Raw genomic sequence first — 57,671 nt, 5'->3', positions numbered from 1 at the left:
GTCAAGGATGTTCAACTACGTGATCTCAAACCAGGTGAAGCACTCGTTAAGTAGAATACTGTGGACTTTGTCATACGGATCTCCATGTAGCTGCTGGTGACTTCGGTAAAGTTCCGGAAAGAATTACCGGACATGAAGGTGTCGGTCGCGTTGTTAAGGTCGCTCCAGGAGTTACGAGCCTTAAAGTTGGTGAATCGAGTATCAATCGCATGGTTCTTCTCCGGTTGTGGTCACTGTGAATGCTGTGTAAGCGGAAATGAATCTCTTTGTCGGGAAGTAAAGAATGCCGGGTACACTGTTGATGGAGCAATGGCGGAATACTGTATTGTTGAAGCAAATTACGCTGTTAAAGTTCCAGAAAACCTTGATCCAATTAAAGCCACTTCAGTAACCTGTGCTGGGGTAACCACCTATAAAGCTATCAAGACAAGTGAGATTCGCCCTGGTCAATGGATCGTTATTTACGGTGCTGGTGGTCTAGATAACCTTGGTGTTCAATGGGCTAAGAACATCTTCAAGGCTCACGTAATTGCTGTTGATATCAACGACGAAAAATTACAGTCAGCTAAGGAAAACAGTGCTGATATCGTTATTAACTCATCAAAGACAGATCCGGCTAAGGAAATTCAAGACAAGATTGGCGGTGCTCAAGCTGCTGTTGTTACGGCAACTGCACCAATTTGCTATGATCAGGCTCTTGCTTCAGTTAAGGCTGGCGGAAAGGTTGTTGCCGTTTCACTTCCTAAAGGACATATTGATGTTCCAATCTCTAAGACCGTCCTCGATGGAATTGAAATTATTGGTTCTCTTGTAGGGACCCGGCAAGATCTTGCCGAATCATTCCAGTTAGCCGCAGAAGGCGGAATCGATCCAATTGTTCATACCCGGAAGCTCAGTGAAATCAATGATATCGTTGATGAAATGAAAGACGGTAAAATTGTTGGTCGGATGGTTGTTGACTTCACCCATGACGCTGACTAATTAAACTTAATACGATTAGTAAAACTAACCCCTAATTTTCAAAAATGAAAATTAGGGGTTTTTTGTATTGATCTTATGTAACTTTTAAAGTTACAATATTGCTCAGATAAGGAAAGGACGATAAAAATGAAATATTTAATTACTGGCGCAACTGGTCATCTTGGTCGCTACGTTATTCAGGAGCTCAGCAAACTAACTTCAACTAATAACATCCGTTTAGGAGTGCACACCCCTGCTAAAGCAATCGATCTAAAAAGTGCTGGCTATGAGATCGCACCAATTGACTACGAAGATACCACGATGATGACTCAGACTTTTAAGGGAATTAATGTTTTAATCTACATTCCAAGTCTCACTTACAAGGTCCAAGAACGAATCAACGAATTTGAAAACACCCTTACTGCAGTTAAAAAAGCCGGTGTCTCAACGATTATTGACGTCAGTTTCATCGCTGACCAAGCTAATAATCCCTTTCAGATGGCTGGTTACTATGCATATCTTCCTGTGCGACTTGCCAGCTCCGGTCTTCAATATGCAGTAATTAAAAATGCCCTCTATGCTGATCCATTAGTTCCCTATCTCCCAGAACTAATTCAACGACAAAATATCATCTATCCAGTTGGTGATCAGGCAATGAGCTTTATTAGCCGTAAAGACAGTGCAGAAGCAATCGCTAATGTTGCTGTAAGACCGTATTTTCATGATCATGGACAGAATTATCTCTTAACCATGAAACAAAATTATAATATGGTTGAACTCAGCAGAATTATGACCGCCATCACTGGTAATCATATTGGTTACAGCCCTGTAACGTTAAAGGAATTTGCCGACATATACCGGCCAGAAGGTGATGGTGACGAATTAGCCTCAATGTACCATGCAGCTGCAATGGGATTAATGGATGAAGTCACTAATGATTTTCAACATCTTACTGGTCACGAACCACAGAACATGAAAGACTTTCTCGCTACTAACTACCAAAGTTAATTATTTATGATCTCAAAAATCGGTGGTGAAAATTTCGCATTTCACCACCGATTTTTTCTATTATTCTTCCAATGCCGTCTTAACTTCATCAGCAAGGGGAATTGATGGCATTGCACCCATCCCCTGGACTGTCAAACTCGAAGCCCGTTGTGCATATGTTAATGCTGCTTTGAGATTTTTAAGATCTGTATCCAATTGTGAAATCAACGCCCCAATAAAGGTATCACCAGCTGCTGTAGTATCAACCGCTTTGACCTTAAATGCAGGAATCAACCCATGTTCGTTTTCCGTAGCATAAAAGGCACCCCGATCTCCTAATGTAATGATCGTGTTTTCTACGCCATTATTCTTAAAGAACTCGGCATTTTGCAGGAGAGAATCTTCATCATTCACTGCGATCCCACTTAGAAGCTCACTTTCAGTTTCGTTTGGAACAATAACGTCAGTATAGTCTAGCAGTTCTGGAATTAATTCGCTAGCTGGCGCTGGATTAAGGATTGTTATAACGCCCTGTTGCTTTGCTAATTTGAAGGTAGCTAAAGTTACATCTTGTGGCGTTTCTAATTGAGCAACAATAAATTTGGCTCCCTTTAGTCGTTGCCGCAAATCTTTTAAGTTATCTCTCGTCATGGCTTGGTTAGCGCCCCCGTATACCATAATATCGTTTTGACCACTTTCATCGACCGTAATCACCGCACTCCCAGTTCCATTATCCGGATCAACAGCAATTCCACTTGTATCAATATCATTTTCTGCCAACGTTTTAATCATTTCTTGACCATCATTATCTGCACCAACTGCACCGATAAAAGATACCCTAGCACCGGAGCGAGCTGCCGCAACTGCTTGGTTTGCTCCCTTACCACCTGGAGCATAACTCTTCTGTTTCACAGAAATTGTTTCTCCCGGTTGCGGAAAACGCGTAACTTGATAAATCGAATCAACGTTGATACTTCCAAGGACTATTACCCGATTCATTATTCTTCCACTTCTTTCCCGATTAATGTTTTCTTTATTATATTAGTTAACCTTAACCAATTTCAAATCACTTGAAACTCAACGGATTTTCACTTGCCTATTAGTTAGTAATCCGTATACTTATTAGTGATTTTGACTTTATAGGAGTGTTTCCCGTGAAACAAAAGCAATACCTTACCCCAGAATTTATCAACCAATTGACAGCCGATAGTAAACTTAATGTTGAGAACCTGATTATTTTAACCTGCGCAATCTTTATTGCCAGTATTGGTCTTAACATGAATTCCACGGCAGCAATCATTGGGGCAATGTTAATTTCACCTTTAATGTCACCACTTCTTGCAATCGGGACCGGTCTCGCGATCTATGATACTCACTTAATTAGAAATGGTGTCTCAACAATTATTATGGAAGTGGTTATTAGCCTAATCGCTTCCACAACCTACTTCTATTTTTCACCGCTTTCCTATGCCAGCCAAGAAATTCTGGCACGAACTTCCCCGACAATTTGGGACGTGATGATTGCCTTTTTCGGGGGAACCGCTGGAATTATTGGTGCCAGTAAAATGAAAGCAACAAACATCGTTCCCGGTGTCGCAATCGCAACAGCTTTAATGCCACCACTCTGTACGGTTGGTTATTCCATTGCATCCGGCAACCTTAACTATTTCTTGGGGTCTGGTTATCTCTTCTTAATTAACGTGATTTTTATTATCCTGACGGCCTTTTTGGGTGCAAAAATAATGAATTGGTTGAACGAACCAGGACAAAAACATCCTGGGATCCTCCACCTTCCCACGTACAAAGAAGTCCTTTTCGTTGCTGGGCTGTTATTACTCCTAATTCCTAGCGTCCTTTCTGCTAAGCAAATGGTGCAGCAATCGATTGCTCAAAATAATGTTCACCAGTTAATTACCAATGAATTCAAGGATACGCCAATCATTAAGGAAGATATTAACGAACAAACGAAAACAATCAACCTCACGATCTCAGGCTCTAAAGCCAACATGAAAAAGATTAAACGAGTAAAGCAGCGACTACAAGATTATCATTTATCCGGATATTCCCTAAACGTTATCCAAGTCGCCCAATTAAATGCATCTACCGAGGCCCAAATCGATAATCGGATTACTAGTATCATCACTCAACAGCAGCAGGCCGAGAAAAAGAAGCACGAGCAACAGCTTCAAAAGCAAAGTAAACAAAACAAGAAGATTGCTAAGCTGTCTCATGACATTAATTCCGTCACCGCTGTCAGCAGCTCGAATACTAAGAAAAATTCCATCATTATTGAACTTAACAAGTCATTAAGCCATGATCAAAAGGAAGCATTGATTGTCAAAATTAAGGATAAGTACCCTAATATCGATAAAGTCGATTTTGTACTAAAGGATAAATAAAAAGAAGCAGGTATCACTCAGTGTTATTTGGGCATTGAGTGGTGCCTGCTTTTTTCGATGATGAGTAATTGTAATTTCCCGTTCTAGCTTAGTAGCTTCATTCTCAAATTCTTGTTTGAACTGAAAATTTTGGAGTTGTTGGTTTAAATAATCCTTAAAATTAACGTTATTTACCATCATGAATAATCCCTTTTAGCGTTTTAACTTTTTCAATTGTGAGTTAATTTTATTGATTGATTTTCGTTGCTCTATGATACAGATTAACCAAATTATCAAATAAACAACTAAAAAAATTATGAATGTTAACCATGTAATAGTCCAATGGTTAATCCAGACCATTAATAAGAACAGCAGGAATGTTCCGAGTAAATGAAGAACTAATGATGTAAGCATTGCTAAGTCCGATTCAAAAATGATCGTTAATAAGCCAATTAAACCTGAAACGATAAAGACTGAAATAACTTCCTTCTTAGTGGGTACCATTCCAACATATAAAAACGTAGTGACAATAAGATAAGTAATGGCTCCATAACCGACGCCAGTAACAAAATAACGTAACCACCTGTTTATTCTACTCATTTTATAATCCAAGCTCTCTTTCTAAATCTGGTAGGAACCGTCGTGAAACATCAGTCTTTAAATTATTCGACAAAATTGCAACCATGTTTCCTGCAAAGCCACTTTCAATTGACTCCAAATAGTTAACATTAAGTGCAGCATGTCGCGAAACCTGAATAAAATCACTACTTAATTGATCTAACATCTTGTATAAACGACCGGTAGTTTGAATAGTTTCTTTTACAGTATAAATACTAACCTGTGTTCCTTGTACTTCTAATTTGATAATGTCATCATATTTTACCATGATGATTCGATCCGGTGTTTTAATGGGCAAAAGGTCGCGGTTTCTTTGTTTAAAGCTATTGAGATAATCAAGTAATTTTCGGACAGTGATGTTCTTTTCAACTGCATGGACCTCAACTTGAATTTCCTTTTGGTCTAACGAAGGGTCTTTTTCAAAACTAATTTTCACTTTAATTAGTCCTCTTTCTTTCACTAGTAAAGGAAATTATAACAATAATAAGTACTAATGCAATAATCATTTCTACTAGGATCCATGCATTGTCTGCGCGACTTAATAAATGATCAGCAATTTTAAAGTGAATTCCTAAGTAATTAGCCATTTCAGTTCTTAATGATGCAGATAGTTTCTGATGACTAATCTGATTTAGTAATAAGCTTCTTAAACTAGCGGCTTCATAGCTACTTGGTACACATTTTACAAGAGTCTGTATATGTTTAGATAAGGCACCATATGGTAAGTACGTTGCTACAGCAAAACCAGATAATGTACCAATAATCGCAGACAGCCGACTGAAAGTAGTTGAAGAATGAATAAAAGCAACAATTAATGCATTTAATAAAGTTGCAGCAATCGATCCTAATAAGATAAACATCAACAGTAATAAGTAACCATTATTAGGAAGTTCAATCTTATCCACAATTTTAAAGTAAGTAACCATTACGATTAGCGTAATAATTTGCATTAGAAAACTAATTAATGCAGCAGATAACACGTAAGTTAAATTAATTTTGAATTGAGAAAGTTCTGTTAAACGAAGATCATCAGCCTTCCTACTTTCTTTATCCTTTACCATCTGGCCGAGAGTTTGAAAAGACGTTGTAATTCCTGCAACTGACACAATACCAGCAATCATCCATAGATCAAGTAGTTTGGCAATATCGGGAAGGTAATGCCATGAATCCTCTAAGTTTTGCTGTAAGAAGCCAATATAAATGAAGAAGGAAATTAATGCCCCTAATAATGACATGAAGACACCTGGAACGTTATTAAAGTAGATTTTGATATTTCTTTTTAGTAAGGCAAAAATTTATTGGAGCTCCTTTCCAGTAATATTAATGAAAGCATCGTTAATTGTTCCTTTGATATATTCAAAGTCAACGATTAAATCATGATATTGATGCAAAAATTCAATCGCGTCTTGCTTAGGGATTGCTTCAATTTGAAGTTCAGTACTACTTAATTGATGGCTTGGATATTTAGTAGTTAACGATTTAGAATTATTAGACTTTACCGTCAATTTTGTAGGCGCATATTGCTGCTTAATTGTATTGGCTGAACCCTCAGCTAGAATTTCGCCATTTTCCAAAATATACATTTGATCAGCATTTTCTGCTTCCTCTAAGTAGTGGGTAGTTAAGAAAATAGTTAAATTCTGTTCTTTTTGTAGTTTCTGTAACAACTGCCAAATAGCTAATCGAGTTTGTAAGTCTAAACCAGTTGTTGGTTCATCGAGAAATAATAAGTTTGGCTTGCCAATTAATCCGCGAGCAATATCAGCACGTCTTTTCTGTCCACCAGATAATGTTCCATACTTCTGATTAAGAATTTTGCGAATTCCAATTAAATCAATTAATTGTTCTAACCAAGTTGTTGAAGTGTCCTTATACATTGCTGCACGAAGATATAGGTTATCTTTAACGGTAAGTGTTTCATCAAGAATACTATTCTGGAATACAACTCCTATTCTTAAATTACGATCATAAGTAATCGTTCCAGCAGTGGGCTTAATTAGTCCAGTAAGAATATTAATAGTAGTTGACTTCCCAGCACCATTTGTTCCTAAATAGGCTACTAGTTGTCCTTGATTGATTCTTAAATTTATTCCTTTTAGAGCGGTCTTTTTACCGTATTTTTTTATTAAATTGTCTGCTTGAATTAACATCTGCTTTCTCCTATCACTTTGCTTAATATGCTTGTTATGATAAGAGAATAACTAAGGCTTGTCTTAAAATTAATCATAAACGGTTGAGTTGATAACATAGACGGCAAATTTGAGAATACAAATATGAAGCAACCACAGCTTGCCAAGATTGAAAATATGTCTTCTATCCCAAAACTTAGTATTTTGAATCGTTATGCTAAAGGACTTGGATTGGTTGCTACGGTAAATAGTCAATTACTAAAAAGCCATAAGTATTGATATTAGATCAACTACGCAAAAAGCCTCCAGCAATTCAGGATCTTGCTGAAGGCTTTTTGTTTGTCATGTACTATGCACTCGACAACGTATCTCTACATATATTTAGATTATTTTCTATATTGGGTTTATTCATATCAGACCCTATTATTTAACCGGTAAAGGTAAAACCGTTAAAATTAGATATAGTATTCTCTTCCATAACGGCCATTTTTTATATTTTAGAATATCGTCAAACATAATTACTCTTCACTGTTTTTTTGGATGGAAAAGTTCATTATGGGTTCCAAGCCGCATAAAACGGAATACTTTGCACTTATTTATTTCCGTATAGATAATTAGCAGGTCAATTTTACCGTTAAATAGATGGAAGTCCATGTTTCCCGTATAAGGTAAGGAAGAGTCGATAAGTTCATGTGGATTATATTCTTCTGGAATTTCACCATATTCTAGAATGTAGTCAACAATTCCTCGAAGTTCAACTTGAAGGTTATCGACTTTCTTTCGACAATTATTGACATCAATTTTGAACTGACGATCAAAGCTAACTTTCCAGTTATCATTAGTCATTGAAAAGCTCCTTCATTGCATCATCAGTATTATCGAAAGTTTTAGCAGTGTTAGGGAGAAGGCCCTCTTCTTCCGCAAAGGCTCGAACAATAGCCTTTCTCGTTTTTTCATTAAAAGTTACGTGATCCACTTTAGGAGCTGTTTTAATTTCGAATGGAACCTTACCTTGAATGACAAACTGCTTAGCAGCTAGGGTGAAGTAACTATTAAGGGTCATGTTAATACTATCAAGTCCCTTGACTAATTCTTTACGAAGCTCTGGATCTAAACGAATTGTTGAACCGATTTTTTCTTTAGATACTGTTGTAGCCATGGTAAATCCTCCTTTTAGGTATCAATATGATGCTTACATGATACCACAAATGGAATAGAGGGTCTATTCAATAGAAATGGACCCTAAACTTAGAAAAATGAGTATAAAAAAAGAGCACCTTTTCAGGACCCCGCCGACTCGGAACAAGTAACCAACTGATTCCAATTTGCACGCCAGCATCTTAATCATCGTGGCTATATTATAGCATGGACATGGATAGATTATTTTCAACTATTATCATCAAATATTTAATTACTTATTCAAACTCTCGCTATATTTCTGCTTAATGAAGTTAGCTGAGTTTTGGAGCTTTGCCAGTTCCTCATCGGTTAAGTTAAGCTGGCTTTGCTTGATAATCCCTTGCCGTCCCACGATTGCAGGATAGGAAAGGTAAACATCGTATTCTTCGCGGAAGTTAGATACCGGAAGTTCAGTTCGGGAATCACTCAAAATAACGTTAACTAAACGTACAGCTGCAGTTGCGACACCGTAACTAGTGTATTTCTTTCCCTTGAAGACATACCAACCGCCAAGCTTAGAATCCTTATCCAATTCTTGGAGATCAATATTCTGTTCTGCGGCAAGCTTTGTAATTGGTTGATCAAGAACCCTGACCGTTGACCAGGCAGTAAATTGTGAATTACCGTGCTCACCAAGGTTATAGCCACTAACGGAGCGCGGATCAACATCAAACTTATCCGCAACTACCCGCTTCATTCGGGCAGAATCAAGTAGTGTTCCTGTCCCGATTACCTGGTTCTTTGGTAGACCAGTTAGCTTTTGGTATAAAGAAGTGATCACATCAACCGGGTTAGAAATAACCACAATTTTCCCGGAAAAGCCACTTTCCTTAATCTTTGGCGCAACATCATTAACTGCCTTCCAAGTATATGGCAGTTCAACAAACCGGTCCGCTTGTGGTTGATCTTGCAACTTAATGTTACCAACAGCAGAAACAATTACTTCAGCATCCTTCAATGCCGAATAATCATTAACAATGATGTTTGTGTGGTAAGGCAGGTTCGGCATTGCATCCTTAAAATCAAGGGCATCGGCATTGACCTTATCCGCATTTGAATCGATCAATACCAAGTCATCGGCAAAGCCATTTGCAACAATATAATGGGCAACTGTTGAACCAACGTGACCCATCCCAATAACAGCAACTTTTCGTGACATTTGAGCGCCTTCTATCATTAAAATAAGATTAGAATTAAATTATAGTTAATGATACCACTTTTAATTCTTCAAGCAATCACTATTGTTCTTTTTGGATAATTTTTACCTTACTTTGATCAATCTTCGGGTCATTCATGATGATCTCGTCGACGTGATCAACCTTAATTTGGCCACTGATCGGGTTCTTAATACTCATGATCGAACCTTTAATTTCAGCATCAATGTTTTTACATAGTTCAAAGGCTAAATCAGTTCGTAGTGTTCGGCAGTTCTTCATCGTTAAATGATCGATATAGCATAGTCCCTGGTCACTTTCGATTGTACAGTTAACAAAGGTAATATTATTCGTGTTCCACGCCAGATATTCTCCACTAATTTTAGAATCGTAAATGGTGACATTTTCACAATTCCAAAAGGCATCTTTCGATACTAACCGTGAATTATGGACTTCCACGTTTTTGGCACCATCAAAGACATAGTTTCCAACTAAATCAAGGTGATCAACATAGATGTTTTCACTATTCATCCCCAAGTAATCACCATTAGCGTAAACGTTGTTCATCTTGATATTCTTACAGCTCCACATCGTTTCTTCAGCGTCAGAAAAATGAACATTATCTAGGGTAATTCCATCACACCGCCGAAATTCCTTTGGTGCTTGAATGGTACTGTTAGTAATTTCAATATCATTGGTGTACCAAATTCCTGAGCGTGACATCTCTTCAAAAATAGTGTCTGTGACCTTAATATGATCGGAATACCATAATGGGTACTTCCACGTGAAAAGGACCCCATTTAACTCCAAATTAGCCGTTTCTTTTAATGGTGATTCACCCTTACCGAACGTTGTATTAGTCAATTTTGTATCGTGGATACCATAAAGTGGGCGTTCGCCATCGTAATAGTCATCCCTTATTTCTTGCATGTTTATTGTTCCCCTTTACTGGATCTCTTACTCTTCCAAATACCTATTAATTTAAGAATAGTCCTAATCAATCACATTGTGCAATTAATATACTTACTACGCTAAGATTAACATAACACTAAGCAGTTAAAAGTGAAAATACCTATCATTAATCGTCTAATATTCAATTTATGTATACTCACCCTGCTTACCTAAATAACATCTTTTCATTAAAAATGATGTACAATCGAATATAAATAGACAATTAAGCATACTCAAAGGATGATAAAAATGAAATACGATTTTGATACAATTCTTGATCGTCGTCACACTAATTCGGAAAAATGGGACGTTAAGCCTAACGAATTACCAATGACGACTGCTGATATGGACTTCAAGACAGCCCCAGAGATTATGCAAGCAATGAAAGATAAAATCAATTCTGGCGCTTTTGGTTATGAATATCCTAGTCAAGAATACTTTGACTCTGTTGCTCACTGGTACAAAACCGAACACAATGCGGAAGCGCAAACTTCTTGGATGCGGTTCGCAACGGGAGTAATTCCTTCAATTACCGCTAGTGTTAACCACCTTAGTCACACAGGAGACAATGTTCTCTTAATGGAACCAGTCTATAATACCTTCTACAATTCCATTTTGAATAGTGGTCGTCATGTCCTGGCAAGCCAGATGAAGTATGACCGAAATTCTTATACTTACTCTGTTGATTGGGAAGATCTTGAGGAAAAAATAAGTAACCCACTAACGACCCTAATGATCCTCTGCAATCCCCATAACCCAACCGGCTACGTTTGGACACGGGATGAATTGATCCGAACTATTAAACTAGCCCAAAAATGTGGTGTAATCGTTATTAGTGACGAAATCCATGGAGACTTGGTACTTAAAGGCCCTGATTACACTCCCACCTTCTCCTTGCCGGAAGATTGCCGCCAAAACGTTGTTACTTTAGTTTCAACTAGTAAGACCTTTAACGTGGCTGCACTCCATGCCGCTACAGGGATTGTCGCTAACCCAATCTTGCGGGAACGGTTCACCCGAGCAATCAATAAGTATGAAGTTGCTGAACCTAACCTACTAGCAATCCCTGGTACAATTGCTGCTTATAATCATGGTGCTGACTGGCTCCACCAACTCAAGCAATACCTATTAGGCAACCGTGAATACTTGGAAGACTTTATTAAGTCAAACCTGCCACAACTTCATGTCGTTCCGGGAACTGCTACCTACCTTGTTTGGATTGATGTTAGTGAAGTCACTGATGATAGCGCAGCACTTGCACAAAAGATCAGAGAGAAGACTGGATTAATTATTAACCCAGGAACTTACTACCATGGTAACGGAAACGACTTTATTCGGATTAATATCGCCTACCCACTGGCACAAGTTAAGGATGGTTTGAATCGGTTGGCTAAGGCAATTAAAGACTAATTAATTCCCGCGATTAGACTCTATAAGTTCGGAGACTATCAGTAACGGGTCGAGGCCGAAAAAAAAGCATTTTGTTTTTTCTCGGTCTCTTTGCTATTTTTAATGATAGAACTGTAACAGCACAGTAGCTGGCAGTTTAAATGCTGATAAATCAGCATTTGACCAACCTAGCCATCCTTGCGAAGGTGGGATTACGAACTAGACAAGCTAGTTCTATCCCACTTTCCTTGTTTAAATTCCTTTTGTAAACGTAAATAAGCGTTATGATAGAAGTTAATTGCGTTTTAGGGAGTAACTTAAATTGAGTAAACTAAAAAAGCATATTAATCGTGAAATGAACCTGTGGGAACATAACCAGGCGAACGAGTTAGCAAAGATTCGGGCGTCACAACGACATTTAATTTTTAACTTGGTTGCCTACGTTTCTATTTCTGTAATTGAATATTGGTTAGCCGAAATTAGTAAGTCACAGACTTTGCGGGCTGATGCATTTAACAACTTATCAGGGATTATTTCAACTTTTCTCCTGATGATGGGCCTTCATATTGCTCAAGATATTGATGACGATGACATCGCCGGGGTAGAAATGCCTGATGAGAACGAAAATGTCCTCGGTGGCGACCAACGAATGCAATTTATCCGGTGGCGGTACGAAACAGTCTTTTCATTGGTAACTGCCGTCATTATGGTGGTAATTGCCTTTGATGTTGTAATCGACGGTATTAAGGCGCTCTTAAATCCCGCAAGTCGGGTTGTCCCTCAACCAGTAGCCATTATCGGAGCAGGAATTGCTTCGGTAATTATGTTAGTTGTTTGGTATATGAACAGGAAAGCTGGCCAGCGACTGCAAAACGCTGCCTTGCTTGCATCAGCTCAAGATAGTTTAGCTGATGCCTTTACTAGTATTGGGACAATGATTGCCATCGCAGGAGCCCTCTTATTTAACCTTTCCTGGCTTGATGGTGTTACAAGTATTATCGTTGGTTTCTTTATCCTTTATTCTGGATTAAAGATCTTCTTCCAAACCAGTTTGAACCTTGTCGATTACTTTGATCCCAAGGCTGAAAAAGAATATCGAAAGGCAATTCTCAAGGTAAAAAAAGTTAAGAACGTTGCAGAATTAAAAGCCCACTATAATGGTAATGTTGTTTCGCTTGATGCAACCGTCTTAGTAGACGCCAAAATGACAATTCTTGAAAGTTACCAATTATCCGAAAAGATTGAACGAACGCTCCGGAAAAAATTTGGAATCGTCGATACTGATATTTCATTTATTCCTGATCCCCATTCCTTTTCTGATAAGGATGTTAAGGGACACTTTTAAGGAATGTTTCATATGAAACAATTACGTAAAACAAAGAGCCTACTAAATCATTATGATTTAGTAGGCTCTTTTATTATATTGGGCTAGCTGGATTCGAACCAGCGCATGACGGTACCAAAAACCGTTGCCTTACCGCTTGGCTATAGCCCAATAAAGTGACCCGTGCGGGATTTGAACCCACGATACCAGCGTGAAAGGCTGGTGTCTTAACCACTTGACTAACGGGTCATACTATAACACAGCACAAATAATAATATCAAGTCTTCCCAAAAATTACAAGCTTTTTCGTGATTAAATTTAAAATTTTGTTTCCTCTTAATTATCTTAGTACATTAATAATTTCTCTTATATTTTAATTGCCATTATAATCAAGTATAATTACTATAACGCTTAAACTAATCAGGAGGTTATTATGACAAAAAAATCACTCAAAAAACAGGTAATCCATTTGCTTGCTGTTACAGTTTTAACCACTAGCTCTTTAGGTGGCGCGGTTCTTGCAACCACTCCTGTTGCTTCTGCCGCTACTGTTTCACAAAGTAAGATTAAAATTAATGAAAAGACCGCTGTAAAGAAATTCAACAAGCAGTTTAAGAACGTTAAAGTTGACGAAATCCAATTGGAAACTAAAGGCAACAAGTTTGTTTATGAAATCTCCGGAAGCGATAACCAAAAAGAATATAGCGCCCATGTAAATACTAAATCAGGTAAAGTAACTAATGCACATTCTGAACCGGTTGATAATGGTGATCAAAAGACTCACCTAGACTTAGATAAACTCATTAGTCGTAAGAAGGCTAACCAGATTGCCGAGAAAGCAGCCAAAAATGGTAAGGGCCAGTCATGGACTCTTGAAAATGAAAATGGCACTCCAGTCTGGGAAGTTGAAGTTGTAAATGGTCATAAGTCAACTGATGTTAAGATTAACGCCCAAAGTAAAGAAGTTCTTAACGTAGAACAAGATGATTAATAAATTAAACTCTCCAAAGCTTACAAAAAGGTCAGAATTTTTCTGGCCTTATTTTATTACTACACTAAAAACTATCTGCCTCTTATAGTATGATAGAGTAGGTTTAATCATTCATTGAAAGGACTTTTGTTTATGGATATTCCTAATCATCGGCAACAATTCGCTGCACTTGTTCAAGCTCAAACAACAGTTATTTCTGCTTTACCCTACTTGCTAGGTTGCGCGTTTACCTACTTTTACTATCGCCATTTTAATTTAGGTGACACACTTCTTCTTTTTATTGCTGTTATTAGTTTTCACCTTGCCGTTAATGGTCATAACCAATACACCGACTACCAACGATTCACTACCAGTGGTTCTATTTCTGAAAATAATATAATCACTAAGTTCAAAATTGCCTTACCTTGGGCCCGGCTGATTATCGGCAGTTTAGTTCTAGTCTCAGCAATCATTGGAATTTATCTTACAATTAAGGCTGGTTGGCCCCTTCTTTTAATTGGAATTTTAAGTTTCATAATCGGCTATGCTTATTCTGGTGGCCATCATCCAATCCTTAAAACACCTTTAGGGGAACCCGCTTCTGGAATCACAATGGGATACAATATTACACTATTGGCTATTTATATTAACATTTACAATTCTCCCCAATTTGATCCTTTCTTTTGGTTAACAGGCCTCCTTGTTTCTCTGCCAGCGATCCTAGTGATCAGTAACGTTATGCTTGGAAATAATATTTGTGATCGCAAAGAGGACGTCCAGATCGGTAAGCGAACCCTCGTCTATTACATCGGTCGTCCCGCTGCCATGAAGGTGCTGGTTAGTTGCTATGCCCTTAGTTATATTGCAATTATTGCAGCAGTAATTCTTCGGCTTTTGCCTGTATTTACTCTTCTTAGCTTACTTACCATTCCCCTTGTTTACCAACGAATTAAAGTATTCATCAATCAGCCAGATAAAATGACCACTTTCTTTAACATTCTGATTAGTTTACAGCTAATTTTAATTAGTGAAATCATCTTTACCGTTATCGGAATTTTCTTCAATATTAGATAAACTAATTTAATTACCGCTAACATTGATAAAGACCTCAAGTTCAATTCTATCGAACTTGAGGTCTTTATACTTTATTTAATAATCAGCATTAGATTAACTTCTTCAATTCTGCCAATGCCTGATCGTAATCAGGTTCATCCGTTAATTCTTCAACAATTTGGCGGTAAACAACTTTTCCTTCCTTATCAAGGATCCAAACTGACCGCGCAAGGATTCCTTCGTCTGGAATTAGTAACTTGGAGGCGTAACCAAAGGATTCTTCCTTGTCAGATACCAACTGCATGTTCTTAACACCTTCAGCTGCACACCATTTTTGTTGGTCTTCAATCGTATTGGTTGAAATCGTCAAAAAGTTAACCTCTGGGAACTGATCCATCGTTGAGTTAAACTTTTTTGTTTGAATACTACATACTGGAGTATTAATATCTGGAACAACACTTAATAACGTTACCTTTCCAAGTAGCTGACGAGTTTTTATTTTATCGTCATTCTTATCAAATACCTTAAAGTGTGGGAAGTCGTCACCAACTACTGGCGGATTACCAACTAGTTGCCGTTTTTCACCATTGATCGTGATCTCCATCATTAATCGCTCCTTTACTAATTTTGATTGAATCAAGTATAACCAAAATCAGCATAAAAATCACTCATTTAATTTCTTAATTTTGTTTAATCCACTTGCTTTTTATTTCGGAATAAACGAATGCAATTTCCAATAATAAAGCCAACAACCGCAAAGGGAATCCACGAAAATCCTAAGGAAAAGAGTGGGAAGTATTGGTGGGCAATCCCAACCATTGCCTGAGTAACTGCCGTCTTTTGCAATACTGCTGGTAAATGATTTACCAAGTCAAAGATTGCTGGGATAAGCGTCAAACCGGTCGTCACTCGATATACAATCGGGTCAGTCTTAAAAAGTGGTGATGTAATCCCCAAGAGCGTTAAGGTAATTGCCAACGGATAAAGGAACATTAAGACCGGTGTCGACCAGGTAATAATTTTATCCAAGCCCAAATTAGCTACTAAAAGTGAAAAAAGACAGTTGATCAATAAAAATACTTTATAGGAAATCCGGGGAAACAGGTGGTGAAGATCCTCTGAGAAGGCAGCCGCAAGCCCCATCGCAGTTGTCAAACACGTAACGGAGGTTAGGGTCGCTAATAACGCATTACCCGCAACGCCCATGTAATGGTAAGCAATCTGGGCTAGCGTTATCCCACCATTATCCGCAATCTTAAATTGGTGAAGACTCGTTGCCCCCATCCAAATCAGACAAATGTAAATAACAGCGATTCCCATGATCCCCACTGTCCCACTTTTAGCTGTGGTCCACGAAATCTTTCTTGTGTCCTTAATGCCTAAATCTTTAATCGCACTAATTACCGCGACACCAAACGCCAAGCATCCCAGAATATCCATCGTGTTATACCCTTGAAGGAACCCACTCGCAAAGGCGTGGTTAGTATATTCCATCGTAACTGGCGTTGTGTTGGTATTCCCCATTGGTTTAATAAACGCCAAGAAAAAAATAATAAACAACATGACCAGGAAGATCGGGTTAAGAATTTTCCCAATAAGATCCGTAATTTTTGCTTCAGTAACGGTCAAACCATAGACAATTGCAAAGAAGATCCCAGTATAAATTAATAAGCCAATTGAATTAGCACTCGCGGAAATATGCGGAGCAAAACCAATCGTGTATGGAACCGTCGCTGTTCGCGGCATCGCAAATAGTGGTCCTAGAGTTGCCTGAACAAGGACTAAAAAGATCAATGCATAGTAGTGACCAATTGGCCGTGCCAGGTCATAAATCCCGTCTGAACGCGTAATACTAATCGCCAGTAGTGCCATTAATGGTAGAAGGACACCGGAAATCAGAAATCCACTACTCGCACTTAGCCAATGGGCACCCGCTAATTGTCCTAAATGGACCGGAAAAATAAGGTTTCCCGCACCGAATAACACACCAAAAATTAAGGACGCAATTACCAACGTTTGTCGTCCCGTAATCTTCTTCTCTTCCATTTTTAAATTTCCCCCAAATAAATCTCTCTTAACGTCAACAATTAAAAAGCGCCCCTTAAGCAAACTGCTTAAAGGGCGCCAGAGCGTGTTACCACCTTTTTTTACATTATTATCACTAATAATGCCTCATCTCGTACATTGAACTAAGTCAAAATACGATGACGCGATGACGGGCGCTCCCGGTTAGGACTTCTCTCCGTCGCCCTAACTACTCATAGGTTACTTTCTTCTCGAGCTGGTTTCCCTGACTTTCACCTGCCCAGGGTCGCTAACTTAAACCAGTATCAGATTACTCTCCTAATCGCTGTATTTAATCGTTAACTATTGTTTATTAATATACAAAAAGTTACTCTATTCGTCAAATTGACTTTAATTAAAGAACCCTTGAATCCAGTTCACAAAGCGATCCCACCAGGACTGGGCCTGTTGCTGGGCAGCTTTACCATCCTTTGAATTCAAGAACTGCTTTGCCTTATTCATCATGTCACCAGTTGAGTTCTTAACGTTATTGATCGTGTCGCTAACATGGGAACTGTAGTCCTTACTTGAACTAATCGGGGCGTTATTGAACTGAACCAATGCATTTACAATCGTGGTTGTATGGTTCTTAGTTTCATTGTAAATGTTCTGTTTCTTCAAGTTTTGGTTCAAAATATTCTCTATTTGAACCTGCGTTGGCTGTTCTCCACTCCGTTTTTGCTTATTAATCTCTTTAGTCGTATTACCAACTGCTGCCATTAATTTTCCGGGATAACTACTATCATCCTTATTGGCATCAATTGCATCATTCGTGGCACTCAACATTTGGTTAGCTGATTGAGTGTTTTGGTGGTTTAAATCTATTCCATCCGCATTTAATGCCTTATAAACCCCAGTAAGCGCTGATTCACCTGAGACTGGACGGTTAGCGGAAACCGTAATTGTCACGTCCGTTACCCCGGCCATTTGGGCAACCATCGCATATTGCTGAGCCGTTACCTTGGTGATATTACTCTGACCATTAAACTTCTTCACGTTTACCTTAACTCCAGATCCTGGATCAGTCGGAACGATGGAGACAGAACTTACCATGGCCGCATTGGTTGTTGAATCATTGGGATTAATGTACTTTTGATAATCACTAGCAGTCGCCGTAAGCGTCGTAAAGTCGCTATTCACTCCCAAAATATTGCTTAATTCACTTTTCTCCGCTGCCCCAGCACCATAGACGACATATGACTTATTCAACTTGTGTGTCTGGGTAGTTGAAGCAGAGTTCGAACTCGCCGTCACCTGATCATTCGCATGAACAATAACCTGTGAAACGGGGGTTGCTACTAGCGTCATCGCTAAAGTAGATGTTAATAAGATTACTGATAATTTCTTTGAACGCATTATTTATTCTCCTATCAAAGACGGATTACTATCCATCGTATTATTTAATAAGAATAAAAAAACTGCTCTAAAAATACTAGCTCTTTGCCAGAATCTTTAGAACAGTTTATAAATTTTGAAATGCGGTATTTACTTGAACTTACACACTAATTTGCCCAGTAGTGCTTCCACTCTTGGTTAATATTGTACCGTGTCGTGGCTGTTCCGGTCCAAGAAGGAACCTTAACAACCCCATCGATCTTGCTCTTTGGTACAAAGCCCCAGTAACGACCATCATTAGAAACGCTCCGGTGATCCCCAAGGACAAAATATTCACCCTTTGGAACCTTTGTTGCACCACTATTTCGCAACCAATTATTTTGAACTGAGACGCTTCTCAAAGTCCAATCACCGGTTCCAGAAGTTCGTTGGGTCTTGTTAATGTAGTTCTGGTTAATCTTCCGCCCGTTAACGTAGATATTACCGTTATCTGAACGGACAGTATCACCAGGAACACCAATGACCCGCTTAACGTAATCAGTCTTAGTAGCCACTTGAGGATCAACCCCGTTGGCATCAAAGACAATTACGCTTCCGCGGTGGATCTTTGCAGTTTTCAGGCAAAAGACCCGTTCATTATTCTGCAAGTTAGGTAACATTGACGGACCATCAACCCGCACGATTTGGAACAAGAACTGCTTGATTAACAGGGCAATCAATAATCCAATTACAATCGGGATTACCCAGCTCATCGTTTGACGAAATGCTTTCATTACCTTTTATCCCTCGATTTCAAAATCATTAAAACTAAGAAAAGTTTACCATAAAAACGGTAAATGGCGTAATTCTACCCCACTATTATTTATCATACTCTTCCATTAGCTTCTGTGACAATTGGTAATCACCAACATAAGGAATATCTTGGCCCTTTTCGTGCATGAATCGTTCACGACCCTTAGCAGCCATAAACATTGCATCTCCAGGCTTAGCCATTTCGAATGCCTGCTTGATTGCGGCTACCCGGTCAACATTAATAATTACTTTGACGTTTGGATTAGTAATGTGTTCCTTAATGGCTTCGTCAATGTGGTGTGGATCTTCAAAGAAGTTATCTTCACTCGTTAAGATTGCAACATCGGCATATTCAGAAAGTGCCCGACCAACGTCCTTTCGGCGGGATTCAGCCTTCCCACCAGCAGCTCCGATGACCACAATTAATCGGCCATCAGGATATTCATGTTTCATAAACTTAAAACTTTCGGATAAGCTTAGGTAGTTGTGAGCATAATCAACACAGGCAACGAGGCCAGCTTTATTTTTCAGAAATTCCATTCGGCCAGGGACCCGGGTTTCCTTCAATCCTTGGGCAAAATCAGATGGATCATCCTTGAGTTGGGCACTAACAGTAATTGCCGCTAAGGCATTGCTGTAGTTAAAGTGTCCCGGAATCATTACCCGGAATTCACCGTTAACTGCTGACAAGTTGTCGTTATGTGACGAAACATCAAAGTAACCGTGATCCTTACCATGGTAACGGTAATCCGCATCGCTTTCGTCACTACCGAACGTAATTAACTTCTTTCCCAATTCATGAGCCTTTTGTGCAAGTAACTCATAGTAGTCCATATCACGATTAAGGATAACGGTGTTACTATTTACAATAATCTGGCTCTTGCACCAAAGATAATCATCAAAGGTTGGGTGTTCAACTGGACTGATATGATCCGGTGAAATGTTCAAGAAAACACCGATGTTAAAGTGGAGACCATAAACCCGTGACTTCTTATAAGCTTGACTAGAAACTTCCATTGCCAAGTACTTCATTCCGTTATCGACAGCCCCCCTCATCATCCGGAAAAGATCTAGGGATTCTGGGGTTGTCAGATGAGCTTCAATAAAGTTCTTACCATCAATACACTCATCAATTGATGAGAATTGACCAACTACTGGGCCAAATTCATGCGCTAAGATATGGCGGGTAAAGTAAACGGAAGTAGTCTTTCCTTTTGTTCCCGTAAAGCCAATTAATTCAAGCTTTTCATCGGGACAGCCATAGAAGTGACGAGCAATCACTGCCATTGACTTTTGCACATCAGTAACAATGATTTGTGGCGTTGATTGAGCTTGCTGATCTAACTTATCAGTGTAAATAAGTTCAGAGATCGCAGCAGTTACTCCTTTTTCAATGGCACTTGCCAAATATTCAGGGTTAAACTTCAAACCCTTACAGAAAAACAGGGTGCCATCACTGATCTTACGGGAGTCATAGGATAGATCGGTAATTTCGGCGTTTGCCGTATTTTCTGGGACAGTGTAGTACCAGTCACCGTTAATAATAATTTCCTTATAAAGACCATTTTCTTTTAGTAAATCAGTGATTTCTTTTAATGTGAGCATTTATTCAGCCACCTCATCAAGTTTCTTAACTTCTTCAGGAATAAAGTCATCAATAAAGTATTGCTTGTACCATACCAAGAAAGTATAGATTGTCCAGATCTTCCGTCGACCATCAATCTTACCGTTAAAGTTATCATCAAGTAACTTCAAGATCTTATCTTGGTCAAAGAATTCCTTAACAAAGTCTTGTTCAAAGAGGTCCCGAACTTCTTCGTAGTACTTCTTTTCACGCAACCATGCCCGAACTGGAACTGGGAAGCCCATCTTTGGCCGAGTTGCCCATTCTTCAGGAAGGTGACGGTTAGCTGCCATCCGGAAAGCCCACTTAGTTCCGTGACGGTTAAAGAGGTATTTCGTTGGGGTATGACCAGCAACCCGCATCACTTCACGGTCCAATAATGGTACCCGCAATTCAAGCGAGTTAGCCATACTCATCTTATCGGCCTTCAAGCAGATATCACCAGGCATGAACTTGTGAATATCAAGGTATTGCTTCTTGGCAACTTCATCAATATCCTTATCTTCAACATTCTTCAAAATTGGGTCAATAATATCATCAATTGTTGGACCACAGTTGTATTTTTCTTGAAGAATATCAGCTGCTTCATCTGGTGAGAAGATGTATGCTTGTCCAATAAACTTCGATTCACGAACTGGTGCCAATGCACGGAACATGTGTAATTGACCATGGAAGTGCTTGCCGTCTAACCATTTAGCAATCTTGTAACGCTTTTCTTGTGGCAATTCACGTAACTTATCAGTAAACCAACGGATCAACATTGAGTTGGAGTTGAAACCATAGTCAATGTACCCAGCAAATAATTCGTCGGCCCCTTCACCAGAAAGCATGGCCTTGTAGCCATTTTCCTTAGCAAGACGGGTCAAGAAGTATAACGGAATAACTGATGGGTTTGAGTCTGGTTCATCCAAGTAGTATTGGATCAATGGGAAAGTATGGAACGCTTCCTCATTAGTTAACTTTGCATCAGTGTTCTTCAGATCGAGCTTGGCAGCAAGTTCACGTGCCTGCTTAGTTTCATCATAGGTACTATCGAAACCAATTGAGAAGGTATTATCTGGCCGCATCATTGCTGTAACGTAACTTGAGTCAACCCCAGCTGAAAGGAAGGAACCAACCTTAATCCCTTTATCAGCAAATGAGTGGGCTTTAACGGAGTCACTTACGATATCTTCAATGTTATCAACGGCCTTATCGAACCCTTCATCTTGGGGATCAAAGTCTGCGTCCCAGTATTCCTTCATGTCAAATTGACCATCTTTATAGTGGAAATAGTGGCCTTCTGGCAACTTGTAAATATCCTTAAAGAAGGTCTCTTGAGTTGCTGAATATTGGAAAGTCATGTAAGGCTTTAACGCATTCTTGTTTAATTCCTTATTAAAGTTCGGGTGATCAAGGAAGGCCTTAATTTCAGAACCAACAAAGAAGGTGCCGTTCATCTTCCCGTAGTAAAGTGGCTTAATTCCAAAGTGATCCCGGGCACCAAACATATCCTTATTTTTAAAGTCCCAGATAATGAAGGCGAACATTCCCCGGAGACGTTTTAAGACATCGTCACCCCATTGTTCATACCCGTGAAGGATTACCTCAGTATCAGCATGAGTCTTGAAAGTATGCCCTAAATCAATTAATTCTTCCCGTAATTCTTTAAAATTGTAAATTTCACCGTTAAATTCAATTGCCATACTGTTATCTTCGTTAAAGATTGGTTGGTTACCACTCTTAACGTCGATGAAACTTAACCGTCGGAAACCAAGAGCAACATTTTCGTCTACGTATTGACCTTCTGAGTCTGGTCCCCGGTGGATGATCCGGTTCTTCATTTTCCGAATCAAGCTATCTTTAAGCTTTGGATCTTCGTTATCAACGAAGGCTACAATTCCACACATCTTGAATTCTCCTTTTCTTAACGTTGTACAAAGTACTTTTGGTAGTTCTTATTAATCAACCAGAATGAGTAATGCATTAATAGCCGTTGCTTGAAGCTATCGTTCTTATCAAAGGCAGTCGTTCCCCACTGCCCTGCTTCCAAGAGCTTCTTGGCCTTTTCCTTATATTTATTTTCTTTAGCATACTTGTAGAAAACCTTCTTTGGCGCATTGAGCCAGAGCATGTTTCCCTCAGCATAATCAGTTTCTTTAAATGGCTTGTGATCAATCACATCATCAACCACGTACTTAGCTAAGTTATAGCCATTAAGGGTACAGTAGAAACTACTCCGCCCCTGACGAAGGTTAATTTCAAAAATCTTGAACTGCTTATCACGCCGGTCATACTTCATATCAAAGTCCGCAAAACCAACGTACTTTACTTCTTCCAAGAACTTTTGAATTGTCTTGTAAATTGCCATATCCTTTTCTGGCAAGATAACCATGTAGTTGCCGACCGCTACTGGTGACGGATCTTCTAGCAATGGGTGAGCTAGACTAATCATCCGCACATTGTGGTCAGAATCCACATAGGCGTTAACAGTCCGCATATTGGAGTCATCACCCGGAATAAAGTCCTGAGCAATCATCTTCCCGGTATAACCAGCCTTATAGATCTTTGGCATTAATTCATCAAATTGTTCACGCTTATCTAAAACATAAGCTTTCTTCCGACCTTCAAAGTGAATATCAAGCCATTCAACACTATCAGAAGGCTTTAACGCAATTGGAAAATCAAATGGCAATTCAATTGGTTCACCAGATTCAACTTCGTCTTTAGTAATGATCTTTGTCTTTGGGTAAGGAAGACCATATTTTTCAGCTGCTTCGTAGAACGTTTCTTTCGTTCCCAGCTTATTAAAGAGAGCCGCATCCACGTATGGACAAATGAAGTGTTCTTTTAATTCATCCAAGTGGTTAGCGATTAATTCCGTATAACCATCCCCACAAGAAAGCAGTAAGTATTTCTTCTTTGGATCAAGGTTTGCAGCAATCTTACGCATTGTTTCAATAAAAACTGGATCCTCATTGAATCCTTCAACAACATGGACATCGACCAGCTTAGTATAACGAGTTGGTGCCATGTGCATTACTCCATAGGCAATACTCTTAATACCATATTCTTGATAAAAAGACCGTGCCATTCCGTAACAATTAAAGTCTGTCCCCAACAGGATTGGTTGAAAATCCTCGCGGGGTTGACTAATCTTTTCACTCATCTCTACTTGCCTCGTTTGCTTTTTAAATCAATCTTCAGTATAGCGATTCTCAAAATATTTGTAAATAGAATAAAATGAGGCGTAAATCAAACTTAACTTCAAACTACGCCTCATTTTAAATTACCGAATTTACTTTCGAATGTAGACACTCAAAATTGCTAAATCAGCAGGATTTACCCCACTAATCCGAGAAGCTTGTGCAAGGGTTTCAGGACGGATCTTTTCAAGCTTTTGCCGACCTTCTGTTGCCAAGCCATCAACCTTTTCGTAATCAATATTAGCTGGGATCCGCTTTGCTTCCATCCGCTTCAATCGAGCAACCTTTTCTTCTTCCTTCTTAATGTAACCAGCATACTTTAATTGAATTTCTACTTGTTCAATTACGTGACGATCCAACTCTTCAGCCGGTGCCGGAATGAACTTCATTAGCGTCTCATAATTAACGTATGGACGCTTAATGAAGTCAGCTGCGGTGATTGCATCCTTCAAGCGATTATCACCATGGGCCTCGATGAATTGGTTAACTTCATCGTTGTTTGGCTTAAGCTTTTCACTCTTTAAGCGGGCAATTTCGTCTTGAACTTGATTTTCCTTCTTTTCCATCTTGGCATAACGTTCATCGCTGACAAGGCCAATTTCATGCCCCTTCCCCATTAAACGGAAGTCAGCATTGTCGTGACGAAGGATTAACCGGTATTCAGCCCGGCTAGTCAATAGACGGTATGGTTCCTTAGTTCCCTTCGTTACTAGGTCATCAATCATTACCCCAATGTAAGCGTCTGACCGCTTGAGAACAAACGGCTTCTTTCCAAGGGCCCGCAATCCTGCGTTAATTCCTGCAATCAATCCTTGACCAGCGGCCTCTTCATAACCTGAAGTTCCATTAGTTTGGCCAGCAGTATACAGGTTTTTAACTAATTTAGTTTCAAGTGTTGGGTGAAGTTGGTATGGTGCAACCACATCATATTCAATCGCGTATCCTGGACGCATCAATTGGGCATCTTCTAGTCCCTTAACAGAATGTAAAATCTTTTGTTGGATTTCTTCTGGCATTGAAGTGGATAACCCATCGACATACCATTCGTCAGTGTCTCGTCCTTCAGGTTCCAAGAAGATTTGGTGACGACTCTTATCCGCAAACCGGACAATCTTATCTTCGATTGATGGGCAGTAACGTGGGCCAACTCCCTTAATTACCCCGGAGAACATTGGGGCCCGATCAAGGTTATCCCGAATTAGTTCATGGGTCCCCGGATTAGTATAGGTTAACCAACATGAAATTTGTTCACTTAATGGTAAGTAATGATCATCAGGAGTATCAAAACTAAAGTGGTGAACTTCCTTGTCACCAGGTTGTTCTTCAGTTTCATTATAGTGAATTGTATTCCCATTAATCCGTGGTGGGGTCCCAGTCTTGAACCGTTCAAGATCAAAGCCAAGTTCTTCAAGGTTCTCCGAAAGTTTTACAGCAGACTTGGAGTTATTTGGACCTGACTCATATTGGAGTTCACCAATAATAATCTTTCCCCGAGCGGCAGTTCCGACAGTCAAAACAACTGTTTTTGCATGGTAACGGGCACCAGTATTCGTAATGACCCCCTTGCAAACTCCATCTTCAACAATTAGTTGGTCGACAGTTGCCTGACGAAGATCCAAGTTTGGTTGCTTTTCAATTGTTTCTTTCATTGAACGGTGGTATGCATGCTTATCAGCTTGAGCACGCAATGCCCGGACGGCAGGGCCCTTCCCGGTATTGAGCATCCGCATTTGAACATAAGTCTTGTCAATATTGTGCCCCATCTCACCACCAAGGGCGTCAATTTCACGAACCACAATTCCCTTAGCAGGGCCACCAACAGACGGGTTACATGGCATGAAAGCAACCATATCGAGGTTAATGGTTACTAACAAGGTCTTGTTTCCCATGCGGGCAGCAGCAAGTGCCGCCTCGCTTCCTGCATGGCCAGCACCAACGACAATTACATCATAATTATCGCTATCGTATTGTACTGCTTCACTTGTTTGCATTTTCTTCCTCCTACTTTCCTAGACAGAATTGACTAAAGAGTTGATCCAACAATTCGTCTTGGTAACTATCACCGGTAATTTCACCCAGAAGATCCCAACAACGGGTCATATCAATTTGCACGAGGTCAACTGGCATCCCCGCAGCAATCCCCTTAAGAACATCGCCTAAAGCATCGTCTGCTTGGTGGAGCAGCCCAATATGACGCGCATTAGTTACCATTACGCTATTCTGGTTATTTTCAATTCCTTCTTCAAAGAACATCTTACTAATGGTTTCACCAAGCTGGTTCATTCCCTCATTCTTCACGATTGAAGTTTCGATCAACTTGTCGTCTCCCACTAGTTTCTTTAATTCATCCCGATCGACCTTATTTGGTAAATCAGTCTTGTTTAAAATCACAATTCGTTGCTTGTCCTTAGTTGCTTCAAGGAGTTCCCGATCTTCGGCTGTTAGTTCTTCTGAATTATCAATCAACAATAAGATAAGGTCAGCAGCATCTAAGGCCTTCCGACTCCGTTCAACACCAATTTTTTCAACCTGATCTTTTGTATCGTGAATTCCAGCAGTATCGATCAACTTCAGTGGTACCCCGTTAACGTTAACGTACTCTTCAATCACGTCCCGGGTTGTCCCAGCCACGTTAGTAACGATCGCTTTATCTTCATGTAATAAGGAATTAAGCAAACTGGACTTTCCAACATTTGGTCGACCAATAATGGCGGTTGCTAACCCTTCCCGAAGGACCTTCCCCTGCTTTGCGGTCTTTAATAGCGCTTCAATCCGTTGACGAATTTCGGTAGCCTTTTCCTTAAGCATCTTGGTCGTCATTTCTTCAACCGCATCATATTCTGGATAATCAATATTAACCTCTACCTGGGCCAAGACATCCAAAATATTCTTCCGAAGCTTACGGATTAAATGGGATAAGTTCCCGTCAAGCTGGTTTAAGGCAACCTTCATCGACTTGTCTGTCTTTGCCCGGATTAAGTCCATTACAGCTTCAGATTGAGATAAGTCAAGACGCCCATTTAAGAAGGCCCGTTTGGTAAATTCACCTGGTTCTGCCATTCGGGCACCATAGCTTAGTACCAGTTGGAGGATCCGGTTAGTTGCGAGTAGTCCACCATGACAATTGATTTCCACAACATCTTCACACGTATAAGTATGCGGTGAACGCATTACCGAAACCATCACTTCATCAACTTCTTCATTATTATCAGGGTCAATCACATGACCATAGTTGATCGTGTTTGTTTGAACTTTGGCGAGGTCTTTTCCCCGATAAATTTTTTGCGCTACCGGAATTGCGTCATCCCCACTGATCCGGATGATCGAAATTCCCCCTTCACCAACTGGGGTCGAAATCGCTGCAATTGTATCATTATCAGTGTTTGCCACCGCCAAGACTCCTTTCTAATAAAAAAAGCGCCCTCCACGTCATCCGCCAATCGCTTGGCAATCACATGGTCAAAGCACTTTCACTACTTTAACAAGTATTCTAAATTTTATAACCGCAATTATTTTAGTTTCATCATCCTAAAATGTCAACTATTAAACCCGGTTGTTCTTATGAGCCCTAATTTTTAGGTGCAATCACAATACTTCGGTATGGCTCGCGACCATGGGAATAGGTTTTAACATGAGGGTTATCCTGGAGTTCCTGGTGGAGTTGTTTCCGTTCACGAGCTGGCATTGGGTCAAGGAAAACAGCTTGTCCAGTAGAAACGACATCCATTACAGACCGTTCTGCTAATTGCCGTAAGGATTCTTCACGACGTTGACGGTAGTTTGCCGTATCTAAGACTACCATCGTCTTTTCTGCACCGTGGTAATTCATAAAGGCATTGCTGATTTGCTCCATCGCATTAATTCGCCGCCCATGATGACCGATAATCCGCCCAGACTGCTCACTTTGTAAGTCAATCTTTACCTCATGAGAACGAACATCCTCAATAACCGGATTAACTTCAATCCCCAAGTTTTTAAACACGTCTTTCAGGTATTCAGCAAGATCCTGGCTTACTTTCTTTACCCGTTTAACATTTTGTTCGTGACGTCGCTTCATCTCAGCTGGGTCAATCTCGTTTTTCTTCACCGGTTCATGACGAGGTTTTGGATCCCGTTGACGCTTACTTTGCCGTTTTTTGTTATGGGATTTCTGACTTTGTTCATGCTTCTTTGCCTTTTGGGGAGCTTCTTTAACTGACACTTCAATTATTGCGTCCCGGCGGCCGATTCCCAAGAACCCATGACGTGCTGACTGAACAATTTTAATTTCTAATTGTTCTTTTGCTACCCCAAGTTTCTTACTAGCAGAGGCAACTGCTTGTTCAACAGTTTCTCCTGTATAACGTCCCATTAATTTTCATCTCCATCCTAATTACTTAACTAGGCTATTTTACAACGGAATCATGGTTTACGCCAAACGAGTTCTTTACTTAGTCACAGTATACTTTTGTAACCTCACCACTAGTAAGCGCCATTTTCTTACCATGTTTATCTTCAATCACCAGTCTTGCCTGACTATCAATGCCACACACCCGGCCAACAATTTCAGTTCTTTCCCGCATCACTTTAACCATTTGTTGGTCCAGGTAATTATGCTGACGATATTGATCTAAGAACTTGCCAGATTGGTAATTTGCATTTACCTCAATTAGCTGCTTTACAATCTCTGCAGTCAGCTTATTCCTGTCTACTCCTCAATCCGTAATCGTCTCTGCAATATTTTTAACGAAGGAGGAAATTGTTTTACGTTAATATTAAGACCGATCCCGGTAACGTAACAATAAGAATGTTCCTGCATTTGATATACCGATTCACAAAGAATTCCCCCAATTTTTCTTCCAAAAAGATAGATATCATTTAACCACTTTAATTGAAACGGAAGGGCTGGGTAAAATTCTTGGAGTGCATTTAGGACAGCCACACCAACACCGGTAGTAAATAAGCCACTCTGTTGAATTTCTCGTGGCGTCTTATGGGGTAAAACAATCGTCATATAAATTCCTGCATTGGCTGGTGAATAAAATGTCCGACCAAGTTTCCCGTAACCCGCACTTTGTTGGTTAGCGACTACCAATAATTCTCTTCCTAACGAACCTTTTTCCAAAACCTGCTTAGCATAATCCTGGGTTGATGTAACTCGCGATTTCACAATTATCTTTCCAGAAAAATTAGAACAAAAATGACTTATCTTCTCTCAGATAAGTCATTTTTCATTACTTGCTTCATTAGATTAAATGCACACCTTTATCAACATAAATCACGTCACCAACAACCCCAGTTGATAGATCACTCATTAAGAATGCGCAAGTTCCACCAATTTCTTTCAAACTTACACTCTGACCATCAACAGTCCGTTCTTTAGACATCTTTAATAGATCCGCGTGACCATTAATTCCCGTAACTGCTAGTGTCTTCACAGCCCCAGCAGAAATGGCATTAACTCTAACATTAGCATCGCCCATATCACGTGCCAAGTAGCGAACACTTGCCTCTAATGCTGCCTTAGCAATCCCCATCACGTTATAGTTAGGAATTGCCCGTTCAGAGCCAAAGTAAGTCAAAGTGACAATGCTATTTGGATCGTTAAGGAGTTCTAGGCTTTGAGCATACTTTGCCACGGCAATTAATGAGTATGCTGAAATATTTTGGGCAAGTGCATAGCCATCTCTGCTAACACCAAGGATTGAACCGCCTAATTCTTCTTTTTTTGCGTAGGCAATCACATGAACGATTCCATCTACGGAGCCAACAGCTTCTTTAATGCTGGTAAAGGCCTTCTCGATACTCTCATCATTTGCAACGTCACATTCAAATAGTTGAGCATCATCGCTTACTAACCGTTGAAGGCTGCGCTTCATCCGATCATTTTGATATGTATAGATAATGGTAGCTCCTTGACGTTCAATTTCTTGCGCACATCCCCAAGCAATTGAACGTTTATTAGCTACTCCCATTACAATAATCTTCTTATCTGCTAAAATTTGCGGTACCGTTCATACCGCTGTTTTAATAAGTCTTCTACCGGCATTTTTTGCTCAGTTGACCGCTCAAACAACCGCGTAATCTTTTCACCAGTTACGGTTCCGAGCGATCCCATAATAAACGTTGGGTCCATAATCCCTAACCCAAATTTTTCCTGACCAACCATGGCGGTTCCCGTTAACACGGAATCATTCAATTTCGTTTGTTGTTGGGCCTTCGCAAGTTTTTGATCATATCCCGGAAAATTAAGGGGATCCGTTATCTGCAAGTCAGTATCAAATTCAGTGAATTGATCAACCAACCAATTTAGACGTTGCCGAGCACTTATTCGAAAACCGTAAAAGCCATTTGGACATGTCTGGTACTGATCTAAATCATCAGTAAGAACCGTCGTTTCACATTTTGGATATTTTGTCCATAAATTATCCGGTACTTTAGCGTCAGCTTCTCGATCGGCTTTAATATGATGGGCTGTAAGAGTGTTGTCATGATCGTACAAGTTCATTGCGACTATGGTTCTCCTTCCACCGCTTTAAAAATACTTTTTCTAAGTAACTAGTTGTAAAATCACCTTTAATAAAAGTAGGATCCTGAAGAATTGCCAATTGAATTTCTTGGTTAGTCTTTATTCCCTCAATAACCATCTCGTTAAGTAACCGTTTAATCTTCTCGATTGCTTCTGCTCGGTCATGGCCAAGGGCAATTACTTTAGCAACCATTGAATCGTAAATTTGAATATCTGACTGGTCAAATGGTAAATCCTCACCAGCAGCCACTTTTAACTGTGCTTTTACAAGGTCGATCCCAGTTACCATTTCCGTTACGGTATGTTCGACTTGAATCCGCGTGTTCATTTCCATGAAGTAGAAATGGTGATCCTGATCCATTAAGAATTCGATTGTTCCTGTATTCAGGTAATCGATCCCGTTAATGGCTCTTAAGGCAATCTGGCCTAGCTGCTTTCGTTCCTGTTCAGTTACTAACTGACACGGACTTTCCTCTAGGACCTTCTGCTTATTAATTTGAAGTGAACAGTCTCTTTCCGGGAAGTAAACAGCATGACCTGCTTGATCACGAAATACCTGGACTTCAATGTGCTTGACGTTCTCCATGATCTTTTCGATATACATGTGATCGTCTCCAAAGGCTAATTTGGCTTCGCTTTGGGCTTCATTAAATGAATCAGTCATCGCTGCTTCATCATTAATTCGCCGAATTACCTTACCGCCACCACCAGCGGCAGCCTTGATTAATACCGGATAACCAATTTTCGCTGCTACCCGTTTTGCCTCATTTACGTCCTGAATATAGTCATCACTACCTGGAATAACCGGAACATCAAGCAGCTTCATTTGCTGTCGAGTGTGTTCCTTATTCCCCATCAAATCAATAATCTTTGCATCCGGACCAATAAAGGTAATTCCACAGGCCTGACACATTTCAGCAAACTTACTATTTTCCGAAAGAAAACCAAATTCAGGGTGAATTGCCTGGGCGCCCGTACCGATAGCAGCAGCTAAAATATTCTTCATATTTAGGTATGATTCCTGAGGCCGTGCTCCACCGACACAAACTGCTTCGTCAGCTAATTGAACGTGGAGACTCAAGAATTAAGATTGAAGCAGCCTGTGCCAACGTTTCAATAATCAATACTCCAGGCATTACTGGGTTACCAGGGAAGTGTCCCTGGAAAAATGATTCGTTGATCGTGACATTCTTGGCTGCCGTAATCTCTTTTCCAGGATCCAATTCATCAACATAGTCGATATAGCAAATTGGGTACCAGTTAGGAATCAAATCCATAATTTCCTGAGCGATCATTATAGCCAAAGCAGTTACCCTCCTCAAAGAAAGTATTTCGAATATCAAAATATTCGATGTTCAAATTATCATTCAGTGTCTACTTAGTAGCTTCCCAATTATCAATGCATCTATACAGCATTTAATCGTTGATATATCATCATTGATCATTTATTAATTTGATTAGCTTTCTTTTGAAGTGACTTCCTAAATTTATTTTGGCTATCAAACTAATTTTTAAAAATAAAAGATCAGGGAAAACAAACAATTTTCCCTGATCTTTTATTTTTAAATTATTTTCTCCGACTACTATATGCCCGCCGTTTAGCTTTTTCAAGTTTCCGCTTTCTTGCCTTCGCTTGTTTTTCCTTAGCTTCCCGTTCACGACGAATCTTAAATGGATTTTGTAATAAGAGTGTTTGAACTACCTGGAATGCATTAGAAACTACCCAATACAGGGTAATTGCTGAGGAGAATCCTAACGCCATGAAAAATACCATGATCGGCATAAACCATGTCATTGCAGAAGTCATCGCATTTCGTTCAGGCATTGAAGCCATTGAAAGCCATGAACTCAAGAAAGTAAAGAGGGCTGCCAGAACCGGCAAAATATAGTAAGGATCAGTATGACCTAATTGAAGCCATAAAAATGTCCCATGCCGTAATTGTGGGGTCCGCCAAATTGCCTGGTAAAGTGCCCACATAATTGGCAACTGAATAATCAATGGCAACATTGAAGCCCAAGGATTAACCCCCGCTTCCTTGTAAAGCTTGCTGGTTTCTTCCTGCATCTTCACCATGGACTCGCGATCTCGTGATGAGTATTTCTTTTGAATTGCCTTTAACTTAGGAGCTAACTCCTGAGTCTTTAACATTGACTTTGTCTGGTAGAACATCAATGGTAACAGGAGGACACGGATAATAATCGTGAAGATAATAATCCCCATACCATAGCCACCACAATTGTTTGATAGCCAAATGATGAACCGCGAGAAATTATAAACTATGTAGTGATCCCATAAACCAGTACTGTGGCTCGTAACTGGTTTATTTGAACAGGCTGCCAGGAAGAGCGTTAGACTCCCTATCGCAGCAAGGCTTAGGACCCGCTTTGTCTTTTTCATTGATTAACGATCCTCACTTTTTTCTTCTAGTAAATGTGCTCGTTTAAGAACATGCACAAGATTCTTTTTTGTTTCCGCCATTTCCAGGCCATCCGCAGCTGGACGAGCAATTACTAAGAAATCCACGTCTTGCCGTAGATAAGGCTTTACTTCAAGGAGAGTTTGCCGAATACGGCGTTTAACCCAGTTTCGGTGAACAGCATTTCCAATCTTCTTTCCCACAGAAATACCAACCCGAAAATGCTTTTGACCTGGTTTTGCCATCTGGTAAATGACAAATTTATGGTTGGCGACGGAATTATGAGTTTCAAAGACTCTTTGAAACTCACTTTCCTTTTTTACCCGGTATGATTTTCTCATAATAATGTAAATCTCCAGCCTTAATAAATATAAAAAGGGCCGGACATCGCAACTTCAACGAAACGATAGCTCGTCAAGCTGACTGCCCTGCCCTAACAATAAAAAAAGCCACTATAAAAGTGGCCGTAATTATGCAGATAATACTTTTCTGCCCTTTTGACGCCGACGTGCTAATACCTTACGGCCGTTACTGGTGCTCATACGCTTACGGAAGCCATGGACACGTGCACGGTGACGCTTCTTTGGTTGAAACGTGCGCTTCATACGATTGCACCTCCTATTCAATCTGAATGGTTTGGTTTTTATAGTCTAAAAAGACGATCTCTTCAAACATACTCTGGAAGTATACCATACTTTTTCAAAATATTAAACGTGAAATTTTTTTAGAATTTTTTATTTATCCACAGAATGACTAAAACAATCCACAGTGTTGTGTATTACCCTCCCCTGTGGATAAGTTATTAACCGTGATTTCACAGGATTTTTCAACAATTCACAACTTGTTATCAAAGTTATCCACAGCCCTGTTAAAAACTGTTCATAACTCTTATAAACATTGATATATCAGTGTTTAATTATCCACAAGTATAGTGGAAATCTTTTATTTTTCTATTTTTTCCACATTTTCCCCATTCTGGTTTTTGATTTACACACAGTGTTGTGTAATTTTTTTGAATTATCCACTTATGCTTACTTACCTGTGGAAAACTTTTTTTCATAATGATAAAATGTCGTTTGTAATTTAATAAGCTTAGGAGGGGAACTATTTTGACTGAGCTCGATTCTCTATGGGAAGCGATCCAAAATTCATTTCGTCAAAGTAAAAGTCAAGTTACCTTTGACACACTAATTGCTCCGGCAAAACCACTCTCTCTTTCTCAAAACCAGTTAGAAGTTGAAGTACCCACAAAAGTACATCGTGATTTCTGGGAAAAAAATTTAAAGGACGAACTTAAAAAGTACGCTCAAGCAGTTACTAATCAAGACATTGAGCCGCATTTTGTCCTTGAGGGAGAATTCGATCCTTATCAAAATGATCGACCAGCTGAATCATCCAATTTTGAAATGGATACGCCACTTAATCCACATTACAACTTCAAAACGTTCGTTGTTGGTGAAGGAAATAAGATGGCTCATGCTGCAGCCTTTGCCGTTGCTGAAAGTCCAGGTGGCCTTTATAACCCACTCTTCATTTATGGTGGTGTTGGTTTGGGGAAAACCCACTTAATGGAAGCAATTGGTAACCACATGCTACAACTTAATCCCGCAGCAAAGGTTAAATATGTAACTAGTGAAGAATTTACAAATGACTTTATCCATTCTATTCAAAGTAATTCTACAGAAAAGTTTCGGGAGGAATACCGCAACCTTGACTTATTGCTAATTGACGATATTCAATTCCTTGCTAATAAGGAAGGTACCCAACTAGAATTCTTTAATACTTTTAACGCTCTTCACGACAATAAGAAGCAAATCGTTATGACTTCCGACCGAATTCCAAACGAAATTCCTGAACTTCAGGATCGTCTTGTTTCACGGTTTAGGTGGGGGTTAACGGTTGAAATTACACCGCCTGATTTAGAAACCCGAATTGCTATTTTACGGAGTAAGGTCGAAGAAGATCATATTAATATTGGAAACGATACTTTAAACTACATTGCAGGCCAAATTGATACTAATATTCGGGAACTTGAAGGAGCATTAACGAAGGTTCAAGCATTCTCTAACCTAAGTAAAGAGCCAATTACTCCGCACCTTGCGTCCCAAGCACTTCGCGGTCTACAAAGCAATACTAAAACCACAATTACCATCGCGGAGATTCAGAAAAATGTTGCTGATTTCTACAATATTACCCAAAGCGACATTATTGGAAAAAAACGGGTTAAGCAAATCGTTGTTCCGCGTCAAATCGCAATGTACCTTTCCCGCGAATTAACTGATTTTTCTTTACCAAAAATCGGTAAGGAATTCGGTGGTAAGGATCACACTACAGTTCTTCACGCAATCGATAAAATTGAAGAGGAGCTACAAACTGACAGTAATTTACAAAATCAACTAAATACGTTAAAGGCCAAACTAAAAGCATAATTGTGGAAAAGTCTAAAGTTATCCGCAAACTTATCCACAAGTTGTCCACAGGTGAATAAGTTGATTTATCTTAGTCGATCTAAGTTATCCACAGTATTAACAGTATCTACTACTTCGACTATTATTTAAAGTATTAATATAAATATATATAAACTACCAAAAGGGGTATACAGAATGAAATTTACCATCAACCGTTCAGCATTTATTAGTCAATTAAATAATGTTCTTCGTGCTATTTCATCTAAGACTACTATTCCAATTTTAACTGGATTAAAAATGGTAGTTGCTAATGATAGCATTACGTTAACAGGTAGCAACTCTGATATTACTATTGAAAGCGTAATGTCAGCTAATGACGAAAACTATGAATTAACAATTGATGAACCTGGATCAATTGTTTTACCAGCCCGGTTCTTTAGTGAAATTGTTAAAAAATTGCCAGATAAGCATGTAACTATCGAAGTTACTAGCGGATTCCAAGCTGATATTACTTCTGGGAATGCCAAATTCCAAATTAATGGACAAGATGCCGAAAACTTCCCTCATTTACCAGAGGTTGAAGCAGATAATCCAGTTGTCCTTGCCAATGACATTCTCAAGGAAGTTATTCGCCAAACTGTTATCGCTGTTTCAAAACAGGAAAGTCGCCCAATCCTCGCTGGGATCCACGTAACGTTACGTGATGAATTATTAACTGCCGTTGCCACTGATAGTCACCGACTAGCACAACGGAAAGTGAACTTAGAAGGAATTGGCGACGTTAATTATGATGTAATTATTCCAGGGAAAAGCCTAGATGAACTTTCAGGGATGATTAGTGATGTCAAAGATGACGTAAAAATGCAGGTCACTGATAATCAAGTACTATTTATTTTCGGGAACACACATTTTTATTCCAGATTGCTAGAAGGAAATTATCCTGAAACAAGTCAATTAATTCCTGATAGTGCTGATACAACAATTGAGTTAGATGCAGGAGCATTCTTATCGTCAATTGATCGGGCCTCATTACTTTCTCATGAGAGTCGTAATGACGTTGTTAAACTAACGATCAAGCCTGGTGAAAATCTTGTTCGGATTAGTGGGGATTCACCAGATATTGGGATGGTAGAAGAAGATGTGGCTACTTCTTCGGTAGAAGGAAATGATTTGGAAATTTCCTTCAATCCAAACTACATGAAGGATGCATTACGGTCATTTGGACAATCAACCGTTAAGGTTTCGTTTACTTCACCACTTCGGCCATTCACATTGGTACCAACGGAAGATACAGAAAACTTTGTTCACTTGATTACACCAGTTCGAACTTTTTAATAGTATGTAAGAGGATTATGGTAGTTATTTGTCATGGTCCTTTTTTATTTTTAAAAATTTGCTGAAATCGGTTTTTAAGCAAACTAAGCGTTTTTTACTTAATTTTGATAAAAAAGGCTAATTACCTCTAAGAGGCCCAAAAAAGGCTATCAACGCGTTTTATCTCTTAGAATGTGGTATAATAGTATTTGTGAAAAGTAGGTGATTAAGTGTGGAAACAAAGACCATAAAAATTGATCGGCCTTTCATTACCTTGGGACAATTGCTTAAGGAAGAAGGAATCATCCCGACCGGTGGTGCGGCTAAGTGGTTTTTAAAGGAACATGATGTCCGGATTAATGATGAGCTTGAGGATCGTCGGGGCCGGAAATTGTATCCAGAAGATGTTGTTATCATCCCTGAACATGAGCCAATTATGATTAAGAGTAAGTAGGAAATTACATGATTCTTTCAGAATTGCACTTACATAATTTTCGTAATTATGAGGATCTAACAGTTCGTTTTGCACCGGGAGTTAACGTCCTAATTGGTCATAATGCCCAAGGAAAAACGAACATGTTAGAAGCAATTTATGCCTTGTCATTAACGCGAAGTCACCGGACTAATAACAACCGGGAACTAATTAATTGGAAGCATAAATTTGCAACAATTAGCGGGATTGTTCAAAAAACAAGTGGCCGAGTACCATTAGAACTGGAATTTACTTCTAAGGGAAAACGGGCCAAGGTTAATCATCTTGAGCAAACTCGTCTATCAACATATGTTGGCCAACTAAATGCCATTCTATTTGCGCCGGAGGACTTATCCCTCGTTAAGGGGGCACCAGCACTGCGGCGCCATTTTATGGATATGGAATTTAGTCAGATGAGTAGTAAGTATCTCTATAATGCCGGTCAATATCGAACCCTATTACGTCAGAGAAATAAGTATTTAAAGCAGTTAAAATATGGTCAACAGCATGACAAGGTTTTACTTGGGGTGCTTTCAGATCAACTAGCTGCTTATGGCGCAGAGGTTATTATTGCCCGTTACCAATTCCTGAAGCATTTGGAAAAATGGGCTTCACAGCTTCATAAAAAGATTTCACTAAATGCTGAAGAATTAAGGCTAGATTACGTTACTCAATTGAAACTAGGCGAAAAAACGACTGTTGAACAGGCCTACCAGGAATTGCTTGGCCTTTATCAGTCTCATGTAGAGTGGGAGATTGATAGGGGGACGACAATGTATGGGCCACAACGTGATGATATTCATTTTATGGTCAACGGAAAGAATGTACAGTCATTTGGTTCACAGGGGCAGCAGCGAACAACGGCATTGTCTGTTAAATTAGCAGAAATTGATCTGATGAAAGAACAGACTGGGGAATATCCGTTACTGCTTCTTGATGATGTCTTATCTGAATTAGATACAATTCGTCAGACACACTTATTAACTGCCTTTCAGGATAAGGTGCAAACCTTCCTGACGACAACAAGTCTTAATGATGTTGCTCGACAGTTAATTCATCAACCGAAAATCTTTGAAATTGAACATGGTACTTTGAGCAAGGGGGAAACACAGTGAGCGACGAGCAAAAAGAAAGAAAAGCTGAGTTAGCGAGCGAGTATGATGCCAGTCAAATTCAAGTTCTTAAGGGGCTTGATGCGGTACGTAAGCGACCGGGGATGTATATTGGTTCGACCTCGGCTCAAGGACTCCATCATCTAGTTTGGGAAATCGTTGATAACGGGATTGATGAAGCTTTAGCTGGCTTCTGTGATGAAATTAACGTGGTTGTTGAGCCAGATAATAGTATTTCAGTTACTGATAACGGTCGGGGGATCCCAGTCGATACACAAAAAGAGACCGGTAAGCCAGCCCTTGAAACTGTATTTACTGTTCTCCATGCCGGTGGTAAGTTCGGTGGCGGCGGATACAAGGTTTCTGGTGGGCTACACGGTGTTGGTGCATCCGTTGTAAATGCCCTTTCTACGGAACTTGATGTTAAGGTTGCCCGTCAAGGTAAACGTTACTACATGGACTTTGATCACGGTCATGTAAAGACTTCGATGAAGGTGATCGACGATAATGTTCCAGAAGATGTTCATGGGACAACGGTTCATTTTAAGCCAGATCCGGAAATCTTCCGCGAAACGACTACGTATAACATCAAAACGTTAACTAACCGTCTTCGTGAATTGGCATTCCTAAATAAGGGACTAAAGATCACGATTGAAGATAAGCGGGATGAGAATCCAGAAAAGCAAGAATTTCATTATGAAGGTGGAATTCGCCACTATGTTGACTTCTTAAATGAGGGGAAGACGACCCTATTTGAACCACCAATCTATGTTGAAGGAAAAGAAAATGGGATTACGGTAGAAGTTTCTCTCCAATACACGGATTCCTATAGAAGCGATCTATTAACGTTTACAAATAACATCCATACCTATGAAGGTGGGACTCACGAAACTGGATTTAAGATGGCCTTAACCCGGGTAATAAATGACTATGGGCACAAGTCAGGGGCTTTGAAGAGTAATGAGAACCTTTCTGGAGATGATGTGCGTGAAGGGTTGACCGCTGTTGTTTCAATTAAGCACCCTGATCCACAATTTGAAGGGCAGACCAAGACTAAGCTTGGGAACTCTGATGCACGGACTGCGACTGATCACGTATTTGCTGCAACCTTTAACAGGTTCTTACTCGAACACCCTGACGAAGCACGGCAGATTATCGAAAAGGGACAATTGGCTTCTAAGGCACGGGTAGCTGCTAAGCGAGCACGTGAAGTTACGCGGAAGAAGAGTGGCCTGGAAATTAGTAATTTACCAGGGAAGTTGGCTGATAATACCAGTAAAGATCCCAATATTTCTGAACTATTCATTGTCGAAGGGGACTCAGCCGGTGGCTCTGCAAAGCAAGGACGTTCACGGCTGACACAAGCAATCCTGCCAATTCGGGGGAAGATTTTAAACGTTGAAAAGGCCACCCTTGACCGGATCCTAGCCAACGATGAAATTCGTTCACTATTTACTGCCTTGGGAACTGGCTTTGGTGAAGACTTTGATATTACCAAGGCTAATTACCATAAATTAATCATCATGACCGATGCGGATGTCGATGGGGCCCACATTCGGACACTATTATTGACCCTCTTCTATCGTTTCATGAAGCCAATGATTACTCATGGTTATGTTTACATTGCCCAGCCACCTCTATATCAGGTTCGGCAAGGAAAATTTGTGAAATACATTGAATCAGATGAAGAACTCGATAGGGTTGTTAATTCTCTGCAACCAAGTCCTAAGCCTGTTATTCAACGGTACAAGGGGCTTGGTGAAATGGATGCCGAACAGCTTTGGGAAACAACAATGGATCCTGAAAAGCGGCATTTGTTACGGGTAAACCTTGATGATGCTAAGGCAGCAGAAGAAATCTTCCCAATGCTTATGGGGAACAAGGTTACTCCACGTCGAGAATTTATCGAGAAGAACGCTAAATTTGTAGAAAATCTTGATTTGTAATGTGAACAGCTTGAAGCGTAGAGCCATACGAAAATTAGCTCTGGCTCACATTCAAAGATAAAAGGAGGAACAACGATAGTGGCTGAGAACGATCTATCAAACAACCGGATTACTGATGTTAACCTAACTAGCCAGATGAAAAACTCATTCTTGGACTATGCCATGAGTGTTATCGTCTCTCGGGCATTGCCTGATGTGCGGGACGGGTTAAAACCAGTACAGCGGCGAATCCTATATGGAATGAACGAATTAGGGGTCACTCCTGACAAGCCGTACAAGAAGTCTGCCCGGATTGTTGGGGATGTTATGGGGAAGTTCCACCCTCACGGTGACTCCTCAATTTACGAAGGTTTAGTCCGGATGGCACAAGACTTTAGTTACCGGTACATGCTAGTTGATGGTCACGGTAACTTTGGTTCAATCGATGGTGATAGTGCTGCTGCCATGCGGTATACCGAAGCTAAAATGAGTAAGATTGCCGTTGAAATGTTACGAGATATCAGCAAGAATACTGTTGATTTCCAAGATAATTACGATGGAACTGAAAAAGAACCGACTGTTTTACCAGCTCGTTTCCCTAACTTATTGGTTAACGGTGCTTCTGGGATTGCTGTTGGGATGGCTACTAACATTCCAACGCATAACTTAGGGGAAGTAATTAGTGCAATTCATGTGCTAATGGATAATCCTGATGCAACGACTGAAGACCTGATGAAGGTTCTCCCAGGTCCAGATTTCCCAACCGGGGGAGTTGTTATGGGAAAGTCTGGCATTCGCAAAGCTTATGAGACTGGCCGAGGAACTATCATTGTTCGGGCTAAAGTCGACATTGAAGAACAGAAGAATGGTCGACAACAAATTGTTGTTCATGAAATTCCATATATGGTTAACAAGGCTAAGTTAATTGAACGAATTGCAGACTTAGCACGGAATAAGGAAATCGAAGGAATTACCGACGTCAATGATGAAACTGACCGTGAAGGGATGCGAATTGTAATTGACGTTCGGCGCGATGCTAGTGCTGAAGTCATCTTAAACAACCTTTACAAGATGACCTTGATGCAGACCACGTTTAACTTCAATATGTTGGCGATTGTAAAGGGTGCTCCAAAGATTCTTAGTTTGAAGGAAATCCTTCAGTACTACTTGGAACACCAAGAAGACGTTGTTCGTCGGCGGACAGAATTTGACTTGAAGAAGGCCGAAAACCGTGCTCATATCGTTGCTGGATTGCGGATTGCTTTGGATCACATTGATGAAATTATTAAGATCATTCGTAATTCACAAACGAGCGAAATCGCTAAGAACCAGTTAATGGAAAACTATGGGTTATCTGATCGTCAAGCTCAAGCAATCCTTGACATGCGGTTAGTGCGGTTGACCGGTTTGGAACGTGAAAAGATTGAAGCCGAATATAAGAAGTTAATGGCCGCCATTGCTGACTACAAGGATATTCTTGCTCACCAAGAACGGATTAACCAAATCATTTACGACGAATTATTGGAAATCCAAAAGAAGTTTGGTGATAAGCGGCGGACTGAACTTCAAGTTGGTGACATTACTAACATTGAAGACGAAGACTTGATTGAGGAAGAATCAATTATCGTTACCTTGACTCATAACGGCTACATCAAGCGGTTGCCAGTTGATGAATTTAAGTCACAGCACCGTGGTGGTCGTGGTGTTAAGGGGATGGGAGTCCATAAGGATGACTTCATTGAACAATTGATTTCCAGTGATACTCACGATCTGCTCCTCTTCTTTACCAATTCTGGAAAGGTTTACTCGATGAAGGGGTACGAAATTCCAGAATATGGTCGCTCTGCACAAGGAATTCCGATCATTAACTTGTTAGGAATTGATAACGAAGAAAAGATTAGTGCTGTGATTAACGTTTCTCACGAAACCAATGATGACGACAAGTTCCTCTTCTTCACTACCAAGCACGGAACTGTAAAGCGGACACCGGTTACAGAATTTAAGAATATCCGGAGCAATGGGTTGAAGGCGATTAACCTTCACGATAATGACGAACTGATTCATGTTGATATTGTTAAGGATCAACAAAACATGATTATCGGTACTCACCGTGGATACGCACTTAGCTTTAACTCTTCTGTTGTTCGGTCAATGGGTCGTTCTGCAGCTGGGGTTCGAGGAATTCGTCTCCGGGATGAAGATTATGTTATTGGGACTGCCCCACTTAATGACGATAGTAACGTCTTGGTTATTAGTGAGTTAGGTTACGGTAAGCAAACACCTGCTAGTGAATACCCAATTAAGGGTCGTGGTGGCCTAGGTGTTAAGACCGTCAATGTAACAGAAAAGAACGGGCCATTGGTAGGTTTGACGACTGTTAAGGGTGATGAAGATATCATGCTCGTTACGGACCATGGTGTTATCATTCGTTTTGGTGTTGAATCTGTCTCACAAACTGGTCGCTCTGCACTAGGTGTTCACCTAATCAAGATGGATAAGGGAACCCATGTTGCTACAATTGCTAAAGTTGAAAAGGAAAACGATGAAGATAACGAAGCCGATTCTTCATCAGATGAAAATTCAACCGAAGATAAATCTAGCGCAGAAGTAACAACCGAAGAAAAAAGTGAATAAATAAAATAGAAATCCTGATTTATTCCGTCTTAATTAATTAGACCGTAAATTCAGGATTTTCTTGTTACCTGTTCCTTGTTTTAAATCAATGTCTGTGGTATATTTTATTCTTGTGAGTATACGTAACAGACGTCTACTCTCCTTGTTCTTCTTAATCTTTACGGGAAGAGCCAGAGTCCATAAGGAGGTGTAATATTCATGGAAACACGTAAATATGAAATTACTTACATCATTCGTCCTGACATGGAAGAATCTGCAAAGAGCGACCTTGTAGCTCGTTTTGACAAGATTCTTGAAGACAATGGTGCAACTATCGCTGATTCCAAGGATTGGTCAACACGCCGGTTTGCTTACCCAATTGACAAGTACACTGAAGGTACTTACCACGTGGTAAACCTTACTACCGACACTGACGAAGCCTTAAACGAATTCGATCGTTTAGCTAAGTTCAGCGATGATATCCTACGTCACATGATCATCAAGCGTGAAGCTTAATTTGATCTTCAATTAATAGAGAGGAGACGAGATCTAATGATTAATCGTGCAGTACTTACTGGACGCTTAACAAGAGATCCTGAGTTGCGGTACACAACCAGTGGAACAGCGGTTGTATCTTTTACATTAGCTGTTGATCGTCAATTCCGAAACCAAAATGGTGATCGGGATGCCGACTTTATCAATTGCGTCATTTGGCGTAAATCCGCTGAAAACTTTAGTAACTTTACTCATAAGGGATCGCTAGTTGGAATCGAAGGCCGGATTCAAACCCGGAATTACGAAAATCAACAGGGTAACCGAGTTTACGTAACTGAAGTTGTTGTCGATAATTTTGCACTACTTGAACCACGACAAAATGGTGGTAACCAACAACAATACGGTAACCAGCAACCATTTGGTGATCAACCACAGTACAATAATAATCAGCCACAACCTGGAAATAATGCTCCTCAAGCTAATTCGTCAAATAATGGCTTTGGTGGTAACAATAACCAACCAAGTCAACCAGATAACCAATTCCCAAGTAGTGGGAACGATGGTCAATCCATTGACTTATCTGATGACGAATTACCATTCTAAAGAATTCTTTAACCAGATAGGAGGGTAATTTCATGGCACAACAACGTCGTGGCGGCCGTCGTCGTCGTAAAGTCGACTTTATCGCCGCAAACCACATCGACTACATCGATTACAAAGACACTGATTTATTACGTCGGTTTATTTCTGAACGGGGTAAGATTTTACCACGTCGGGTTACTGGTACTAGCGCCAAGAACCAACGTAAGTTAACTATCGCTATCAAGCGAGCACGGATTATGGGTCTTTTGCCATTCGTTGCTGAAGACTAATCCAATATTATTAAGAGGCTGGGGAGAAGCTTTACTTCTTCACCGGCCTCTTACTTTGAATAAAAAACAATTACGGGAAATAACCAGTACCTTTTGAGGTGACTCATGGTTATTTCCCACTTATTTTAAAATATTTTCTGTTTGCTAGTTATCAAGATGTAGTCAAATGGGCCAATGTGATATGATAGATACTGATTTGTTTAACAAAATTATAAATTAACGAAAATGTTAAAATCGGGAGGACCAGTATGAGAGATTTTTTTAGTCGAGAATACTGGCGGGAGCTGTTTAAACAGCCAGCAGTTCGATGGAATTTCATTTACATTTTAATTTTGACGATTCTTAGTCTAGTATTAGGGTTTTATATTAATTGGCTTCTTGGAGCTATGATTTTGCTTGTCACACTCCTGGGAAGCCAACTTAGTATAAATCGTCTACGAACAATTGTAGTAGATGCTCATGAATATTTAGCAAATCTTACTTACCAGATCGAACAAGGACAACAAGAAGCGTTATTAGAAATGCCACTGGGAATGATCTTGATGAATAAGCAAGGTGAAATTCAGTGGATAAATCCGTATATGGCAAAATACTTCGATCTTAAGATTGTCGTTGGGAAAAAGCTCAAAGATGTTGATAATGAACTTGCTAAGTTGGAGAACGAGCACCGGAATGACAAAGCACCAGCGATCGTTACCTGGCAGGATCGCCAATTTGAATTTCTTGTTCAAAAAGATAATCACGTTATCTATATGATGGACGTGACAAATTATGAGGAAATTAGTAAACGTTATAAACAGCAACAAATTTTCTTGGGAAACATTTACTTAGACAATTATGTTGAATTGACCCAGGGGATGAGTGATTCGGATGTTTCTAACCTTCATAATTACGTAACGTCGGAAATCAGTAAATGGGCTGTAGAAAACCACTTACTGATGAAAGTGATTGATGATGATAACTACTTGATTATCGGTCACCAAATTTCGTTGAAACGACTGGAAGAAAAGAAGTTTAAGATTCTTGATATTATTCGGGAAAATACGTCAAAGCAAAACTCGCCAGTAACATTAAGCGTAGGGATCGCCTATGGTGAAAATGATTTAATAAAATTAGCGGATACTGCTCAAAATAACCTCGACCTTGCTTTAGGACGGGGTGGTGATCAGGTTGTCGTTCGTGGTCATGATTCTGAAACACGGTTCTACGGTGGAAAAACTAACCCAATGGAGAAGCGGACCCGTGTTCGGGCACGAATGATTAGTCAGGCCCTGCAAGAATTAATGGCCCAAGCGGATCAACTTTTTGTCATGGGACACAAGAACCCGGATATGGACTCTTTGGGTGCTTGTTTAGGTATTCGCCGGATTGCAGTAATGAATAACCGTGAATGTTGGATTGTCGTTGATGATGAACAGACTCATTCAGATATTCAGCGTTTGTTGAAGCAGATGGATAATTACCAAGAGATTAAAGAGCACGTCATTACGCCTGAAGAAGCACTCGAGAAGGTTACGCCAAATAGTCTTTTAGTGATGGTTGATCATGCGAAGAAGGGAATTACAATTGCTCCTGAACTTTATGAGCGACTACAGAACCGACTTGTGATTATTGATCACCACCGCCGCGGTGAAGAATTCCCGGAAAATCCGTTACTCGTTTATATTGAACCATATGCTTCTTCGACTTGTGAACTGATTACAGAAATGTTTGAATACCAGCCACGAGAAGGGAAGGGCTTAAATAAACTGGAAGCAACTGCCATGTTGACGGGGATTCAGATTGATACTAAGTCCTTTACCAAGAGTGCCGGGACACGGACATTTGATGCAGCGAGCTATTTGCGGTCTGCAGGTGCTGACGGGATGATGATCCAAATGTTCATGAAAGAAAACGCTGATAGCTTTATGAAGCGAAATCACCTGATCTCACGGGCAGAGTTAAATGATTCAATTGCGATCTGTGCGGGAGAGGACGATCAGATCTATGATCCGGTCACTGCCGCACAAGCAGCTGATATGCTTTTACAGGTTAATGGAATAGAAGCCTCGTTTGTCATTACAAAGCGAGCTGACGGGATGGTTTGCATCTCGGCACGTTCAATGGGTGATGTCAATGTTCAATTGATTATGGAAAAAATGGGTGGTGGTGGCCACCTTGCTAATGCTGCAACCCAAATTAAGGGAGCAACAATTCTTGAGGTTAAGCAAACACTGATTGACCAATTGAACAAAACAGAGGATGATAGTAGTGAAGAAACAACTGAGGAGTGACTAGGATGAAAGTTATTTTTGTTCAAGATGTTCGCGGTCGTGGAAAGCGTGGACAAGTAAAAGAAGTTCCCGATGGCTATGCACAAAATTACCTGATTAAGCGGGGCTTAGCTAAACAAGCAACTAATGCCGCTATGAGCCAGTTAGCTGGTCAACAACGTGCTGAAAAGAAGCACGCTGCTGAAGAATTAGCTGAAGCTAAAGAATTAAAGAAGGTTTTGGAAGACGACAAGACTGTTGTTGAATTAACTGGGAAAGCCGGAACTGATGGCCGGATGTTTGGTTCAGTTTCAACTAAGCAAATTGCAACTGCACTCCAAAAGCAATTTAACGTTAAGGTTGATAAGCGGAAGATTGAACTTGCAGCACCAATCAAAGCGTTAGGTTATGTTAACGTGCCAATCAAATTGCACCCACAGGTAACAGCTGAAATTCGGGTTCACATTGCTGAAAAGTAGGCTCACTAATTAAAGGAGCGTATCGTCATGGATAATGCACCAGTGCAAGAAGAGCCACGTGACATCGATGCGGAAAAGGCAGTTCTTGGAGCTGTCTTTTTAAGTAAGGATGCCCTGGCTGATGCAATGGAATATTTGGAACCACGCGATTTTTATCGGAAGGCCCATCAAGTAATTTTCCAGAAGATGGTCGATCTTAATGAAGAAGATCAGCCAATTGATGTGGTAACGATGCGAAGTGCGTTGGACAAGGACAATCAAACTGAAAATATTGGCGGAGTTGCTTACATTGCTGAACTCGCAACGGCGGTCCCGACAGCAGCCAATGTTGCTTACTATGCAAAGATTGTCCATGATAAGGCAACGCGGCGACGGTTAATTAATACTGCAACCAAGATTATTAATAATAGTTATGCTGACAATGATAGTATTTCTGACTTGCTTGATAATGCTGAGCAGCAGATCATGCAGGTTTCACAAGATAATACCCAGAATGGCTTCCAGAACATTAAGGATGTCCTTGAAGAGTCGTTAAAGCACGTTAATGATTTATCCAAAAATGAAAGTGAAGTTACTGGATTATCGACCGGTTACCAGCAATTGGATGAGATGACGACAGGGTTGCATAAGGATGAATTAGTGATTATTGCTGCGCGACCTGCTGTTGGGAAAACGGCCTTTGCGTTAAACATCGCGCAAAATGTTGCAACAAGCTCAGATACTGCGGTGGCAATCTTTAGTCTTGAAATGGGAGCGGAATCCCTCGTTAACCGGATGATTTGCGCTGAAGGAAATATTAATGCTAACCACTTACGAACTGGGCAATTAACCCAGGATGAGTGGAATAGTCTTTTTATTGCTACTGGTTCTCTTTCTAAAGCTAATATTTATATTGATGATACTGCTGGAATTAAGGTTGCAGAAATCCGTGCACGGTGTCGTCGTTTAGCAAAAGAAAAGGGTAATCTTGGATTGATTGTAATTGACTATCTTCAATTAATTGAAGGTACCAATCCTGATAACCGACAGCAAGAAGTTTCCGAAATTTCTCGTCAATTAAAAAAGCTTGCTAAGGAACTAGAAGTACCAGTAATTGCTTTATCCCAGCTTTCTCGTGGTGTTGAACAGCGACAAGATAAACGACCGGTCCTTTCTGATATTCGTGAGTCAGGCTCAATTGAGCAGGATGCTGATATTGTTAGTTTCTTGTACCGTGATGATTACTATGATCACGAAGAAGACGGTGAGGACGAGGATAACCAAAATGGTGGCCAGCAGAATAATGATGACGATGGTTCAAATGTAAGTGAAGTTGAAGTCATTATTGAAAAGAACCGTAGTGGTCCGCGGGGAACGGTTAAGCTATTATTTGCCAAGTCATATAATAAGTTTGCTTCCGTTTCTTATATTCCAGAAGATAATAATTAATCGAATAGCAAGGGCAACTAAGAGAAATCGTAGGGGCCCTTTTGTGTGTTTATAAAAGAATGAAGCGTCTATCCACCTATTTAACTGGAAAAAGGTTATAGTCAAAGTGGTAGGCTCAGTAAAACTGATGATAAAAGAGGAGGCGTAAGATGAACCGTCAAGGAATTGAATTAAAGTGGTTGCTGCTAGGGATGTTTTTAGGAAGTATCGGTAACAGTTTTGTCTGGCCGCTAACTACTATTTATATGCACCAGCAACTTCACGAATCATTAACTGTTTCAGGGATTGTCCTGCTGCTGTATTCCGGTGCTAATGTTGTGGGGAGTTATATCGCCGGGACATTGTTTGATAAGAAAAATCCACGACAATTGATGCTTGGCGGAACGGTTACGGCTACCGTAATTATGGCCTTGCTGATTGCATTTAATGGTTGGCCGGTTTATGGGATTTTACTAACCGGAGTTGGCTTTATGAATGGGTGGATTATCACCATGGTTAACTCTTATGGGACACAATCAGGACATGATGGTCGGTATGTGTTTAATATGTTATACTTTGCGAATAATTTGGGAATGGTGATTGGAACAACGATTGTTGGCCCGCTTTATCAATATGCGCATGGTAATATTTCGCCAATGTTCTCGATTACTACGATTCTCTACGTCCTTTTTAGTGCAGTTGTCTTTTTCTTCTTTAAAGACGAAAAGAATACTGGAAAGAGTAATCGTGAAGTTGATGTTGAAACAGCTGACGATAGTCAAAAGGTTAAGATGCCAATTAGTAACTTATTAATTAGTTGGACCTTCTTTGCAGCATTGATGATCATTTGGACAATGTACGAACAATGGGCAAGTAACCTCTCAGTTTTCATGACTGATCAAGGAATTTCAATGACCAAGTATAGTTTGTTATGGACACTTAATGGAGTATTGATTGTCATTATTCAGTTGATTATTACCTGGATCAATCGCTATCACTCGAACCTTTACCTGCAAGTGTTCCTGGGAATTTTTACCGTTGGTTTTTCCTTTGTTTTGCTTCTATTTGCCAAGTCTTACATTTGGTTTGTTTTGGCAATGACTGTGCTAACGATTGGGGAGGCAACGGCCTTTCCAACCATGCCGGCAATTGTTAATGAGCTATCACCGGTTAATATTAAGGGGAGGTACCAGGGAATCCTTAACGCCTTCTCATCGCTTGGAAAGGCAATTGGCCCATTATTCGGTGGAATTTTGATTGAGCTTTCTAGTTACCGGATTTTGTTTGTTGTTTGTGCGGTAGCTGTTTTTGCTACTTTGGTAGTGGTCTTCATTGTAGTTAAGGCTAATCAATCACGAACAATCCGTTATTAAATTGTTACCTGGGAAATACATAGATGGGGAATGTGTACAGAAATCGTAACTGATTTCTGTCATATTCCCCATTTATTTTTAAGGATATTCTATTTGTTGTATAATCATGGTTAACAATTATGGGAGTAATCGCAATGAAGAAATTATTACTACTTTCAACTGGTGGAACAATCGCCTCAGTTGCTTCAGATTCAGGATTAGTACCTCGGGAGTCAGGAGAAGGATTAATTAAAATGCTTGGTCAGCTTCCGTACGAAATTGAAGTTCGTGATATTCTCCAGTTGGATTCATCAAATATACAACCAGAAGAATGGAAGTTTATTGCTAAACAGATCTATGATTTACGAAAGGACTATGACGGGATTGTTGTTTCACACGGGACCGATACAATGGCGTATACAGCTTCGATGCTGTCTTTTATGCTCCAAGGAATTGATTTACCCGTAGTTCTTACAGGAAGTCAGGTGCCGATTAATGTCATCCTTAGTGACGCACCCGATAATTTACGTCTAGCATTTGCCGCTGCTGCTACTTGTCGTCCGGGAATCTACTTGGCTTTTAGTGAAAAAGTTATGTTAGGCTGTCGAAGCGTCAAGGTGCGGACAACAAACTTCGATGCATTTGAAAGTGTTAATGTTCCACCCGTAGCGACAGTCACCTCAGATGGCTTAGTATTTGACTCGCAACAGGTTAATTTTCCTCATGCCAACCAGTGCACATTAAATACAGAAATTGATCCTCACGTATCTCTAGTTAAGCTATTTCCAGGATTTGATCCCAAGCTGCTGTTCGCGATGGTTGAAAATGGCTGTAAAGGGATTGTGATTGAGGGATATGGACTTGGTGGAATGAACTACATTCGGCGAAATATGGTCGGCGCAATCGGTGAACTAATAAAAAATGGCATTCCAGTAATTGCGACAAGTCAGTGTCTGTATGAACGGAGTGATTTAACTAAGTATGAGGTTGGTCGTGAAGCGTTGCTAAAAGGAGCAATTAGTGCTCATGATATGACTTCAGAAAGCACAATCACCAAGCTCATGTGGGCCTTGGGACAGAAAATGAACGTCCATCAAGTTGCAGATTTCTTTGAGCACAATGTTGTTGGTGAGGTTAGCCTTTAATAGAAAATAATTTTGCTAATGCAAAAAGGCAAGAAGAAAGGAAGCGTTTCCCTGCTTCTTGCCTTTTAAATTTTTAAAAATAAAAAAGCCACCAAAAAAGGTGACTTTATAAAAGATGGGCAGTCAGGGGATCGAACCCTGGACCCACGGATTAAGAGTCCGTTGCTCTGCCAGCTGAGCTAACTGCCCATGTCATTGACAACAGATACTATATTATCAATCTTTAATTGATTTTGCAAGAATTTTTTTAAATAAATTGAAATTAGTTGGTTAAAATAGGTGAATAAATGATTGAATATCGTTACCAGGATCTGTAAAGTAAGGATAAAGAATAAGGTGAAGGGATGACGGTAATGAAAGGCGTAATTCTCAGTTTAAACTATATTATTTTGGATACTGATGAGCTTCAATTTCAAGCTTGGCGAGATTTAGCAATGTACGAATTTGGAATGGGATTACCAGGGAAAATGGCAAATCAATTGGCAGGAGTAGATCGACACCAAGCATTGGACCTGATTTTAAAGCATTTTAATGTGACAGGTGTAAATGAGGATGAATTGCTAAATGAACAATACGAGATGTACAGTAAGGTAATATCAGGAATTGGTGAAGATAAGCTCTATCCACGGGCCAAACAATTGCTGAATAACTTTTATGACCATTACGTAGATATTGCAGTTAATGATATTGATGGACATGCAAAGGAGATCTTACAGAAACTAAAAGTAGATGATTTTGTGGATGCCTTTGTTTCACCTTTGGATGAGGAAAATCCCTATTTAAAAGCGAGTCAAGAATTAGACGTTCAACCAACTGCCTGTGTTGGAATTGGTTCCCAGACTAATGAGATTAAATTAATGAATGACACCGGCGTGATTTCAATTGGCGTTGGGGATGCTGAAGAACTTAAGGAAGCGAAGTATCAAGTCAGCCAGATTGGTGATCTTAAGTATCCAATGATTCGAAAAGTATGGGAAGATAATGAACTAGATGAATAGTAAATGATTAACTGGGAAGGCATTATTCCCAGTTTTTAATTTAAAAAAAGAAAAAGAAAAAGAAAAAGACCACCAAAATGGTGATCTTGTAAACCTCTGATGGGCAGTCAGGGGATCGAACCCTGGACCCACGGATTAAGAGTCCGTTGCTCTGCCAGCTGAGCTAACTGCCCATATAACCTGTTCAATCAGAACATATATAAAGATATCATCATTCATTTACATTGTCAACCAAATATTTGAAATTAAATTGATCTATTACTGATGTGGTATAATGTTAAAAGAATAAAAAGGCGATTCTATAGCTAATTTCCGTCTTTGATAGCGCATTAATTTGAATCGTAAACCAATGATTAAAGAATCAATTATACCTACGTGGAGGTAAGTATTGATATGGCAAAGAAAATTTTAGTTGTTGATGATGAAAAACCAATTTCTGATATCATCAAATTTAATCTTGAAAAAGAAGGCTATGAAGTTGCTGTCGCTTTTGACGGTGAAGAAGCCTTAGAAAAAGTTGAAAGTGAAAATCCTGATTTAATTATTTTGGACTTAATGCTCCCTAAGATTGATGGCCTTGAAGTGGCTAAACGAGTACGGGCAAAACACACTACCCCAATTATTATGGTTACTGCCAAGGATTCAGAACTCGATAAGGTTCTAGGTCTTGAACTGGGTGCGGATGACTATGTTACGAAGCCTTTCTCTAATCGTGAATTAGTAGCTCGGGTAAAGGCTAACCTTCGTCGACAAGCAGCGGTTAAAGCTCCTGCTGAAGAGGACAATAATACAGACATCCAAGTTGGTGACTTAATAATTCATCCAGAAGCATATACCGTTTCTAAGCGTGGTGAGAACATTAATCTAACTCATCGTGAATTTGAGCTTCTCCATTACTTGGCTGAACATATTGGACAAGTAATTAACCGTGAACACTTATTACAAACAGTTTGGGGTTATGACTATTTCGGTGATGTTCGAACTGTTGATGTTACTGTTCGACGGTTACGGGAAAAGATTGAAGATAATCCAAGTCACCCCCAATGGTTAATTACTCGCCGTGGTGTTGGTTACTACTTAGCAAATCCTGATCAAAATTAGAGGCTAGCCAGTTGTGAACAGCAAATTAAAATTTTACCAATCGATTCGTTTTAAAATCGCTCTCGTTTTCGCGTTAATGCTCATGTTAACGCTGGAATGCGTTGGGGCGGTTTTTGTGCGTCAATTGGAACATCAAAACTTAAATACATTTAAACAGACAATTGAATTACCATCCTATGTTGATAATTCATTAAGTGAACAGTTAGTAAATCCTAATCATAAAAAGGCTAACCAGAAGATCAAACAGATCCTAGCTGAAGTTAACAATAATAACATTTCAGAGATTCGGGTAATTGATAGTCAGGGTGTTGTCCGGGGAACCAGTAATTTTGATAACCGGAATATGATTGGGCAAAAGACAACTGATCAGATGGTTAAAACAACTCTTGTTAATAACCGTTCACATGCAGAAAATGTTTATGATAACAGTAACCATACTCGGTATTACATCAATATTATTCCGTTAGTGGATAATAGTAATAACAATGTGGTTGGTGTTGTTTATCTTCGTGCAAGCTTAGAGAGTGTCTATTCTAATATTAATAGCATTACGTTAATTTACCTTTCGGCTGCCTTGATTACCATTGTGATTGGTTTGCTACTGGCAATTATTATTTCCCAGGAAATAACCCGACCAATTGAAGAGATGCGTAAGCAAACACTTAGAATTGCTCGTGGTGATTTTTCTGGACAAGTTCGTGTAATGGGAAATGATGAGTTAGGCCAGCTTGCTGGTGCCGTTAATAACTTGTCTATCCGGGTTGAAGAAGCACAGGAGTCGAGTGATTCTGAACGGCGGCGGCTGGATAGTGTTCTTTCACATATGTCGGATGGTGTTTTGGCAACAGATCGCCGTGGAAATGTCACAATCGTAAATAACATGGCCCTCCAATTGCTGGGAGTCGAACATGAAGATGAGTTAATCGGAAAATCAATTATTGATGTCCTTGATATTCGTCATGACTACACAGTTCGGCAACTTGTTAATAGTGAACAAAAAGAAATGATTCTTGATATGTCGAATTCAGGAAGTAACTTAATCTTGAATGCATACTTCTCGCCAATTCAACGAGAATCAGGCTTTGTTAGCGGACTTGTCTGTGTCCTGCATGATGTTACTAGCCAGCAAAAAGAGGAACAAGAACGGAAAGAATTCGTTTCTAATGTCTCCCATGAATTGCGGACACCATTAACTAGTGTAAAGAGTTATGTGGAAGCCTTGAGTGATGGTGCATGGCAAGATAAGGAAATTGCGCCGCAGTTCTTGAAAGTTGTTCAGGATGAAACTGAACGAATGATTCGGATGATCAATGACCTATTAAGCTTGTCACGGATGGATGCCGGGACAACAAAGTTAAATTTGGAATACGTTAATATCAATGAGCTTTTTAACTATATTCTTGACCGGTTTGATATGATTATTAAGAAGGAAGAGGACCCTAAAAAGAAGAAGTACACAATTGAGCGGTTCTTTACGAAGAAAGACTTATGGGTTGAAATCGATACGGATAAGTTTACTCAAGTTATCGATAATATCATGAATAACGCGATCAAATATTCTCCTGATGGTGGGGTAATTACTGCACGATTACTAGAAACCCATAATCACGTTATTATGAGTATTTCTGATCAAGGACTAGGAATACCACGTAAAGACTTAGGCCATATTTTTGATCGTTTCTTCCGTGTTGATAAAGCACGGAGTAGGAAGCAAGGAGGAACAGGTCTTGGACTTGCTATCTCCAAGGAAGTTGTTAATATGCTAGGCGGTCAAATTTGGGTTGATAGTGTTGAAGGAAAGGGTTCAACTTTCTATATTTCCTTACCATACGTACCATATGAAGAGGGGGACGAGTGGGATGATCAAAAAGATCAAAACTAATTGGTTAGCTATTGCGTTAACCATTGTAGTTGTTATTAGTTTACTTTTAACCGCTGCAATTTGGTCCAACCCTGTCCAATACGAACGAACAAGGGATAGTTCGAATTCACGAAATCTCAATACAACCCAGTCTATGGGTGATTTGTATTTGCCAACCCAGGTAGTCCACGTCAATGCAGATCAGCAGCAGTTTTTGCTATATAGTTCAAAGAAGAATTTGATTGCTACTGTTCAGCGGCAATTACGCAGTTGTCAGCTTGGTCGAGTAAGTCTAGCAAAGAGTGATAATAGCGACGTTTATCTTGGTTACCTTCATCAGCCAAAATCATTGATGATAAGTTATCCTGATAGCGTTACGGGAACAATCTTTAATGAAACCTTCTCGCAGTCAATTGATACGAGTCGTGTTAAGCAAATTGATCACATCTTAATTCCATTAAATAATCCACGGAATATTTACTTATTAGCTGACCATGGATATAAGATTTACCGGGTACGGATTAATCGGTCAAAAGAGAATGGTAGTTTAAATTCACTGGTCAAAGGAACAAGCAAAGTAGAAGTTGACCATAAAATAATCCACGGACAAATATTGTTACTTTATCCTAAGAGTTTCACGTTACCGGTCTTTGGGTATCAGGTTACTGCTCAGAATATTGATACTTTAAGCCAAAACCTTATTAGTACAAATAAACAGTCTTCAATTTCAACTGAACATAAAGGAAACACGACGACTTATCGTGATGGTGAAAATAAACGGGTAATTTATAATCACCAAAATGGAACAGTTCGTTATGAAAATTATGTAGGACGAGATGACGTTCCTAAATCAAGTCAATTGGCAAGCTATTTCTATAGTCGAATTGCGAAAACAGGAATTCCAATGGATAACTTGCGCTATGACGGAATTAGTGATCATCAACGAACCATTAATTACCGGAGTTATGTTGAAGGGTTCCCAATTTTTAACACTACTGGTTATGGTGATATTCGAATGTCTTCGAAAACTAATGGTATGAATAAAACTTGGCTAAGCCTTTACAGTATCCAAGTCCCATTACCGATTAACCAGAAGCCAGTTCGTCTTCCATCTACCACGACGGTCTTTAACGAGTTACGGGCAAATAATCGGCTCAAGGATGTTAATGGGATTCGGATTGGTTATCTTTGGAAAGAAAACACAAACGATAATACTACCGTTAAACTAACACCAACCTACTTTGTTGATTATCGTGGACAATGGGTTGATTATACTGAATTACAAAAGTGAGGGGGCATTGAAAAATGAACTTTAAACGAATTCAATGGATCTTTTTCTTTGCTTTCCTGTTATTTGATGTAATTATTGCTAGCTCGATCCTAGTTGAAAATCGTTTTATCGTAACAAATAACCAGAGTGGCCGTTCATCTGTTGTTTTGAAGGAAATGAAAGATGATTCGATTAGTTATGGAAAATTGGCAAGTGGTCATCAAAACGGGTATTACCTTTCTGGGTATCGTTCGACAGAAGATGGAGAATTGGATAACGCTGCTGTTCGACTACATGGTCAAGAGACTCATTTCTCTAATAATACTTTGACAAGTGAATTTAGTGAGCCACTTAGTATAAATATTGAAACACCCAATGTTCGACTAAATGAATTAATTCATAATACTCACCAAGTTGCATTGGGGAAGCATTATCGATATAATCCCTACCTTTCAACTAAACGGGTGATTATTTATACACAAATGGTTGAAGGACGGTCGGTAATGAACGGGGATGGACAAATTCGCTTTCGGGTAAACTCAAATCATGAGGTTACTGGGTACACTCAGACATTTTTGGAAGGGGTAAAGATTCTTCGTCCAGAATCGTCTACTATTAGCCAAAAGCGAGCTGTCGTTTGGTTATATAAGCATAATCAAATTCCTAATAATTCACGAATTCGGTGGGTTCAGCTAGGATATTCACGTTTATTAAGCACTAATACTGATAACCGAAACGTTTATATTCCAACCTGGGTTGCAGAAATAAAAACTAAGAACTCAGGTGCAGTTGATCGAATTTCCATCAATGCCTTCAACAGTACTATCATGAAGGACATTACAACTAGTGTTAATACTGAAGCACTAAATCGGAAGTAAAGGAGTAATTTGGGGTGACAGAACAAGATCCATTACGTTACAGTATCTTAGCAAGTGGGAGTACGGGAAACGTAACCTACTTAGAAACAAATAAACACCGGATCCTAATTGATGCTGGACTAAGCGGAAAACGAATCGAGAACCTGATGGCGAAGATTAACCGTTCCCTAGCAGACGTTGATTCAATTTTCGTGACTCATGAGCATACCGACCACTGCCATGGTGTTGGTGTTCTTGCACGCCGTTATGGAATGGATATTTACGCAAATAAGGGAACCTGGGACGCAATGGCAAATAAGATTGGAAAAGTTCCTTTAGAACAAAAACATATTATTGCCCCAAATAGCGTTAAAGATCTGGGAGATATTGATGTTGAGAGCTTTGCTGTATCGCACGACGCAGCAGAACCACAATTTTACCAAGTTCATCATAATAACAAAACATTCTGTATTATTACGGATACCGGCTATGTTTCTGATCGAGTTGAGGGGACGATTCGTAATGCAGATGCCTATTTGATGGAATGCAACCACGATACAGAAATGTTACGGATGGGACCTTATTCCTGGCCACTAAAGCAGCGGATCTTGAGTGATACTGGACACCTTTCTAACGAGGAGGGTGCAGACGCCTTGATGGACGTCCTTGGTTCACGGACCAAGCGGATCTTCTTGGGTCACCGGAGCCAACACAATAACAT

The 57,671-nt window shown here is 39.8% G+C and carries 55 protein-coding genes, 4 tRNA genes and 2 pseudogenes (1 of these 61 cut by a window edge); 28 read left to right on the top strand and 33 right to left on the bottom strand.

Annotated features, from left to right (window positions below; all coding sequences use genetic code 11):
- Positions 1-132: 132 nt before the first annotated feature.
- Positions 133-981, top strand: coding sequence for an alcohol dehydrogenase AdhP (gene adhP, locus NFR46_RS02515; protein WP_277612842.1), 849 nt, complete (start codon positions 133-135; stop codon positions 979-981).
- A gap of 126 nt (positions 982-1,107) precedes the next feature.
- A complete protein-coding gene (locus tag NFR46_RS02510) occupies positions 1,108-1,968 on the top strand; it encodes an NmrA family NAD(P)-binding protein (protein ID WP_251574397.1) in 861 nt (286 codons plus the stop codon).
- 60 nt (positions 1,969-2,028) lie between these two features.
- Here the strand turns inward: NFR46_RS02510 and rbsK are convergent, their stop codons facing one another.
- Entirely contained in the window at positions 2,029-2,949 is a 921-nt protein-coding gene (rbsK, locus tag NFR46_RS02505; RefSeq protein ID WP_251574487.1) for a ribokinase, read from the bottom strand.
- A 152-nt stretch (positions 2,950-3,101) separates the two neighbouring features.
- Between rbsK and NFR46_RS02500 the strand changes: the two genes are divergently transcribed.
- Positions 3,102-4,346, top strand: a complete 1,245-nt coding sequence (locus NFR46_RS02500; RefSeq protein ID WP_251574395.1) for a DUF389 domain-containing protein — start codon at positions 3,102-3,104, stop codon at positions 4,344-4,346.
- Here the strand turns inward: NFR46_RS02500 and NFR46_RS02495 are convergent.
- From NFR46_RS02495 to NFR46_RS02475, 5 genes are read right to left on the bottom strand one after another with little or no spacing between them, the layout of a single operon-like run.
- Complete coding sequence (locus tag NFR46_RS02495; RefSeq protein WP_251574392.1) at positions 4,332-4,526, bottom strand: hypothetical protein; 195 nt, start codon at positions 4,524-4,526, stop codon at positions 4,332-4,334. The genes NFR46_RS02500 and NFR46_RS02495 overlap by 15 nt on opposite strands.
- 12 nt (positions 4,527-4,538) lie before the next feature.
- Positions 4,539-4,925 carry a DUF3021 family protein gene (locus NFR46_RS02490; RefSeq protein ID WP_251574391.1) on the bottom strand — a complete coding sequence of 129 codons (387 nt, stop codon included), beginning with the start codon at positions 4,923-4,925 and terminating at the stop codon, positions 4,539-4,541.
- 1 nt (position 4,926) lies between these two features.
- Positions 4,927-5,379, bottom strand: a complete 453-nt coding sequence (locus NFR46_RS02485; protein ID WP_251574389.1) for a LytTR family DNA-binding domain-containing protein — start codon at positions 5,377-5,379, stop codon at positions 4,927-4,929.
- Between the two features lies 1 nt (position 5,380).
- A complete protein-coding gene (locus NFR46_RS02480; protein WP_251574485.1) occupies positions 5,381-6,238 on the bottom strand; it encodes an ABC transporter permease in 858 nt (285 codons plus the stop codon).
- On the bottom strand, positions 6,239-7,093 hold the full coding sequence (locus tag NFR46_RS02475; protein ID WP_251574387.1) for an ABC transporter ATP-binding protein: 855 nt from the start codon (positions 7,091-7,093) through the stop codon (positions 6,239-6,241). It abuts the gene before it with no gap.
- Positions 7,094-7,216: 123 nt separating this feature from the next.
- On the opposite strand from NFR46_RS02475, the gene NFR46_RS09370 reads away from it, so the two are divergent.
- Positions 7,217-7,351, top strand: coding sequence for a hypothetical protein (locus tag NFR46_RS09370; RefSeq protein ID WP_420908575.1), 135 nt, complete (start codon positions 7,217-7,219; stop codon positions 7,349-7,351).
- A 246-nt stretch (positions 7,352-7,597) separates the two neighbouring features.
- Here NFR46_RS09370 and NFR46_RS02470 read toward each other — a convergent pair whose 3' ends face one another.
- The 4 genes from NFR46_RS02470 to NFR46_RS02455 form a co-directional block, all read right to left on the bottom strand.
- Positions 7,598-7,918: a type II toxin-antitoxin system mRNA interferase toxin, RelE/StbE family gene (locus NFR46_RS02470; RefSeq protein ID WP_251574385.1), complete on the bottom strand. Its 321-nt coding sequence runs from the start codon at positions 7,916-7,918 to the stop codon at positions 7,598-7,600.
- On the bottom strand, positions 7,911-8,231 hold the full coding sequence (locus NFR46_RS02465) for a damage-inducible protein J (RefSeq protein ID WP_251574383.1): 321 nt from the start codon (positions 8,229-8,231) through the stop codon (positions 7,911-7,913). Before NFR46_RS02465 ends, NFR46_RS02470 begins: the two co-directional genes overlap by 8 nt.
- A gap of 252 nt (positions 8,232-8,483) precedes the next feature.
- Entirely contained in the window at positions 8,484-9,410 is a 927-nt protein-coding gene (locus NFR46_RS02460) for an L-lactate dehydrogenase (RefSeq protein ID WP_251574381.1), read from the bottom strand.
- Between the two features lie 79 nt (positions 9,411-9,489).
- Positions 9,490-10,335, bottom strand: a complete 846-nt coding sequence (locus NFR46_RS02455) for a DUF3737 family protein (RefSeq protein WP_251574378.1) — start codon at positions 10,333-10,335, stop codon at positions 9,490-9,492.
- Between the two features lie 270 nt (positions 10,336-10,605).
- On the opposite strand from NFR46_RS02455, the gene NFR46_RS02450 reads away from it, so the two are divergent.
- Positions 10,606-11,766, top strand: coding sequence for a MalY/PatB family protein (locus NFR46_RS02450; protein ID WP_251574376.1), 1,161 nt, complete (start codon positions 10,606-10,608; stop codon positions 11,764-11,766).
- A 301-nt stretch (positions 11,767-12,067) separates the two neighbouring features.
- Complete coding sequence (locus tag NFR46_RS02445) at positions 12,068-13,090, top strand: cation diffusion facilitator family transporter (protein ID WP_251574374.1); 1,023 nt, start codon at positions 12,068-12,070, stop codon at positions 13,088-13,090.
- A 78-nt stretch (positions 13,091-13,168) separates the two neighbouring features.
- On the opposite strand, the gene NFR46_RS02440 is transcribed toward NFR46_RS02445, so the two are convergent.
- A tRNA-Gln gene (locus NFR46_RS02440) sits at positions 13,169-13,240 on the bottom strand.
- 6 nt (positions 13,241-13,246) lie between these two features.
- Positions 13,247-13,318: transfer RNA gene (locus NFR46_RS02435), tRNA-Glu, on the bottom strand.
- Between the two features lie 184 nt (positions 13,319-13,502).
- Between NFR46_RS02435 and NFR46_RS02430 the strand changes: the two genes are divergently transcribed.
- Together NFR46_RS02430 and NFR46_RS02425 are read left to right on the top strand one after the other, a co-directional pair.
- A complete protein-coding gene (locus NFR46_RS02430) occupies positions 13,503-14,060 on the top strand; it encodes a PepSY domain-containing protein (protein ID WP_251574373.1) in 558 nt (185 codons plus the stop codon).
- A gap of 132 nt (positions 14,061-14,192) precedes the next feature.
- The gene (locus NFR46_RS02425) at positions 14,193-15,113 is read left to right on the top strand and encodes a prenyltransferase (protein WP_251574372.1); all 921 of its coding nucleotides are present in this window, start codon (positions 14,193-14,195) and stop codon (positions 15,111-15,113) included.
- An 88-nt stretch (positions 15,114-15,201) separates the two neighbouring features.
- On the opposite strand, the gene tpx is transcribed toward NFR46_RS02425, so the two are convergent.
- The 19 genes and pseudogenes from tpx to rpmH all read right to left on the bottom strand — a co-directional run bounded on the left by tpx (position 15,202) and on the right by rpmH (position 33,622).
- Complete coding sequence (tpx, locus tag NFR46_RS02420) at positions 15,202-15,696, bottom strand: thiol peroxidase (protein ID WP_251574483.1); 495 nt, start codon at positions 15,694-15,696, stop codon at positions 15,202-15,204.
- Between the two features lie 86 nt (positions 15,697-15,782).
- A complete protein-coding gene (gene brnQ / locus NFR46_RS02415) occupies positions 15,783-17,138 on the bottom strand; it encodes a branched-chain amino acid transport system II carrier protein (RefSeq protein WP_251574371.1) in 1,356 nt (451 codons plus the stop codon).
- 369 nt (positions 17,139-17,507) lie between these two features.
- On the bottom strand, positions 17,508-18,512 hold the full coding sequence (locus tag NFR46_RS02410) for a DUF1002 domain-containing protein (protein ID WP_251574370.1): 1,005 nt from the start codon (positions 18,510-18,512) through the stop codon (positions 17,508-17,510).
- A gap of 146 nt (positions 18,513-18,658) precedes the next feature.
- Entirely contained in the window at positions 18,659-19,264 is a 606-nt protein-coding gene (gene lepB / locus NFR46_RS02405) for a signal peptidase I (protein WP_251574369.1), read from the bottom strand.
- An 85-nt stretch (positions 19,265-19,349) separates the two neighbouring features.
- Positions 19,350-20,888: a UDP-N-acetylmuramyl-tripeptide synthetase gene (murE, locus tag NFR46_RS02400; protein WP_251574368.1), complete on the bottom strand. Its 1,539-nt coding sequence runs from the start codon at positions 20,886-20,888 to the stop codon at positions 19,350-19,352.
- On the bottom strand, positions 20,889-22,796 hold the full coding sequence (gene asnB, locus NFR46_RS02395; protein ID WP_251574366.1) for an asparagine synthase (glutamine-hydrolyzing): 1,908 nt from the start codon (positions 22,794-22,796) through the stop codon (positions 20,889-20,891). It lies immediately after the preceding gene.
- A 17-nt stretch (positions 22,797-22,813) separates the two neighbouring features.
- Entirely contained in the window at positions 22,814-24,055 is a 1,242-nt protein-coding gene (locus NFR46_RS02390) for a carboxylate--amine ligase (RefSeq protein WP_251574364.1), read from the bottom strand.
- Positions 24,056-24,184: 129 nt separating this feature from the next.
- Complete coding sequence (gene mnmG, locus NFR46_RS02385) at positions 24,185-26,083, bottom strand: tRNA uridine-5-carboxymethylaminomethyl(34) synthesis enzyme MnmG (protein ID WP_251574362.1); 1,899 nt, start codon at positions 26,081-26,083, stop codon at positions 24,185-24,187.
- Between the two features lie 10 nt (positions 26,084-26,093).
- Positions 26,094-27,482: a tRNA uridine-5-carboxymethylaminomethyl(34) synthesis GTPase MnmE gene (gene mnmE / locus NFR46_RS02380; RefSeq protein ID WP_251574360.1), complete on the bottom strand. Its 1,389-nt coding sequence runs from the start codon at positions 27,480-27,482 to the stop codon at positions 26,094-26,096.
- Positions 27,483-27,660: 178 nt separating this feature from the next.
- Positions 27,661-28,443, bottom strand: a complete 783-nt coding sequence (gene jag, locus NFR46_RS02375; protein ID WP_251574358.1) for an RNA-binding cell elongation regulator Jag/EloR — start codon at positions 28,441-28,443, stop codon at positions 27,661-27,663.
- 79 nt (positions 28,444-28,522) lie between these two features.
- A complete protein-coding gene (locus NFR46_RS02370; RefSeq protein ID WP_251574356.1) occupies positions 28,523-28,666 on the bottom strand; it encodes a hypothetical protein in 144 nt (47 codons plus the stop codon).
- Positions 28,667-28,779: 113 nt separating this feature from the next.
- Positions 28,780-29,241 carry a biotin--[acetyl-CoA-carboxylase] ligase gene (locus tag NFR46_RS02365; protein ID WP_251574354.1) on the bottom strand — a complete coding sequence of 154 codons (462 nt, stop codon included), beginning with the start codon at positions 29,239-29,241 and terminating at the stop codon, positions 28,780-28,782.
- 76 nt (positions 29,242-29,317) lie between these two features.
- On the bottom strand, positions 29,318-30,046 hold the full coding sequence (fabI, locus tag NFR46_RS02360; protein ID WP_251574352.1) for an enoyl-ACP reductase FabI: 729 nt from the start codon (positions 30,044-30,046) through the stop codon (positions 29,318-29,320).
- Between the two features lie 65 nt (positions 30,047-30,111).
- A pseudogene (locus tag NFR46_RS02355) lies at positions 30,112-30,579 on the bottom strand (acetyl-CoA carboxylase carboxyl transferase subunit beta); the annotation flags it as partial.
- Positions 30,560-31,681, bottom strand: a complete 1,122-nt coding sequence (locus tag NFR46_RS02350; protein ID WP_251574350.1) for an acetyl-CoA carboxylase biotin carboxylase subunit — start codon at positions 31,679-31,681, stop codon at positions 30,560-30,562. The pseudogene NFR46_RS02355 and the gene NFR46_RS02350, both read right to left, overlap by 20 nt.
- Positions 31,671-31,904, bottom strand: a pseudogene (locus tag NFR46_RS02345) (ApeI family dehydratase); the annotation flags it as partial. The gene NFR46_RS02350 and the pseudogene NFR46_RS02345, both read right to left, overlap by 11 nt.
- 263 nt (positions 31,905-32,167) lie before the next feature.
- Positions 32,168-32,998 (bottom strand): membrane protein insertase YidC, encoded by an 831-nt coding sequence (locus NFR46_RS02340; protein ID WP_251574349.1) that lies wholly within the window; start codon positions 32,996-32,998, stop codon positions 32,168-32,170.
- A gap of 3 nt (positions 32,999-33,001) precedes the next feature.
- Positions 33,002-33,358, bottom strand: a complete 357-nt coding sequence (gene rnpA / locus NFR46_RS02335) for a ribonuclease P protein component (protein WP_191683583.1) — start codon at positions 33,356-33,358, stop codon at positions 33,002-33,004.
- 129 nt (positions 33,359-33,487) lie between these two features.
- The gene (rpmH, locus tag NFR46_RS02330) at positions 33,488-33,622 is read right to left on the bottom strand and encodes a 50S ribosomal protein L34 (protein ID WP_003665227.1); all 135 of its coding nucleotides are present in this window, start codon (positions 33,620-33,622) and stop codon (positions 33,488-33,490) included.
- Between the two features lie 504 nt (positions 33,623-34,126).
- Between rpmH and dnaA the strand changes: the two genes are divergently transcribed.
- The 14 genes from dnaA (at position 34,127) to NFR46_RS02260 (ending at position 50,863) form a co-directional block, all read left to right on the top strand.
- Positions 34,127-35,446, top strand: coding sequence for a chromosomal replication initiator protein DnaA (gene dnaA / locus NFR46_RS02325; protein ID WP_251574348.1), 1,320 nt, complete (start codon positions 34,127-34,129; stop codon positions 35,444-35,446).
- A gap of 174 nt (positions 35,447-35,620) precedes the next feature.
- Entirely contained in the window at positions 35,621-36,760 is a 1,140-nt protein-coding gene (gene dnaN / locus NFR46_RS02320; protein WP_251574347.1) for a DNA polymerase III subunit beta, read from the top strand.
- Between the two features lie 211 nt (positions 36,761-36,971).
- Positions 36,972-37,193: a S4 domain-containing protein YaaA gene (yaaA, locus tag NFR46_RS02315; protein ID WP_182580465.1), complete on the top strand. Its 222-nt coding sequence runs from the start codon at positions 36,972-36,974 to the stop codon at positions 37,191-37,193.
- Positions 37,194-37,201: 8 nt separating this feature from the next.
- A complete protein-coding gene (gene recF, locus NFR46_RS02310) occupies positions 37,202-38,326 on the top strand; it encodes a DNA replication/repair protein RecF (RefSeq protein WP_251574346.1) in 1,125 nt (374 codons plus the stop codon).
- On the top strand, positions 38,323-40,269 hold the full coding sequence (gene gyrB, locus NFR46_RS02305) for a DNA topoisomerase (ATP-hydrolyzing) subunit B (RefSeq protein ID WP_251574345.1): 1,947 nt from the start codon (positions 38,323-38,325) through the stop codon (positions 40,267-40,269). Before recF ends, gyrB begins: the two co-directional genes overlap by 4 nt.
- Positions 40,270-40,347: 78 nt before the next feature.
- The gene (gyrA, locus tag NFR46_RS02300) at positions 40,348-42,882 is read left to right on the top strand and encodes a DNA gyrase subunit A (RefSeq protein ID WP_277612841.1); all 2,535 of its coding nucleotides are present in this window, start codon (positions 40,348-40,350) and stop codon (positions 42,880-42,882) included.
- Positions 42,883-43,080: 198 nt separating this feature from the next.
- Entirely contained in the window at positions 43,081-43,377 is a 297-nt protein-coding gene (gene rpsF, locus NFR46_RS02295) for a 30S ribosomal protein S6 (RefSeq protein ID WP_182580469.1), read from the top strand.
- 36 nt (positions 43,378-43,413) lie between these two features.
- Positions 43,414-43,959 carry a single-stranded DNA-binding protein gene (ssb, locus tag NFR46_RS02290; RefSeq protein WP_251574344.1) on the top strand — a complete coding sequence of 182 codons (546 nt, stop codon included), beginning with the start codon at positions 43,414-43,416 and terminating at the stop codon, positions 43,957-43,959.
- A 32-nt stretch (positions 43,960-43,991) separates the two neighbouring features.
- On the top strand, positions 43,992-44,228 hold the full coding sequence (gene rpsR, locus NFR46_RS02285; RefSeq protein WP_003716302.1) for a 30S ribosomal protein S18: 237 nt from the start codon (positions 43,992-43,994) through the stop codon (positions 44,226-44,228).
- 248 nt (positions 44,229-44,476) lie between these two features.
- A complete protein-coding gene (locus NFR46_RS02280; RefSeq protein WP_251574343.1) occupies positions 44,477-46,501 on the top strand; it encodes a DHH family phosphoesterase in 2,025 nt (674 codons plus the stop codon).
- 5 nt (positions 46,502-46,506) lie between these two features.
- A complete protein-coding gene (gene rplI, locus NFR46_RS02275; RefSeq protein ID WP_251574342.1) occupies positions 46,507-46,959 on the top strand; it encodes a 50S ribosomal protein L9 in 453 nt (150 codons plus the stop codon).
- Between the two features lie 27 nt (positions 46,960-46,986).
- On the top strand, positions 46,987-48,387 hold the full coding sequence (gene dnaB, locus NFR46_RS02270) for a replicative DNA helicase (RefSeq protein ID WP_191683593.1): 1,401 nt from the start codon (positions 46,987-46,989) through the stop codon (positions 48,385-48,387).
- A 149-nt stretch (positions 48,388-48,536) separates the two neighbouring features.
- Positions 48,537-49,739, top strand: a complete 1,203-nt coding sequence (locus NFR46_RS02265) for an MDR family MFS transporter (protein ID WP_251574341.1) — start codon at positions 48,537-48,539, stop codon at positions 49,737-49,739.
- A gap of 134 nt (positions 49,740-49,873) precedes the next feature.
- Positions 49,874-50,863, top strand: a complete 990-nt coding sequence (locus tag NFR46_RS02260) for an asparaginase (RefSeq protein ID WP_251574340.1) — start codon at positions 49,874-49,876, stop codon at positions 50,861-50,863.
- Between the two features lie 116 nt (positions 50,864-50,979).
- Here the strand turns inward: NFR46_RS02260 and NFR46_RS02255 are convergent.
- A tRNA-Lys gene (locus tag NFR46_RS02255) sits at positions 50,980-51,052 on the bottom strand.
- 155 nt (positions 51,053-51,207) lie between these two features.
- On the opposite strand from NFR46_RS02255, the gene NFR46_RS02250 reads away from it, so the two are divergent.
- Entirely contained in the window at positions 51,208-51,861 is a 654-nt protein-coding gene (locus NFR46_RS02250; protein ID WP_251574339.1) for an HAD family hydrolase, read from the top strand.
- Positions 51,862-51,961: 100 nt separating this feature from the next.
- On the opposite strand, the gene NFR46_RS02245 is transcribed toward NFR46_RS02250, so the two are convergent.
- Positions 51,962-52,034: transfer RNA gene (locus tag NFR46_RS02245), tRNA-Lys, on the bottom strand.
- A gap of 220 nt (positions 52,035-52,254) precedes the next feature.
- Here NFR46_RS02245 and yycF point away from each other — a divergent pair.
- The 5 genes in view from yycF to NFR46_RS02220 are tightly spaced (at most 14 nt apart) and all read left to right on the top strand, a layout consistent with a single transcriptional unit that may run on beyond the window.
- A complete protein-coding gene (gene yycF, locus NFR46_RS02240) occupies positions 52,255-52,962 on the top strand; it encodes a response regulator YycF (RefSeq protein WP_251574338.1) in 708 nt (235 codons plus the stop codon).
- A gap of 13 nt (positions 52,963-52,975) precedes the next feature.
- Positions 52,976-54,844, top strand: coding sequence for a cell wall metabolism sensor histidine kinase WalK (gene walK, locus NFR46_RS02235; protein ID WP_251574337.1), 1,869 nt, complete (start codon positions 52,976-52,978; stop codon positions 54,842-54,844).
- Positions 54,822-56,114 carry a YycH family regulatory protein gene (locus NFR46_RS02230; protein ID WP_251574335.1) on the top strand — a complete coding sequence of 431 codons (1,293 nt, stop codon included), beginning with the start codon at positions 54,822-54,824 and terminating at the stop codon, positions 56,112-56,114. Before walK ends, NFR46_RS02230 begins: the two co-directional genes overlap by 23 nt.
- 14 nt (positions 56,115-56,128) lie before the next feature.
- Positions 56,129-56,971 carry a two-component system regulatory protein YycI gene (locus tag NFR46_RS02225; protein ID WP_251574333.1) on the top strand — a complete coding sequence of 281 codons (843 nt, stop codon included), beginning with the start codon at positions 56,129-56,131 and terminating at the stop codon, positions 56,969-56,971.
- A 14-nt stretch (positions 56,972-56,985) separates the two neighbouring features.
- Positions 56,986-57,671 carry the 5' portion of an MBL fold metallo-hydrolase gene (locus NFR46_RS02220; protein WP_251574332.1) on the top strand. 121 nt of this gene lie beyond the right edge of the window, so the window shows 686 of its 807 coding nt (coding positions 1-686); it begins with the start codon at positions 56,986-56,988; its stop codon lies beyond the right edge, outside the window.

Origin of the sequence: Limosilactobacillus agrestimuris (assembly GCF_943193105.1) — a bacterium.
Lineage (GTDB): Bacteria > Bacillota > Bacilli > Lactobacillales > Lactobacillaceae > Limosilactobacillus > Limosilactobacillus agrestimuris.
Note: the sequence above shows the minus strand (reverse complement) of the source record. Positions and strands in the feature narration are given on the sequence as shown.

What these genes read in the sequence shown, in the direction of transcription:
- NFR46_RS02465 (WP_251574383.1), bottom strand. Translation starts at nt 8,231, where the DNA reads ATGGCTACAACAGTATCTAAAGAAAAAATCGGTTCAACAATTCGTTTA.
- asnB (WP_251574366.1), bottom strand. Translation starts at nt 22,796, where the DNA reads ATGTGTGGAATTGTAGCCTTCGTTGATAACGAAGATCCAAAGCTTAAA.
- adhP (WP_277612842.1), top strand. Translation starts at nt 133, where the DNA reads ATGAAGGTGTCGGTCGCGTTGTTAAGGTCGCTCCAGGAGTTACGAGCC.
- rpmH (WP_003665227.1), bottom strand. Translation starts at nt 33,622, where the DNA reads ATGAAGCGCACGTTTCAACCAAAGAAGCGTCACCGTGCACGTGTCCAT.
- NFR46_RS02510 (WP_251574397.1), top strand. Translation starts at nt 1,108, where the DNA reads ATGAAATATTTAATTACTGGCGCAACTGGTCATCTTGGTCGCTACGTT.
- fabI (WP_251574352.1), bottom strand. Translation starts at nt 30,046, where the DNA reads ATGGGAGTAGCTAATAAACGTTCAATTGCTTGGGGATGTGCGCAAGAA.
- NFR46_RS02390 (WP_251574364.1), bottom strand. Translation starts at nt 24,055, where the DNA reads ATGAGTGAAAAGATTAGTCAACCCCGCGAGGATTTTCAACCAATCCTG.
- yycF (WP_251574338.1), top strand. Translation starts at nt 52,255, where the DNA reads ATGGCAAAGAAAATTTTAGTTGTTGATGATGAAAAACCAATTTCTGAT.
- NFR46_RS02280 (WP_251574343.1), top strand. Translation starts at nt 44,477, where the DNA reads ATGAGAGATTTTTTTAGTCGAGAATACTGGCGGGAGCTGTTTAAACAG.
- mnmG (WP_251574362.1), bottom strand. Translation starts at nt 26,083, where the DNA reads ATGCAAACAAGTGAAGCAGTACAATACGATAGCGATAATTATGATGTA.
- NFR46_RS02265 (WP_251574341.1), top strand. Translation starts at nt 48,537, where the DNA reads ATGAACCGTCAAGGAATTGAATTAAAGTGGTTGCTGCTAGGGATGTTT.
- dnaB (WP_191683593.1), top strand. Translation starts at nt 46,987, where the DNA reads ATGGATAATGCACCAGTGCAAGAAGAGCCACGTGACATCGATGCGGAA.
- NFR46_RS02470 (WP_251574385.1), bottom strand. Translation starts at nt 7,918, where the DNA reads ATGACTAATGATAACTGGAAAGTTAGCTTTGATCGTCAGTTCAAAATT.
- rpsF (WP_182580469.1), top strand. Translation starts at nt 43,081, where the DNA reads ATGGAAACACGTAAATATGAAATTACTTACATCATTCGTCCTGACATG.
- NFR46_RS09370 (WP_420908575.1), top strand. Translation starts at nt 7,217, where the DNA reads ATGAAGCAACCACAGCTTGCCAAGATTGAAAATATGTCTTCTATCCCA.
- NFR46_RS02495 (WP_251574392.1), bottom strand. Translation starts at nt 4,526, where the DNA reads ATGATGGTAAATAACGTTAATTTTAAGGATTATTTAAACCAACAACTC.
- tpx (WP_251574483.1), bottom strand. Translation starts at nt 15,696, where the DNA reads ATGGAGATCACGATCAATGGTGAAAAACGGCAACTAGTTGGTAATCCG.
- jag (WP_251574358.1), bottom strand. Translation starts at nt 28,443, where the DNA reads ATGGGACGTTATACAGGAGAAACTGTTGAACAAGCAGTTGCCTCTGCT.
- NFR46_RS02455 (WP_251574378.1), bottom strand. Translation starts at nt 10,335, where the DNA reads ATGCAAGAAATAAGGGATGACTATTACGATGGCGAACGCCCACTTTAT.
- rpsR (WP_003716302.1), top strand. Translation starts at nt 43,992, where the DNA reads ATGGCACAACAACGTCGTGGCGGCCGTCGTCGTCGTAAAGTCGACTTT.
- NFR46_RS02430 (WP_251574373.1), top strand. Translation starts at nt 13,503, where the DNA reads ATGACAAAAAAATCACTCAAAAAACAGGTAATCCATTTGCTTGCTGTT.
- murE (WP_251574368.1), bottom strand. Translation starts at nt 20,888, where the DNA reads ATGCTCACATTAAAAGAAATCACTGATTTACTAAAAGAAAATGGTCTT.
- ssb (WP_251574344.1), top strand. Translation starts at nt 43,414, where the DNA reads ATGATTAATCGTGCAGTACTTACTGGACGCTTAACAAGAGATCCTGAG.
- rnpA (WP_191683583.1), bottom strand. Translation starts at nt 33,358, where the DNA reads ATGAGAAAATCATACCGGGTAAAAAAGGAAAGTGAGTTTCAAAGAGTC.
- NFR46_RS02225 (WP_251574333.1), top strand. Translation starts at nt 56,129, where the DNA reads ATGAACTTTAAACGAATTCAATGGATCTTTTTCTTTGCTTTCCTGTTA.
- NFR46_RS02260 (WP_251574340.1), top strand. Translation starts at nt 49,874, where the DNA reads ATGAAGAAATTATTACTACTTTCAACTGGTGGAACAATCGCCTCAGTT.
- dnaN (WP_251574347.1), top strand. Translation starts at nt 35,621, where the DNA reads ATGAAATTTACCATCAACCGTTCAGCATTTATTAGTCAATTAAATAAT.
- NFR46_RS02370 (WP_251574356.1), bottom strand. Translation starts at nt 28,666, where the DNA reads ATGGTTAAAGTGATGCGGGAAAGAACTGAAATTGTTGGCCGGGTGTGT.
- NFR46_RS02460 (WP_251574381.1), bottom strand. Translation starts at nt 9,410, where the DNA reads ATGTCACGAAAAGTTGCTGTTATTGGGATGGGTCACGTTGGTTCAACA.
- NFR46_RS02230 (WP_251574335.1), top strand. Translation starts at nt 54,822, where the DNA reads ATGATCAAAAAGATCAAAACTAATTGGTTAGCTATTGCGTTAACCATT.
- NFR46_RS02250 (WP_251574339.1), top strand. Translation starts at nt 51,208, where the DNA reads ATGACGGTAATGAAAGGCGTAATTCTCAGTTTAAACTATATTATTTTG.
- lepB (WP_251574369.1), bottom strand. Translation starts at nt 19,264, where the DNA reads ATGAAAGCATTTCGTCAAACGATGAGCTGGGTAATCCCGATTGTAATT.
- brnQ (WP_251574371.1), bottom strand. Translation starts at nt 17,138, where the DNA reads ATGGAAGAGAAGAAGATTACGGGACGACAAACGTTGGTAATTGCGTCC.
- NFR46_RS02450 (WP_251574376.1), top strand. Translation starts at nt 10,606, where the DNA reads ATGAAATACGATTTTGATACAATTCTTGATCGTCGTCACACTAATTCG.
- NFR46_RS02340 (WP_251574349.1), bottom strand. Translation starts at nt 32,998, where the DNA reads ATGAAAAAGACAAAGCGGGTCCTAAGCCTTGCTGCGATAGGGAGTCTA.
- rplI (WP_251574342.1), top strand. Translation starts at nt 46,507, where the DNA reads ATGAAAGTTATTTTTGTTCAAGATGTTCGCGGTCGTGGAAAGCGTGGA.
- NFR46_RS02425 (WP_251574372.1), top strand. Translation starts at nt 14,193, where the DNA reads ATGGATATTCCTAATCATCGGCAACAATTCGCTGCACTTGTTCAAGCT.
- NFR46_RS02410 (WP_251574370.1), bottom strand. Translation starts at nt 18,512, where the DNA reads ATGCGTTCAAAGAAATTATCAGTAATCTTATTAACATCTACTTTAGCG.
- NFR46_RS02475 (WP_251574387.1), bottom strand. Translation starts at nt 7,093, where the DNA reads ATGTTAATTCAAGCAGACAATTTAATAAAAAAATACGGTAAAAAGACC.
- recF (WP_251574346.1), top strand. Translation starts at nt 37,202, where the DNA reads ATGATTCTTTCAGAATTGCACTTACATAATTTTCGTAATTATGAGGAT.
- NFR46_RS02490 (WP_251574391.1), bottom strand. Translation starts at nt 4,925, where the DNA reads ATGAGTAGAATAAACAGGTGGTTACGTTATTTTGTTACTGGCGTCGGT.